Annotated in this window: 51 protein-coding genes and 1 rRNA gene (2 of these 52 running past the window's edge); 22 read left to right on the top strand and 30 right to left on the bottom strand. The window is 38.2% G+C overall.

All coding sequences use genetic code 11. The features are described 5' to 3' along the window. The 3 genes from AC559H_RS01350 to AC559H_RS01340 form a co-directional block, all read left to right on the top strand. Window positions 1-1,207, top strand: partial view of a cobyrinic acid a,c-diamide synthase CobB gene (locus AC559H_RS01350; protein ID WP_026793695.1) — the 3' portion only. It extends 203 nt beyond the left edge of the window; only the last 1,207 of its 1,410 coding nucleotides appear in the window; its start codon lies off the left edge, out of view; the stop codon is at window positions 1,205-1,207. Between the two features lie 117 nt (window positions 1,208-1,324). Then, window positions 1,325-5,830, top strand: a complete 4,506-nt coding sequence (locus AC559H_RS01345) for a PAS domain S-box protein (protein WP_026793696.1) — start codon at window positions 1,325-1,327, stop codon at window positions 5,828-5,830. Between the two features lie 474 nt (window positions 5,831-6,304). Beyond that, window positions 6,305-6,667, top strand: coding sequence for a response regulator (locus tag AC559H_RS01340; protein ID WP_026787141.1), 363 nt, complete (start codon window positions 6,305-6,307; stop codon window positions 6,665-6,667). Between the two features lie 102 nt (window positions 6,668-6,769). Here AC559H_RS01340 and AC559H_RS01335 read toward each other — a convergent pair whose 3' ends face one another. The 4 genes from AC559H_RS01335 to AC559H_RS01320 form a co-directional block, all read right to left on the bottom strand. Beyond that, window positions 6,770-9,925 carry a valine--tRNA ligase gene (locus AC559H_RS01335; RefSeq protein ID WP_026793697.1) on the bottom strand — a complete coding sequence of 1,052 codons (3,156 nt, stop codon included), beginning with the start codon at window positions 9,923-9,925 and terminating at the stop codon, window positions 6,770-6,772. A 107-nt stretch (window positions 9,926-10,032) separates the two neighbouring features. Continuing rightward, complete coding sequence (locus AC559H_RS01330) at window positions 10,033-10,491, bottom strand: hypothetical protein (RefSeq protein ID WP_026793698.1); 459 nt, start codon at window positions 10,489-10,491, stop codon at window positions 10,033-10,035. Between the two features lie 4 nt (window positions 10,492-10,495). Further along, window positions 10,496-10,915 carry a hypothetical protein gene (locus tag AC559H_RS01325; protein ID WP_026793699.1) on the bottom strand — a complete coding sequence of 140 codons (420 nt, stop codon included), beginning with the start codon at window positions 10,913-10,915 and terminating at the stop codon, window positions 10,496-10,498. Between the two features lie 18 nt (window positions 10,916-10,933). Beyond that, window positions 10,934-11,593, bottom strand: coding sequence for a nucleotide-binding protein (locus AC559H_RS01320; protein WP_026793700.1), 660 nt, complete (start codon window positions 11,591-11,593; stop codon window positions 10,934-10,936). 245 nt (window positions 11,594-11,838) lie between these two features. On the opposite strand from AC559H_RS01320, the gene rrf reads away from it, so the two are divergent. After that, window positions 11,839-11,955: ribosomal RNA gene (gene rrf, locus AC559H_RS01315) — 5S ribosomal RNA — on the top strand. A 116-nt stretch (window positions 11,956-12,071) separates the two neighbouring features. On the opposite strand, the gene AC559H_RS01310 is transcribed toward rrf, so the two are convergent. The 7 genes from AC559H_RS01310 to AC559H_RS01280 all read right to left on the bottom strand — a co-directional run bounded on the left by AC559H_RS01310 (window position 12,072) and on the right by AC559H_RS01280 (window position 20,641). Continuing rightward, window positions 12,072-12,389, bottom strand: coding sequence for a DUF433 domain-containing protein (locus AC559H_RS01310; protein WP_026793701.1), 318 nt, complete (start codon window positions 12,387-12,389; stop codon window positions 12,072-12,074). An 81-nt stretch (window positions 12,390-12,470) separates the two neighbouring features. Beyond that, window positions 12,471-13,343, bottom strand: a complete 873-nt coding sequence (locus tag AC559H_RS01305; RefSeq protein WP_051319598.1) for a GIY-YIG nuclease family protein — start codon at window positions 13,341-13,343, stop codon at window positions 12,471-12,473. A gap of 75 nt (window positions 13,344-13,418) precedes the next feature. Next, window positions 13,419-14,840, bottom strand: a complete 1,422-nt coding sequence (locus tag AC559H_RS01300) for an MlaD family protein (RefSeq protein ID WP_051319599.1) — start codon at window positions 14,838-14,840, stop codon at window positions 13,419-13,421. A gap of 57 nt (window positions 14,841-14,897) precedes the next feature. Next, window positions 14,898-16,487, bottom strand: a complete 1,590-nt coding sequence (locus AC559H_RS01295; protein ID WP_026793702.1) for an Hsp70 family protein — start codon at window positions 16,485-16,487, stop codon at window positions 14,898-14,900. Window positions 16,488-16,515: 28 nt separating this feature from the next. Next, window positions 16,516-16,974, bottom strand: a complete 459-nt coding sequence (gene dtd / locus AC559H_RS01290; protein ID WP_026793703.1) for a D-aminoacyl-tRNA deacylase — start codon at window positions 16,972-16,974, stop codon at window positions 16,516-16,518. A gap of 98 nt (window positions 16,975-17,072) precedes the next feature. Further along, window positions 17,073-18,191: a CobW family GTP-binding protein gene (locus tag AC559H_RS01285; protein ID WP_026793704.1), complete on the bottom strand. Its 1,119-nt coding sequence runs from the start codon at window positions 18,189-18,191 to the stop codon at window positions 17,073-17,075. 80 nt (window positions 18,192-18,271) lie between these two features. After that, window positions 18,272-20,641, bottom strand: a complete 2,370-nt coding sequence (locus tag AC559H_RS01280; RefSeq protein WP_026793705.1) for a glycosyltransferase family 4 protein — start codon at window positions 20,639-20,641, stop codon at window positions 18,272-18,274. A gap of 147 nt (window positions 20,642-20,788) precedes the next feature. On the opposite strand from AC559H_RS01280, the gene AC559H_RS01275 reads away from it, so the two are divergent. The 4 genes from AC559H_RS01275 to AC559H_RS01260 all read left to right on the top strand — a co-directional run bounded on the left by AC559H_RS01275 (window position 20,789) and on the right by AC559H_RS01260 (window position 27,361). Then, window positions 20,789-21,889, top strand: a complete 1,101-nt coding sequence (locus AC559H_RS01275; RefSeq protein ID WP_026787133.1) for an AI-2E family transporter — start codon at window positions 20,789-20,791, stop codon at window positions 21,887-21,889. 133 nt (window positions 21,890-22,022) lie between these two features. Then, a complete protein-coding gene (locus tag AC559H_RS01270) occupies window positions 22,023-25,679 on the top strand; it encodes a PAS domain S-box protein (protein ID WP_026787132.1) in 3,657 nt (1,218 codons plus the stop codon). Between the two features lie 38 nt (window positions 25,680-25,717). After that, complete coding sequence (locus tag AC559H_RS01265) at window positions 25,718-26,095, top strand: response regulator (RefSeq protein ID WP_026787131.1); 378 nt, start codon at window positions 25,718-25,720, stop codon at window positions 26,093-26,095. A 207-nt stretch (window positions 26,096-26,302) separates the two neighbouring features. After that, window positions 26,303-27,361, top strand: coding sequence for an adenylate/guanylate cyclase domain-containing protein (locus AC559H_RS01260; protein WP_026787130.1), 1,059 nt, complete (start codon window positions 26,303-26,305; stop codon window positions 27,359-27,361). Between the two features lie 126 nt (window positions 27,362-27,487). On the opposite strand, the gene AC559H_RS01255 is transcribed toward AC559H_RS01260, so the two are convergent. From AC559H_RS01255 to rimO, 3 genes are all read right to left on the bottom strand, one after another. Further along, complete coding sequence (locus tag AC559H_RS01255) at window positions 27,488-28,270, bottom strand: TspO-related membrane protein (protein ID WP_026787129.1); 783 nt, start codon at window positions 28,268-28,270, stop codon at window positions 27,488-27,490. Window positions 28,271-28,487: 217 nt separating this feature from the next. Then, window positions 28,488-29,894: a DEAD/DEAH box helicase gene (locus AC559H_RS01250; RefSeq protein ID WP_026787128.1), complete on the bottom strand. Its 1,407-nt coding sequence runs from the start codon at window positions 29,892-29,894 to the stop codon at window positions 28,488-28,490. 358 nt (window positions 29,895-30,252) lie between these two features. Further along, a complete protein-coding gene (gene rimO, locus AC559H_RS01245) occupies window positions 30,253-31,569 on the bottom strand; it encodes a 30S ribosomal protein S12 methylthiotransferase RimO (protein ID WP_026793706.1) in 1,317 nt (438 codons plus the stop codon). A 157-nt stretch (window positions 31,570-31,726) separates the two neighbouring features. Here rimO and AC559H_RS01240 point away from each other — a divergent pair, with 157 nt between their 5' ends. Both AC559H_RS01240 and AC559H_RS01235 read left to right on the top strand, forming a co-directional pair. Next, window positions 31,727-32,329, top strand: a complete 603-nt coding sequence (locus AC559H_RS01240; RefSeq protein WP_026793707.1) for a DUF2059 domain-containing protein — start codon at window positions 31,727-31,729, stop codon at window positions 32,327-32,329. A 72-nt stretch (window positions 32,330-32,401) separates the two neighbouring features. Continuing rightward, window positions 32,402-33,091, top strand: coding sequence for an N-acetylmannosamine-6-phosphate 2-epimerase (locus tag AC559H_RS01235; RefSeq protein WP_026793708.1), 690 nt, complete (start codon window positions 32,402-32,404; stop codon window positions 33,089-33,091). Here the strand turns inward: AC559H_RS01235 and AC559H_RS01230 are convergent. Continuing rightward, window positions 33,064-34,065, bottom strand: a complete 1,002-nt coding sequence (locus AC559H_RS01230) for a lysylphosphatidylglycerol synthase transmembrane domain-containing protein (RefSeq protein WP_330949456.1) — start codon at window positions 34,063-34,065, stop codon at window positions 33,064-33,066. The genes AC559H_RS01235 and AC559H_RS01230 overlap by 28 nt on opposite strands. Window positions 34,066-34,150: 85 nt before the next feature. Between AC559H_RS01230 and gpmI the strand changes: the two genes are divergently transcribed. Beyond that, on the top strand, window positions 34,151-35,749 hold the full coding sequence (gene gpmI, locus AC559H_RS01225) for a 2,3-bisphosphoglycerate-independent phosphoglycerate mutase (protein ID WP_026793710.1): 1,599 nt from the start codon (window positions 34,151-34,153) through the stop codon (window positions 35,747-35,749). Window positions 35,750-35,826: 77 nt separating this feature from the next. Continuing rightward, the gene (secG, locus tag AC559H_RS01220) at window positions 35,827-36,054 is read left to right on the top strand and encodes a preprotein translocase subunit SecG (protein WP_026793711.1); all 228 of its coding nucleotides are present in this window, start codon (window positions 35,827-35,829) and stop codon (window positions 36,052-36,054) included. Between the two features lie 72 nt (window positions 36,055-36,126). Here the strand turns inward: secG and AC559H_RS01215 are convergent, their stop codons facing one another. The 4 genes from AC559H_RS01215 to gatA all read right to left on the bottom strand — a co-directional run bounded on the left by AC559H_RS01215 (window position 36,127) and on the right by gatA (window position 40,767). Next, window positions 36,127-36,642 (bottom strand): DUF2726 domain-containing protein, encoded by a 516-nt coding sequence (locus AC559H_RS01215; RefSeq protein WP_081694783.1) that lies wholly within the window; start codon window positions 36,640-36,642, stop codon window positions 36,127-36,129. 165 nt (window positions 36,643-36,807) lie between these two features. Continuing rightward, entirely contained in the window at window positions 36,808-38,403 is a 1,596-nt protein-coding gene (locus tag AC559H_RS01210) for a Shedu immune nuclease family protein (RefSeq protein ID WP_026798415.1), read from the bottom strand. A 288-nt stretch (window positions 38,404-38,691) separates the two neighbouring features. Next, a complete protein-coding gene (locus AC559H_RS01205; protein WP_237745574.1) occupies window positions 38,692-39,243 on the bottom strand; it encodes a DUF433 domain-containing protein in 552 nt (183 codons plus the stop codon). Window positions 39,244-39,306: 63 nt separating this feature from the next. Further along, the gene (gene gatA, locus AC559H_RS01200; protein WP_026793715.1) at window positions 39,307-40,767 is read right to left on the bottom strand and encodes an Asp-tRNA(Asn)/Glu-tRNA(Gln) amidotransferase subunit GatA; all 1,461 of its coding nucleotides are present in this window, start codon (window positions 40,765-40,767) and stop codon (window positions 39,307-39,309) included. Between the two features lie 276 nt (window positions 40,768-41,043). On the opposite strand from gatA, the gene AC559H_RS01195 reads away from it, so the two are divergent. Next, a complete protein-coding gene (locus tag AC559H_RS01195) occupies window positions 41,044-41,487 on the top strand; it encodes a helix-turn-helix domain-containing protein (RefSeq protein ID WP_026787115.1) in 444 nt (147 codons plus the stop codon). A gap of 27 nt (window positions 41,488-41,514) precedes the next feature. On the opposite strand, the gene AC559H_RS01190 is transcribed toward AC559H_RS01195, so the two are convergent. Next, the gene (locus tag AC559H_RS01190) at window positions 41,515-41,724 is read right to left on the bottom strand and encodes a hypothetical protein (RefSeq protein WP_026787114.1); all 210 of its coding nucleotides are present in this window, start codon (window positions 41,722-41,724) and stop codon (window positions 41,515-41,517) included. A gap of 104 nt (window positions 41,725-41,828) precedes the next feature. Then, window positions 41,829-42,431 (bottom strand): superoxide dismutase, encoded by a 603-nt coding sequence (locus AC559H_RS01185; RefSeq protein WP_026793716.1) that lies wholly within the window; start codon window positions 42,429-42,431, stop codon window positions 41,829-41,831. A 319-nt stretch (window positions 42,432-42,750) separates the two neighbouring features. Here AC559H_RS01185 and AC559H_RS01180 point away from each other — a divergent pair, with 319 nt between their 5' ends. The 6 genes from AC559H_RS01180 to AC559H_RS01155 all read left to right on the top strand — a co-directional run bounded on the left by AC559H_RS01180 (window position 42,751) and on the right by AC559H_RS01155 (window position 46,048). Further along, entirely contained in the window at window positions 42,751-43,719 is a 969-nt protein-coding gene (locus AC559H_RS01180) for a glycosyltransferase family 2 protein (protein WP_036832477.1), read from the top strand. Between the two features lie 127 nt (window positions 43,720-43,846). Continuing rightward, window positions 43,847-43,981 (top strand): hypothetical protein, encoded by a 135-nt coding sequence (locus AC559H_RS01175; RefSeq protein WP_267879830.1) that lies wholly within the window; start codon window positions 43,847-43,849, stop codon window positions 43,979-43,981. Between the two features lie 514 nt (window positions 43,982-44,495). Further along, window positions 44,496-44,699, top strand: a complete 204-nt coding sequence (locus AC559H_RS01170) for a hypothetical protein (protein ID WP_026793718.1) — start codon at window positions 44,496-44,498, stop codon at window positions 44,697-44,699. Beyond that, entirely contained in the window at window positions 44,677-45,009 is a 333-nt protein-coding gene (locus tag AC559H_RS01165; RefSeq protein WP_026793719.1) for a type II toxin-antitoxin system PemK/MazF family toxin, read from the top strand. Before AC559H_RS01170 ends, AC559H_RS01165 begins: the two co-directional genes overlap by 23 nt. Further along, entirely contained in the window at window positions 45,009-45,434 is a 426-nt protein-coding gene (locus AC559H_RS01160; RefSeq protein WP_081694784.1) for an SDR family oxidoreductase, read from the top strand. Before AC559H_RS01165 ends, AC559H_RS01160 begins: the two co-directional genes overlap by 1 nt. Before the next feature lie 44 nt (window positions 45,435-45,478). Further along, window positions 45,479-46,048 carry a Uma2 family endonuclease gene (locus AC559H_RS01155; protein ID WP_026793720.1) on the top strand — a complete coding sequence of 190 codons (570 nt, stop codon included), beginning with the start codon at window positions 45,479-45,481 and terminating at the stop codon, window positions 46,046-46,048. Between the two features lie 150 nt (window positions 46,049-46,198). Here AC559H_RS01155 and AC559H_RS01150 read toward each other — a convergent pair whose 3' ends face one another. Beyond that, window positions 46,199-46,729 (bottom strand): WcbI family polysaccharide biosynthesis putative acetyltransferase, encoded by a 531-nt coding sequence (locus AC559H_RS01150; RefSeq protein ID WP_158295804.1) that lies wholly within the window; start codon window positions 46,727-46,729, stop codon window positions 46,199-46,201. 272 nt (window positions 46,730-47,001) lie between these two features. Between AC559H_RS01150 and AC559H_RS01145 the strand changes: the two genes are divergently transcribed. Next, entirely contained in the window at window positions 47,002-47,247 is a 246-nt protein-coding gene (locus AC559H_RS01145) for a hypothetical protein (RefSeq protein ID WP_026787107.1), read from the top strand. A 226-nt stretch (window positions 47,248-47,473) separates the two neighbouring features. On the opposite strand, the gene AC559H_RS01140 is transcribed toward AC559H_RS01145, so the two are convergent. The 4 genes from AC559H_RS01140 to AC559H_RS01125 form a co-directional block, all read right to left on the bottom strand. Next, window positions 47,474-49,993: a glycosyltransferase gene (locus AC559H_RS01140; RefSeq protein WP_237745575.1), complete on the bottom strand. Its 2,520-nt coding sequence runs from the start codon at window positions 49,991-49,993 to the stop codon at window positions 47,474-47,476. Window positions 49,994-50,131: 138 nt separating this feature from the next. Then, window positions 50,132-50,971 (bottom strand): tetratricopeptide repeat protein, encoded by an 840-nt coding sequence (locus AC559H_RS01135; protein WP_026793723.1) that lies wholly within the window; start codon window positions 50,969-50,971, stop codon window positions 50,132-50,134. Between the two features lie 100 nt (window positions 50,972-51,071). Further along, the gene (locus tag AC559H_RS01130; protein ID WP_026793724.1) at window positions 51,072-51,845 is read right to left on the bottom strand and encodes a sulfotransferase family 2 domain-containing protein; all 774 of its coding nucleotides are present in this window, start codon (window positions 51,843-51,845) and stop codon (window positions 51,072-51,074) included. 17 nt (window positions 51,846-51,862) lie between these two features. Next, the gene (locus AC559H_RS01125) at window positions 51,863-52,072 is read right to left on the bottom strand and encodes a sulfotransferase domain-containing protein (protein WP_026798414.1); all 210 of its coding nucleotides are present in this window, start codon (window positions 52,070-52,072) and stop codon (window positions 51,863-51,865) included. Window positions 52,073-52,223: 151 nt separating this feature from the next. Here AC559H_RS01125 and AC559H_RS01120 point away from each other — a divergent pair, with 151 nt between their 5' ends. Further along, on the top strand, window positions 52,224-52,886 hold the full coding sequence (locus AC559H_RS01120; RefSeq protein ID WP_026793975.1) for an IS5/IS1182 family transposase: 663 nt from the start codon (window positions 52,224-52,226) through the stop codon (window positions 52,884-52,886). A gap of 116 nt (window positions 52,887-53,002) precedes the next feature. On the opposite strand, the gene AC559H_RS01115 is transcribed toward AC559H_RS01120, so the two are convergent. Both AC559H_RS01115 and AC559H_RS01110 read right to left on the bottom strand, forming a co-directional pair. Next, entirely contained in the window at window positions 53,003-53,530 is a 528-nt protein-coding gene (locus AC559H_RS01115) for a GNAT family N-acetyltransferase (protein ID WP_026793456.1), read from the bottom strand. Then, complete coding sequence (locus AC559H_RS01110) at window positions 53,487-54,260, bottom strand: acetate and sugar kinases/Hsc70/actin family protein (RefSeq protein ID WP_026793455.1); 774 nt, start codon at window positions 54,258-54,260, stop codon at window positions 53,487-53,489. Before AC559H_RS01110 ends, AC559H_RS01115 begins: the two co-directional genes overlap by 44 nt. 247 nt (window positions 54,261-54,507) lie before the next feature. Between AC559H_RS01110 and AC559H_RS01105 the strand changes: the two genes are divergently transcribed. Next, window positions 54,508-54,831, top strand: coding sequence for a HigA family addiction module antitoxin (locus AC559H_RS01105; RefSeq protein ID WP_051319822.1), 324 nt, complete (start codon window positions 54,508-54,510; stop codon window positions 54,829-54,831). Between the two features lie 57 nt (window positions 54,832-54,888). Here AC559H_RS01105 and AC559H_RS01100 read toward each other — a convergent pair whose 3' ends face one another. Together AC559H_RS01100 and AC559H_RS01095 are read right to left on the bottom strand one after the other, a co-directional pair. Beyond that, window positions 54,889-55,464 (bottom strand): Uma2 family endonuclease, encoded by a 576-nt coding sequence (locus AC559H_RS01100; RefSeq protein WP_026793454.1) that lies wholly within the window; start codon window positions 55,462-55,464, stop codon window positions 54,889-54,891. Window positions 55,465-55,902: 438 nt separating this feature from the next. Further along, window positions 55,903-57,671, bottom strand: partial view of an RNA-directed DNA polymerase gene (locus AC559H_RS01095; protein ID WP_071782765.1) — the 3' portion only. Its footprint extends 58 nt past the window's final position; only the last 1,769 of its 1,827 coding nucleotides appear in the window; its start codon lies off the right edge, out of view; it ends in the stop codon at window positions 55,903-55,905.

The raw sequence follows: 57,671 nt of genomic DNA, 5'->3' as shown, positions 1-57,671 counted from the left end.
TAAAGCCTGTTATAATCAACATATTCAGACCTGTGATTATGGTTTAATTGAGGGAGTTATGGGTCTGTTTGATGGGATTCCTAATGGGGAAAAAGTTCCGATTGCTTCCACGGCTCAAATTGCTTTGATTCTTGATTTACCTGTAATTTTAGTCTTAGATTGTAGTCGATTATCGGGTTCTATTGCTGCGATCGCCATGGGGTTTAAAAACTTTAATCCTGATATAAAATTGGAGGGTTTAGTTTTAAATAAAGTGGGAAGTGATCGCCATTTAGAACTATTAAAAGCCTTCTTAGAACCTCTGAATATTCCGATTATTGGAATAATTAAAAGACAGGAAAATATTGTGATTCCCGATCGCCATTTGGGGTTAATTCCCACGAATGAACTGCCGCAGATGGATTTATTCATTCAAGAGTTAGCTGAATTAGCCCAAACTTGGTTTGACTGGGAAAAATTATTACCCTTATTAAAAAATACTCTAATTTCTGATCTGAGTAATTCAGTTAAGCGGGAAAATTCTATCCCTACCTTACGGTTTGAACATAACTATCAACCGATTAGAATTGCGATCGCTAAAGATGCGGCATTTAATTTTTATTATGCCGATAATTTAGAGATTTTACAACAGTTGGGTGCAGAATTAATCGAATGGAGTCCATTAAAGGATGAGCAACTTCCGACCGATATTAAAGGATTATATTTTGGCGGAGGTTTTCCCGAAGTATTTGCTCAAGAATTAAGTCAAAATCAGTTAATTTTAAACGCAGTTAAAACGGCTATTTTATCAGGGATACCGACTTATGCAGAATGTGGGGGGTTAATGTATTTGTGTGAAGAGATTATTGACTTTGAAAATAATGCTTGGCCAATGGTGGGAATCTTACCAACCACTGCGGTTATGGGAAAACGCTTAAAATTAGGGTATTATCAAGCAAAGGTTTTAAAAAATACTCCTTTATTATTAGAGGGAGAAATAATCACCGGACATGAGTTTCATCGGTCTGAACTGATAGAAAATCCGTCTGATCCTTTATATGAAATGCAGCGTTTTATGTCCTCGCAAACCACTGCCCCCGTATTAGAAGGTTGGGGAAATTGTTCTAATGTTCATGGGTCTTATTTACATCTCCATTGGGGAAATAGAATTGATATTCCTACCCGTTTTTTAAAGTCTTGTACACAATTAAGTAGTTACACAAAATAAATTACCTAGTTGAGAGAGGGAACAGCCCCCCAAACCCCCCGTGGGGGGATAGGAGGGGAAGGAACAGGGTGGAGGATGTGTAATTAATTTTGTTTAGGTACTTATAGCGGTGAATTTATGATTTGGTCAGAAAACTTAGAAACTGCGGTGATCCCCGATCCGATAACAGTAACACCCGATACCCCGTTAGATCAGGTGATCGAATTAATTACTCACACCAGAAGCATTTGTTATCCTACCTCACCGGAATTTAACCTCCTAGAAAATGCCAAAACAGAAGGACGGGGAAGTTGTGTAATTATTGTGGATAATAATAGTAATAATAGACCCATTGGTATTGTTACAGAACGAAATATAATTCACTGGATCGCCACAGGAAAAAACACAACCGGGGTTAATGTCGCAGAGGTAATGAGTCAACCTGTTGTGACGCTTCAATATTTAGAACCGCAGGATATTTTCTCTGTCATCGAGCAGTTTCACCGGAATTCCATTCGTCATATCCCGGTAGTTAATCAAGATAAACTGGTGGGATTAATCACCTATGATACGATTATAAGTTCTATAGAACCAGCAAATTTGTTGCGGTTCAGAAAAGTTTTTGAAGTGATGAATCTCCAGGTGATTTGTGCGACTCCTCAAACTCCTTTATTAAATATAGCACAACTGATGTCAAAGCATCATATTAGTTGTGTAGTGATTGTTGAGGAAACCCCACAACCCATTCCGCTTGGAATCATCACAGAACGAGATTTAGTCCAGTTTAAAACGTTAAAACTCGATTTTAATTATACTCCATCGGCAAAGGTTATGAGTTCACCCCTGTTAACATTGCGTGGTGAAGATACTTTGAATATTGCCTATGAAACAATAGAATCCCATCACATTGGTCGCTTAATTGTGACTGGAAATCAGGGGGAATTAGTGGGACTGGTGACCCGAACTAATATTTTACAAGTGTTACAGCCCTTAGAAGTTTATAATGTTATTGAAGTCTTACATAAACAAGTTAAATACTTACAAGATGAAATAATTGAACTGCTAGAAGACCGTAACCTTAACTTGGAAAAACAAGTCCAAGAAAGCAATGAAAAATTGTATTATCGAGAAAAAGAGTTTCAAGTTATTGTTGAAACCAATCCTGATATTATATTTAGAATTGATTTAGATTATCGGTATCTCTATGTTAATAGTGCAATTCAAAAATTTATCCCGGTTCCTGCTAAAGATTTAATCGGTAAATCTTTAGACGATGTAGGATATGATCAAGAGCTAGTCAATCTTTGGAAAACCTTGCTTCAAAAGGGAATAGAAACAGAGAAAGAGCAACTGATTGAATATCCCTTTCCCACAATGTCAAGTTCAAACTGGTATGAAACTCGACTGGTTCCTGAATATACACCCGATGGCATTTTAATATCTTTTTTGGGAATTTCTAGGGATATTACTCCCCAAAAACAGTTAGAAGAAAAACTGCATCAGCAAGTCAAATTAGAAAAAATATTATATAGACGAACAGAAAAAAAATTACATGATCAAAATCAGAAATTAGAGTTATTGGCTGATATTACCCTCAATATTCGTCAATCTTTGCAACTAGGAGATATTTTGCAAGCCGCCGTGACAGAAATTCGCCAGATTTTAGATTGCGATCGCGTATTAATCTATCGAATTTTCCCCAACGGATCGGGAAAAACAATTACAGAATCAGTTATTTTTCCTGACTTATCAATACTTGATCAATATTTTACCGACGAAACTTTTTCAAGTGAGTGTGAACGCTTTTATGAACAAAGAAAAGTGAAAGTGATTGATAATATCGAAGCAGCTTATCCATCGGACAGACCTGAAAGTTTGTGTATGAGAGCATTAATGCAGCAGTTACAGGTGAAATCAAAATTAATTATTCCGATTTTTCAAAATCAGCAACTCTGGGGATTAATGTTAGCGCATCAATGCTTTGCACCCCATAAATGGACAGAGTTTGAAATTGAGATCATGCAGCAAATTTCCGATCAAGTGGGAATTGCGCTTGCTCAAGCTCAATTATTAATAGATTTACAAGCAAGTCAAGAACAGTTGCAGGATTTATTTGAAAATGCCAGTGATTTAATTCAACTAATTTCCTCTGAAGATGGACATTTTATTTATGTAAATCGAGCTTGGAAAGAAACCTTAAAATATAGCGATGAAGATATTAAAAATTTATCAGTTTTTGATATAATTGATTTTAACCAGACTCCTAAATGGCGTCAAATTTTTGAACAGTTAAAAAATGGAACTATTACCAAACAGAATTTAATTGAAACAAGATTTTTAACAAAAACCGGAGAAATTGTGATTTTAGAAGGCAGTGCTAACTGTCAAATTAAGGATGGTAAACCAACGGTTATTCAATCATTTTTCCACGATGTCACCGCTAAAAAACAGGCAGAAGAACAGCTACAAAAAGCTCTCAAAGAATTAACTTATCATAAATTAGCCCTCGATGAAATGGCAATCGTCGTAATTACAGATGCTAACGGGTTGATCACTTATGTTAATGATAAATTCTGTCAACTCTTTCAATATTCTCCTGAAGAATCTTTAGGCAAAACCCATAATTTAATTAATTCTGGCTATCATCCTTCGAGTTTATTTCAACAACTTTGGTTAACCATTCCTCAAGGCAAAGTTTGGCAGGGAGAAATCAGAAATCAAGCTAAAAATGGAGACTATTATTGGGTAGATAGTACGATTGTTCCCTTTGTCAATCAGGAGGATAAACCGTTCCAATATTTATCAATTATGTTAGATATTACAGAGCGCAAATTAGCAGAAGCTAAACTTTTAGAATTAAATCAGTTTCAACAAGCGATTTTAGATGGGGCAAATTACGCGATTATTTCTACAGATATCAATGGCATTATTCAAGTTTGGAACCGGGCGGCAGAAAATTTACTCGGTTATCAAGCTGAAGAAATTATCGGTAAAAAAACTCCAGCTATCATTCATAATTCTGAAGAAGTTATAGAACGTTCCTATAGTTTATCCTTAGAATTAGGAACTGAAATTGCACCCGGATTTGAAGTATTTGTTGCTAAATCTCGTCTCGGACAAAAAGAAGAACGAGAATGGATTTATGTTCATAAAGATGGCACACATTTTCCAGTCTTACTGTCCGTTTCTAGCTTACGAGATCAAACGGGAAATATTAGTGGATTTTTAGGTATTGCTCAAGATTTAAGAGAACGCAAACGCACAGAAGCCGAAATTAAAGTAGCTCAAGAACGGTTTCAGTTAGCCATTCAAGCCGCCCAAGATGGATTTTGGGATTGGGATTTTGTCACAGGTAATCTTTATTTATCGCCCCGTTGGAAAGAGATGATAGGCTATAATAATGACGAATTACCGAATCAATTATCCTCCTGGGATCAAGTCATTTTTGCCGAGGATAAAATTGCCACTACAAAATTAATTGAAGACTATAACCAAGGTCGAATTGATCGGTTTCAAGCTGTTCAACGTTTTCATCATAAAAATGGCTCCACCGTCTATATTTTATCCAGAGCAATTCATCTTAAAGATGACCAGGGAAATGTCATCCGCATGGTGGGCGCCCATACGGATATTACGGAACTTCAAAAAGCTCAAGAAGCCTTAAAACAACAGTTAGCTGCCATTGAAGCCGCCATTGATGGCATTGCTATTTTAAAGGATGGACAATACATTTATTTGAATCAAGCTCATGTTGAACTCTTTGGTTATACTTATCCTGAAGAATTACTGGGAAAAAGTTGGGAGGCACTGTATAAACCCGAACAACTAGACTATTTTCAACAGCATACTTTTCCGATTTTATCTCAACAACATCATTGGCAAGGAGAAGCAACTGCTCAACGCAAAGATGGCAGTATTTTTACAGAAGAAGTCTCACTAACTTTAACCGATGATGATTTATTAATTTGTGTCTGTCGAGATGTTACGGAGCGCTTAAAAGCGGAAGAAAAAATTAAAGCCTCACTCCTAGAAAAAGAAGTTTTATTGCGAGAAATTCACCATCGAGTTAAAAATAATCTCTATGTAATTTCTAATTTATTAGATTTACAAGCAGATACCTTGGAACAGGAGGAACAACGCAATTTATTTGCCGAAAGTCAAAATCGAATTCAAACAATGGCACTAATTCACGAACAGCTTTATCAATCAAATGATTTATCACAGGTGAATTTTGCCAATTATATTCAAAATCTTGTGGAAAAATTATCGTTATCCTATCAAACAAAACACTGTCAGGTTGAAATCATTCTCGATGTTCAACCCGTCACATTAAGTTTAGAAAGTGCGATTCCCTGTGGACTTTTAATTAATGAGTTAGTCACAAATTCTTTTAAATATGCTTTTCCAAATTCTCAATATGGAGCCATTAAAATCGAGTTAAAACTTGAGCAAAAAGAACAGATTTTTCTGAAAATCAGTGATAATGGTATAGGGATTCCCAATGACTTTGATTGGGAAGATACTCCATCCTTGGGATTAAGATTAGTTAGTATTTTAGCAGATCAATTAGAGGCATCCCTTGAAGTTGATTGTAGCAATGGTACAAGTTTTACTCTCATTTTTCAAGAACAAAGCTATAATTAATTTATGAATATGTGATTCGTTTAACCCAGTTGACAAGACTGGTGATAAATGATTACATTTATAGATAAGATACAGTGTATCAAGTCCTATCCCTCAATTGCATCAGGTGAAAGCATAACCCCCAGTTTGTATGGGTAGCAACCAACAGGCTAAAGCGGGGTTAAAAGATAGAAATACTGGTAGCTAAATCTGGTAACTATAGAGCAAGGAGAAAGCAAAGATGCGCTGAACCATCGTTAATTAAAATGGCGAAAAGGCTAAATCAGAAATAAAACTTGTTGGAAAATACAGTAAAAATCTGATTAACACCAACCTATAGCAGGGAACAGGGAACGCTCCTATCGACTCTAACATATACCATAGTCGTCAAAACTATGAGGACATAAACTGATTTTGAAACCTAGACCGTGAACTCTTTTTTTTCTGTTTCGGTGTTCCCAGCCATAATTTTAATAATCAGAGGGTTTTAACCAAATGACGGCTACTATTCTAATTGTAGAAGATGAGTTAATTGCCGCTGAAAGTATCGCCAGAAGTTTGAGAAAACAAGGGTATACAGTTATTTCTCGGATTAATTCTGGAGAAAAAGCCTTAGAACAGGTGGCGAAAAATCTCCCGGATTTAATTTTAATGGATATTCATTTACGCGGGGAATTAGACGGTATTGAAACGGCTAAACGCATTCGAGAACATCATCAAATTCCGATTATTTATATTACGGCTTATTCTGATAGTTCAACGATTGAACGCAGCCAAGAAACTAATCATTCTGGATATTTAATTAAACCGTTTAAATCCCAAGAGGTGATTGACGCTGTTGAAAAAGCCTTGTTATAGCAGGGAACAGCGAACAGCCCCCGCCCGTGCACGGGGGGCTTGGGGGGGAGGAAACAGCCCTCGATTCCCCCTTTTCTAAGGGGGGTTAGGGGGGTCAAAAAGTTAGTTAAATTGACTTAACCTTTCTTGGAGAATCTCCGCTTGTTTTTCCGCTTCAGCTAAACTATTGCGGGTATTTTCTACAACTTCCGGTTCCGCACGGTTAACGAAATTCGGGTTATTCAAATTCCGTTGAAACCCTTGAATTTCTTTTTCAACTTTTGCCAATTTTTTCTGCAATTTCGTTTGAAATGCTACCAAATCAACCACCCCGGCTAAAGGCATTAATACCTGTACAGTTCCCACGACTCCCGCAATACTTTGCCCTTCATTTCCAGTTAACTTTTCGGTAATAGTTAACGCTTCAACTTTCCCTAACTCTTGAATATAAGTTTGTCCTTGTTGCAAAATTTGCTGTTCTTTACTGCTTTGGGTTTGCAGAATGGCATTAACCTTAACCTTGGGTTTAATATCCGCCTCCGCGCGTAAATTTCTGACGGTACGAATAGCGCCAATAATTAACTCAAAATCCGCCTCCAATTTCGGATCAATAATGCTGATAATTTCACTGGATGGCTCTTGACAAACTGCGGAATAAATGTTAGGCATTTCTAGGTTTTTATCTGCTTCTGCACTGCCGATAAATTCCGTTTTCAACTCTTGTAAAATCTTCCCAAGTTCCTCCCGTTGGGACGCTTTAAACAAATAACGATAAACAAACCAACCGGAATATCCCATCCCAATTAGTTCAAAAATTGTAGATAATAAGGGTAACTCATTAATCGCATTTAACGCCGCAACAAAACATTTAATTGTTAAAAAAGCAACAAAGAATATCCCCGTCAAAATTAGAGGTTTTTGATATTGTTTAAAAAACCCTCCTAAAACTTCCGGTAATTCAAATAAAATTCTGATTGATTGACCTACAATTGAATCAGGATCATTAACAAACTTTCCTAACCGTTGGACTTCCAGAATCTCATCTTCTACCACCACCGGATAGGGTTGCAAAGCTAAACAATCTTCTTCTCCAATTTGGGTTAAACTATGCCAAATTTCTTCGGTAATATGGGGCATAAACGGGTGGAGAAGTTTTAAAATACCTTCTAAAACATAAGCTAAAGTTTGTTGGGAAACCTGACGAGAGGCGTTATTTTCTCCTTGTAAACGGGGTTTAGCTAATTCAATATACCAATCACAAAAATCTCCCCAAATAAACTCATAAATGCCTTTAGCCGCTTCACCAATACCGTAATTATCCATATCCTCACGGGTCTGTTTTACGGTTTGGTTAAAGCGAGATAAAATCCATTTATCACTCAGTTCTAACTGATTAATATTGGGTTCTCCTAACTGTTTGGGAGATTTTCCATCTAAATTCATCATCACAAACCGAGAAGCATTCCAGAGTTTATTGGCAAAATTTCGAGACGCTTCAACAGATGCAGATTCGTCGGTTTCTCGATTATATTCTAAGCGAATATCCTGCCCCGCCCCGATGACTTCTTTCATTAAGGTAAACCGCACCGCATCGGTTCCGTATTTATCAATTAGTAATAACGGATCAATCCCGTTTCCGGCGGATTTTGACATTTTCTTGCCATTTTCATCCCGTATTAACCCATGAATATAAACGGTTTTGAAAGGCATTTTATCGGTAAAATATGCCCCCATCATCGTCATCCGGGCAACCCAGAAAAAGATAATATCAAACCCCGTTGATAGGGTACTGGTAGGATAATATTTGCTTAAATCTAAAGTTTGTTCCGGCCATCCTAAAGTAGAAAACGGCCATAAACCGGAAGAAAACCAAGTATCCAAAACATCAGGATCTTGTTCTAAAATTACCGCCTCTCCGAATTTGGCGATCGCTTTTTCCTGAGCTTCCGCTTGATTTCTGCCAACAACAAAAGGCGTATTATCGGTAATTTTACCGCCCGTTTCACTAATAGCATACCAAGCCGGAATTTGATGCCCCCACCACAATTGTCGAGAAATACACCAATCATCTAATTTAACTAACCAATCTCGATAAACCTTCGTCCAACGGTCAGGAACAAAGACGGGAGCATCCTGTTGATCTAAACAATTTAACGCCTTATCAGCAAGGGGACGAATCTTAACAAACCATTGAGTTGATAATAGCGGTTCTACCGGAACCTTACCACGTTCGCTATAGGGAACCGTATGTTTATAGTCTTCAATTTTAACTAAAAATCCCTTATCTTTGAGGAATTGAATTAGATTTTTTCGGGCGACAAATCTATCTTGTCCGGCAAATAGCCCCGCGTTTTCATTTAACGAACCATCCTGATTCATAATATTAATCATCGGCAGTTGATGCCGTTGACCCATTTGAAAATCATTCGGATCATGGGCAGGAGTTACTTTAACACAACCAGTGCCAAAATTCGGATCAACAAAATCATCGCCAATAATCGGAATTTCCCGTTTAATAATCGGTAAAATTACTGTTTTCCCAATTAAATCTTTATAGCGAATATCCTTGGGATTCACCGCCACCGCCGTATCCCCCAACATCGTTTCCGGTCGGGTGGTTGCTACTTCTACATAACCACTACCATCGGTTAAAGGATAGCGAAAATGCCATAAATTCCCATCAACTTCTTTATTTTCTACTTCTAAATCCGATACCGCCGATTGACTGGCTGGACACCAATTAACTAAATATTTTCCCCGATAAATTAACCCATCTTCATATAATCTAATAAAGGCTTCTAATACCGCTTTTGATAACCCTTCATCCAGGGTAAATCGTTCCCGTGTCCAATCACAAGAAACCCCCAAACGGCGTAACTGATTAACAATTGTTCCGCCGGATTCTTCCTTCCATTCCCAAGCTCGTTGTAAAAATTTTTCTCGCCCTAAATCGTCGCGAGTTTTCCCTTCTGCTTTCAGTTGTCGCTCTAAAATTGTTTGGACTGCAATACTGGCGTGATCCATCCCCGGCAAATACAAAGCGTTATAACCCTTCATCCGATGATAGCGAATCAGGGCATCAATTAGGGAGTTATTAACAGCATGACCGATATGGAGATTTCCCGTGACGTTGGGGGGGGGAATCATAATACAATAGGGTTCCCCGGGTTGGTTGGGGTCAGCTTTAAACACCTGATGAGCTTCCCAATACTGTTGCCATTTGGCCTCGGTACTAAAGGGTTCGTATTTTGTGGCTTGGGTTGGAGTGGTTGCAGTCATGGGTTTGGACAAGATGGGCAATTTTAGACAATCTTTTCTATTTTGCCATATTTGGGCTTATCGTTGTACTCTAGGATCTTTCAATTCTTGGATAATCTTTTTTTTAGTTATTTTATCGTTTTCCAATCTATTAATCCCAAATCACGCAATGGAGGTAATTCTTCTACAGCTTCTTCAAACGCAGGAGTTTCTTGAAAAATATCATCAAGTGTTAATAAATGAATTTTATAGTTATCAATGTACCGATGACCATATAATCTTTTGATAAAAGTATCTTTATAACCACTTCCTGCTAACATTACACTTAGATCGACACGGTGGTAGTCAATATCTGAGTAATACATACGGGCATCATCTTTATCTAATAGTTTAGACCTTAATTTGCATTGAAAATGGATTTTGCGGTTTTGATCCCAACCAAATCCATCAATTCCATCATCTGGCCCCGCTACACCAGGAGTTAGCCCCAGACGCGCAGCAAATCTACGACCTAATTCTTGTTTTTTAGAATTATTAGCCGATAGTATAACCTGGATAATTTCATGAATTATTAAAGGATCATCCATAGTATTAATTAACTTGATTGTTAAGGGAATAGAATGTGTTGTAAAGTAATTTAATTCCCACAATAGCACACTCACTAAATTGATCTTTCATTCCACAACTTTCAAGCACACTTAAAGTTTCAACACTTAGCATTACTTCCGTTTCCTGTGAACCTAATTCCTTTGGATACTCTTGTAAATCCTTTAGTTTTTTGTCTTGTTCTTTTATATATAATAGAGTCCCTCTGATTGCACAGTTAATCAAGGATTGAAATGATAAACCCAATCCTTGAGAAAGAATTTGAACCATTCTTTCTTGATCTTTAGTGAATTTAACTATGCTTATGTTTTTAGGAGAAGTATCTTTACTTTGCTGAGTAACTGTCTTAATTTCTTGTTCTAGCAAAGGGTCGTCAATAATATTTTTTTGATCGTTAATAGTCATTTTTAATCCTCCAACTTTCTATAGGTTAATTAGTGAACAAAAATTTTCATAGAGATCCTCACAATTTTCATAAGTCCAAATATATTTTTTGTCCTCATATAAAGCCTCTTGCATTTCATCTTGCAAATATCTGATTTCTTGAGAAATTTCGCATTGATGGGGAACTATAGAAATAGTTTCCAATTTATTGTTGATGATATCTTTGGATACCCCCAAAGGGACAATAGTAACTTGAACTTTATCAGGAAGCCCTGTATTGGATTCTAGCTTAGATACCATACCAAGAATTCTATCAAGATTACCTAAAGCTTTACTTTTTTGGGACGCATTAATAGGGATTAAAATTTTATCTGGATTGTCATTCACAATAACCTTGACAGTATCTTCTCTGGCTCCTTTTGCATCAATAACGATATGATCGTATTGGGTTGGATCAACAATATTTAAAAGATTCTCTCGTTTAGGATTGTAAATTAATGATAAATTATCCTCCAAGAATACCTCCAATTCTTTCTTCGGCTTGCTTGGAGCAAAAAACTCCCAAGCTTGGTGTTGGTCATCACAGTCTAGGAGTAGAGTCCGAGCCCAGGGAAACTTTGATATAAGAACACCTGTTATATGTACAGCAAGAGTAGTCTTACCTACCCCGCCGTTATTATGAGTGCATAGAATGATCAATATTACTCTCCTTTGGTTAGATGTTTTCAACTATAGCATAACCTCCCTTGATATTGTAGCAGTACGACTGCCCTGAACCCTATCCTGCTTATTTCTCAGTCGTTTTCTGCCTCTCCCCAAAAAAAAATTGAAAAAGGGGTTGACATTCCCAGAAAAAGGGAGTAGATTAGTAAATTGTGAGAGGCAAGCAAGCAAAACACAAACGGCTGCAAACCTCAAACCCAGGTAAAAGTTTATAGAGCTTTCCTGGTGCCTATGGCTCAGTGGAACCACTCCGATCCATCTCGAACTCGGAAGTGAAACGCTGACACGGCGAAGATACTTGGAGGGTAGCCTCCTGGGAAAATAGCTCGGTGCCAGGTTAATAATCAAAAACCCCCTTCTAGTGGTAAATCGGAAGGAGGTTTTTGTATGAATGGGTTTTTATTAATTTTGTACTTGGTTAATATAAGATAAACTACAAAGGTAAATATTGAACTCATTTTAATAGCCCTTGAGCGCGTAATCTAGCAGCAAAAGGAGATTCACCAGCTTCAATTTCTGCCTGTTTAATATAGTCTTCTCGTCGCTTTATTTCTGTGTCGAGTTCTGCTTTATGATCCCAATAATAAGCTAAGGCAGAAAGAATTTGGCTCATGGTTAAATAACGATGATTAAGGTGTAATTCTGCTGGACTCCAACTATAAGCAATTTGAGCTTCAACTAATTCAACGACTTTCATTATAGTTCCCGCTATGATAGGAACATTATCCTGATTTAGCTCTACATATTTATACTCGGTTTTTGTAAGTGTCATATTTCCTGCTTTGTTGATTGGCTTTTAAATAGAATGTCTATTTTCTAGTATACCTCGCCAAATCTATTTAATTAATCGTTATTATATCGAAATCTCCGGTAGTAGATCTAGAACAGATTTTAGATCTGCTGCTCGATAGTGAAGATAATCCTCCCTTCTAGTTCTGAAAGATGAATCAGTATTCATGATTGAAGGAAGAATACTTGTATCTGTCAAAGCTAAAACAGTTTGTTTAGCAATCTGTATATAATGAAGGCTTGATCTATTTCCCGCCAACTTATGTATTAAAGTCGGGTAACACACAAATTCATAAACGATATTTTCTAGCATAAAGACAAGAATAAATGCAGGTTTGAGGTTAGGGTCAGCACTTCCACATTCGCTTTCGTAGACCTTCCAATATCCCTCAAGACTTTTTCCTTTTCTGCTTTGTGATTTTTGACATGAGTTGATGATAGGCCTGTCATGATCGTTGATACTAACGACTATCACAACGCAGTTATATTCTTTTAAAGATCCATCTTCATCTTCATCTATTTCTGTATAGTATCCCAGCACTACAGACCGCACATCAGGGAATAGGGTAGTCTTCTTATTGATAACTTTGAGAAGGCGACTGATTTCTTGATTGGGTTGTATGGGTTTTCTTGCGTATGTTTTAACCCGACTGTAGTTAAGGTGTGGTTTGAACAAATCAATATATAGCTGCTCTTTTTCATTAAGTTGTTCGGTGGTAAATAATTGCCAGTAAATTCTATATAACCTTTGATTGTTTGTGCGACTTAATTGTGGATACCTGTGGTGTCCTCTCCCATTCCAACGAGCATTAATATTGATAGATCGCCCTACATACCACACTTCTTGTTCTGCATCGACAACCACATAGATCCCTGGTTGCGGGGGTAATTGTTCACGTTGTTTAAGGGGAAGACTAGACCATGATTTCCATTCCATATAAGTATAATTTCCTAAGTTGATCTATTAATTGATGACTTTTCTGTTATAAGTAAAGGTAGTGGTAATTTTTCCCTATTCCTGATTAAATTGGGGTGGAAAAATAAATTTTTGAGTTTGATCAATAGAATAATCTGTAGCAGAATTCATCAGTTGATTTACCCTTTCATTCGCTTCAAAACCAGGCTGTTTTAGGGTTGAAGATTGATTAATAGTTGAGAGTGTAACCTGAGTTTTTTTAACCGCTTCTGCTAGAGGTTCTAATTTTTCCGACATTGATTTTTGTCGTTCTAAACGTTGAGTTGAGTTAAATAATTTCCCCAAACCATTAATTAAGTTTTTCAGGTTATTTTGTAATTGTTCATCCCCGGTTAATTGGTTCACATCTTCACTAATTTTTTGCAAGGTTTGTAGGGTATTTCGAGTGGAATTTAAAGTTTCTTGAATTAGGATTAAATTTTCAGGATCACTGACTCCCTTTGATAAATCTCTGAGGTTAGCTGATGTGGCTTCTGCATTCGCTGAGGCGGCTTCCAAATTTTTAATAATATTAGCCTGTTCTAATTGAGTCATGATCGGGGTTAGACTTCCGACTAAAACACTGAGTTCTTTTGTGGTTTGATTAATATTTTCTAAAGTAGAAACTAAACTAGATCGATTATTCGCTAATAATCCATTAAATTGATTAGTAAGAGCGCTAACTTGATTAGCCGCCTGACTGATAGAATTGGCGGAATTAACAGTGGCTTGAGTGACTTCTTTTGTATCTCTTTGAACACCCGTTGAAAGATTAGTCATTTCTGAAGTCAAAGCATTAACTCCTTGACTCACCGATTGATTTAACCCGCCAATTCCAGTCCCTACAGACGCATTAAGTTGTTCAATTTCTGACTGGGTAACAGACAAAAACTCTGATATTTTCCCACTTAAATTTATAGCTTCTTGGGCGGCACTAGAACTGTTTTTGGCTGCGGAATTTAAGTTAGCAAATAACTCTGGATTTCCATAGATTTCTGCAAATTGATATAAACTGCCAATTAGTTTCATAATATCAATTCCTAGCTCTCCAGGAATGCGAGTATTATTACAAAGAATAGTTTCAGGACAATCGGGACTAAGCGGATCTGCATCTGCGAAGTTTTGAGAAAATTTTCCTTTAGGAATAATGTCAATATATCCTTCATTTAATAAACCAATCTGGTTAGATTGAATGATCACATTGCGAGGAATAATAAAACTACTCGGTGTAATTTCTAAAATGGCATCAACAGCATTTAAGGAAGCTTTAAGTTGAACCAATCGACCAACTTTAACTCCTCGATATCTGACAACTGTTCCGATTTGTAATGCAGACGCATCAGAAAATTCTGCAATAATTATGTAACTACGACTTCCTAAACTAATATTTTTCAGCCATAAAACTACGGCTCCGAGTAAACCTAATCCCAACAAAATTAATAAACCCACAGAACCTTCCCGAATAGCTCGCGATCGCATAGTTTTCTCTCTCACAATTAGGGTAAACTTTTAACATCATAAATCTGGTATTTCCCTCTAACTTAACTGGACAACAATTTGATTTTCTAAAAGCAGTTTATCGGTTAATAAGTCTTCAACCGTAATTCTTAAAAATCGTTTTTCATCTACTTGAAATAAGACTTTAATCCGATCACTTCCTGGGTTTCCTAGAGGGGCTAATTGAGCAATGGTGCGACCGCCTGGGGTATCATTTAAAGATTGAACAATTTGGCTTTGATCTAAACGACGAGTGACCAAACGATCGCCATCAAAATAAACCTCTGTTCCTCCGGTTTCATCCCCCAATTCTCCTAAAATCAATTCAATACTGGGTTGATTTTCCAAAGATGCACCCAACATTAATTCTATGGGTGTCGTCATCGGATAGGGTTGACCTGATCTTATAATTGAATGCCAACTATGGCAATTATCCCGACGATTCCAATAGCGAACCCCATAACTATGATATAAAAAATCTTCTATTTTTGTCCCTTGATTTAGTTGTAAAGCACCATGGGAAATCGCCTCAAAAGGTTTTTTACGGCGAATTTTATCATTCTCAAAATATTGCTGAATCCAAGTTTGTACCGATGGAATTTGAGCACTTCCTCCCACTAATAAAACAGCATTGATATCAGAAACTTCAATTCCTTGACGGCGAGCTTGTTGGAAAACTTTACCAATAGAATCATCTAAGGTTTCAAAAAAACTAGCATTAGTAAGAATAGTTTCAAACTGGTTCCGCGTTAAGGTTAATTCATAACTATCTAAGGTTTGGTCATCAAAATAAACTTCTGTCGCTTGAGTTTGTAAAGATAATTGAATTTTTAAACGTTCAGCTAAACGATTAGTTAGGCTATTTTTGGGTAAACCTTGGGTTTTAGTAAAGTAATCTAATAACCAATTATCAATATCAGAACCCCCTAAATTTTGCCCCGCTTTCGCTAAAACTCTAGCAGTTTGTACCCGTTGTCCTGATGATTCTGTAAAGGATTTTTGCCCCCATTTTAAAATAAAACCTAACGGTTTTTTATTGCTATTTGCTTCTAAACGAACTAGGGAGAGATCTAACGTTCCTCCACCTAAATCAATTACCAGCAAAAGCTCTTGATCTGCTAATCCATAACCTAAAGCAGCCGCCGTGGGTTCATCTAACAGTTTTACCTGTTCTACATCAAGAGATTCAGATACTTTTCCAAGCCAATAACGATAGGATTCAAAGCTGTCAACTGGAACGGTAAATACCAAAGAATCAACCTCCATAGGTATTTGACGAATAGCATTCACAATTCCTCTTAAAAACAATTCTCCCACTCGTTCAAAGCTAATAATTTGACCATCAATTTCGGGTAAAAATCCCTGAATATTACTCCCAATTCCCCGTTTAAAATTCTTGAAAAAACGAGGATTATTACTAATATCATATCCTCCATCTCGTACTTGTTGACCCAATAAAATATCCGGTTGACTCGCATCTTTTAAATAAACTAAACTCGGAATTAGGGGAGGATTTTGGCTGGAAATTTGAGATAAATTAGGCAGTTTTAAGGTTTCGGGTTTTTGTGTCGCCGAATTCCAACGGGAAATCACTGTATTACTGGTTCCAAAATCAATCGAAATAGTCATTTTTCTAAATATTTTATAATAGAAATAATTAAGAGTTTGCTTCTTTTTCTAAGATTAACGTAACCGGGCCATCATTTTCGATTGAAACTTGCATCATGGCGCCAAATTTCCCTGTTTCTACTTTTAAACCACTCAAACGCAATTGTTCAACAAACTGTTGATAAAGCTTTTCAGCCGTTGCTGGAGGTGCTGAACGATCAAAGGACGGACGCCGACCCTTGCGACAGTCCCCATAGAGAGTAAATTGACTTACCACTAATAATTCACCTTGAATTTCTTGAATGGATTTTTCCCATTTTCCAGTGTTGGTTTGGGGATCGGAAAATAATCTTAATTCTAAGCATTTTCGCACCATCCAATTAATTTCTATTTCGGTATCTGTTTGAGCAATTCCTACTAATAGGTTGAGTCCTCTCCCAATTTGACCGATGATTTCACCTCCGACAGTAACTTGAGACGCATTAACTCGTTGAACAATTACCCGCATATCAGTAATCAGTAATCAGTTATTAGTCATCAGTTAATAGTAGGGTGCGTATTATCAGTACACGCACCATTACTATTGTTCACCTATTAACTAATATTTTATTTCCCAAATCCTTTTCCACGACTGGTAGAGGGAAGACATAAACAATGATTGAGTTGAGATCGTAGAATTTCATGATCTAATTCCTGACCAATTAAAACTAACTGGGTTTTGGGTTCGGTTTTCCACTCATCATCATCAATTGAAAACCGTTTTCCACTCAGATGAAAAATATGACGTTTGGGACTTTCATCAAACCATAAAATTCCTTTGGCTCGAAACACACTTGCGGGAAGTTGGTTATCCAAAAAGTATTGAAATTTTCTTAAAGAAAGGGGTTGATCACTTTGGAAAGAAAGGGAGGTAAAACCATCATTTTCTAAGTGATTAGAATGGTGGTGATGATCATGATCATGATCGTGCTCACAATCTGGATCACAGACATGATCATCATGGTCATGGTCGTGATCATGTTTGTGCTCATGATGGTCATGTTCATGGGATTGATCATCAAAATATTGATCGGATTGGAATAATCCAACACTCAGAATTAAAGGTAAGGAAACTTGAGAGTTAGTGGTGCGTAAAATTCGGGCATCTTTTTTCATATCCCGAATTCTGACTTCCAATAAATCTACCTCGGCTTCATCGACTAAATCGGTTTTATTTAAAACAATAATATCCCCATAGACAATCTGACTATTGGCGGCTTGACTATTGAATAAATCCAAACTAAAATTAGCACAATCTACTAATGTTACAATGGAATCTAAACGAGTCATATCCCTTAATTCTGTACTTAAAAAAGTCAGAGCGACCGGAAGCGGATCGGCGAGTCCGGTGGTTTCTACCACCATATAATCCACTTTTTCAGGACGTTCTAAAACCTTATAAACCGCATTAACTAAATCTTCATTAATGGTGCAACAAACGCAGCCATTACTTAACTCAACCATTGTATTATCTTCATCGGTATTGATAATCAATTCATTATCAATTCCAATTTCACCAAATTCATTCACCAGGACGGCGGTTTTGATTCCCTGCTGATTGGATAAAATATGATTCAGCAGGGTGGTTTTCCCACTTCCTAGGAATCCTGTAATAATGGTTACAGGCATTCCCCGCTTGGGGTCATCCATGGTTAATTCTGTCTTAGGTGTGACGGTGGACTGCATAGGGGTACTACCAAAAACGTCAAAAATTTAACTGGTAATTTTCAGTGTATCCTATTCTTTCCCAGATGACAATTTTAGAATTAAAGATTGTGGAATAAAACCTTTAATAATTGCTCAACAACAATTTTCCATGTAAATCTTTTTGAGACAAAATCAGGCCCGATTTTTTGGAGGGATTGATAAAGGGTTTCTTTTTGAATTACCATTTCCATTAATTGTAATAAATGTTCCTGATCCGGTTCTAAAAAGAATCGCGTTTCCCCTGTTTTTAGAGTGATTTGCTCAAATCTACTTCTGATTTTATAGACTAATTTTTCATCTGTAAAATCATCCGTTGGCCCCCCGTCGGTACAGATAACGGGAATACCAGAAGCCATCGCTTCTAACACCGGAAGATTAAACCCTTCGGCGGCATAAGGAGACACATAAGCATCGGCGGCTTGATACAATTGTGCCATTTCTAAGGATGATAAGTTATTACCAATATAAACCATTCGAGAGGAAATTCGTTGTATTTCTGTCTCGTTTAATGTGTCTTTTGTAGCTTGTTTGAGATAGTCTTTAGAAGGAAAAATTGCATCTCTCCCTTTTAAAACTAATCGGGCTTGGGGATATTTTTCTGTAATTTGAGCAAAGGCTTTTAAAATCCGATCAATTCCCTGACGTTCATTCCACATTACCCCAATATTCAGGAAGATAAAACCATCATTCCAGCCAAATTTTTTTCTTAATTCCTGTCGTTTTTCTTCGGGTAAAGGATGATAAATATTAGGGTCAATTCCTAAAGGAATTACCACTACTCGTTCAGGAACAGCGCCACTGCGAATAAATCCTTCCCTCGACCAATGGGAGGAGGTAATAATTAAGGTATCAGAATTGCGATGAGCTTCTCTAAAACATTCAATTTTCATGCCATTTAAAATAGAACGTGGCACAATTCCCCATTCTGTACAGCCAAAAATAGCGGTTTTTTTACTAGATGAAGCTGTTAAATTAAACGGACAATAAACCCGCAGGGTAACATCCACTTGTTCCTCGGTTTTAGGAACAGTAATTTGGTCTAATATATCTTCAGCTTCGATACTTAATAAATGTTTGCTAGGTTTCCAGTCTGAGGTAACATAAGGAATGTCTTTATGAAAAACTTTTAAAGCTGGATATTTAACCATTTCTAACAGTTGATAACTGTTAATAAAGGAATAGGAATGGGGAATATCTCGCCATCCTTCGACAATAATACTATGGGGATCAGATAAAGAAACAGAATCTTTAATTATGGGATTTGCCCAGGATATTGCTGTTTGATCTTGGCAAATTTCTAAGAGTTGATCAACGGTATGTTTCCAGGTATAATGTTGATTAACCCAATCGGGCGCAGTTTTTCTAGCCTGTTCTCTCCAAGTAGAATTATCTATAGCTTCCTGCATTAATTCTGCCAGATGTTTCCAATTTGGATGCAGAAAGAATTGACTTTGATTTTGAATAATTCGAGTTTTAAATCGAGTATCTATTTTTAAGGTAAACTCTGGATTAATAATTTCTTCTGTGGCTCCTCCAGAAGCATAAATAATCGGTAGTCCCGATGCGGCTGCTTCTAATACTGATAAATTAAAAGCAGTGGCAATATCCACCGCTAAATAAGCATCGGAAATCTGGTATAATTGGGCTAGGGATGCACAGGATAGGGTTTGATTAAAATAGGCAACTCGCTGTTTAACTTTAGTAACTTCTTCCTCGGTTAATACTTGTTGACTAGCACTGGTTAACCACTGGTTAGAGTCATGAAAAAAATCCGATCCTTTTAATACTAATCGCGCCTGGGGATATCGTTCTATAATATTAGCAAAAGCTTTTAAAATGGGTTTAATTCCATCTTGATCCTGTAAACTTCCGACATGGAAAAATATAAAATAATCTTCCCATCCCCATTGTTTTCTAAGTCTATTTCTTTCGGTTTCATCTAAGGGATAATAAATTTTAGGATCAACACCCCAGGGAATAACCTTTATCTGTTGAGGATTTAGACCACTGCGGATCAGTCCTTCCCGTGACCATTGGGAGGGCGTAATCATAGTAACATCGGGATTAATTATTTGATTTTTTAAGTGAAATAGGGGTTTAAGTTGTGGCGAAGAATCAATTAAAATTCCCCAAGGAGCAGTGGTATAGATCAGGGTTTTTTGACTTTGAGATGAGTTAAAATTAAAGGGTTGATAGAGACGGATAGTAACATCAGCAGGGGGATTAATTGCTTGAGGAATTTGTTGTAACTGGGTTTCTAATTCCGATGGGAATAATCCGTTTAAATGTTTCCACTGGGGTTTTAAACCGGGAATATCTTGATGGGTTATTTCTAATTGCGATCGCTTTAACAGTTCCAAAAGTTGGAATTGATTGGTGATACTATAAGCATGGGGGATAAAACGCCAACCTTCAACATGAATTTTCATAGATAATTTTTTCCTTAAATATAAATTAATGAATAATTTCTCTTGACGAATGTTCCCTTAATGATTAAAATAAATCAAGGCAGCAAATAGAATTAAAACATAGTTTTCGATCATGATCAACCCCTGAGACTAACTTACTGAAAATCTATGAAATCTGAACGACGTATTTCATTTTCCCTCTCTAGTCTGCTGCTGATTTTAGCATCTGTATTTCTACTGATTCTGCTCTGGCAAATTCGAGGTTTAATCGTTCTATTAATGATTTCTGTGGTTTTAGCCGCTTCTATTGTTCCTATTGTTAATTGGGCAGAAACAAAACAGGTTCCTCGATGGTTAGCTGTGGTTTTAGTTTATCTAACCCTAATTGCCGGATTAACAGGATTTGGATTAGTCATTGGGCCGGCTGTGGTGGATCAAATTACCCTATTAGTGCGTCAATCTCCAATTTTTGCAGAAAAAATAATTGGAATTACCACTAATTTAGCAGGTCGATTAGGAGCAGATACCTCCACTTTTATTGAACAATTAATTGATACTCAATCCTTAACCAGTTGGGTAATTCGTTCGAGTCAACAATTGATTTTACGCTCCTATGGTATTACTAGGGGAATTGTGGGCGGGGTTGCCAGTTTAATTTTAGCTCTATTTATTTCCGGCTATATGGTGGCTGATAGTAAAACCCTAATTAATAGTTTAATTCAATTTTTTCCCTATCCTTGGAATCAAAGATTAGCCGCCCAAGTTAATCCTATTAGTCAACGGATGGGGGGTTATATTCGCGGCCGAATTTTAGTCTCGGCAATTTTAGGGATTGCTACCACAACGGCGTTAGGATTTTTAGGATTACAAGATTTTGCTATTGGTTTAGGCGCGATCGCTGGAGTCACCAATTTAATTCCCTTTTTAGGCCCAATTTTAGGGGCTATTCCGGCGTTAATTGTTGCCTTAGCTAAAGGCGGATTTATAGTCGTTTGGGTGTTATTATTGTATGGAATTATTCAAAATATTGAAACCTACATTCTTGATCCTTTATTAGTCGGTTCTTCCGTGGGAATTCACCCGTTGTATCAGCTTTTATCCGTCCTGGGCGGGGTACAAATTCTCGGTATTCTGGGTGCATTAATTGTACCCCCTTGGTTTGCAGGAGTGGCGGCATTAGTTGAAAATCTGTATCTACAACCCAAATTAATCGCCGAACAACAAGAGGAAAGTTCTGCCCCGGGTGATGAGGTATCCTCCAGAAACTAATTTTTCAATTTTGATGACTTACCAATTCCAGAGGTTAAACTAGATCCGTTGCCCCAAAAAACATTGGGAAAACTAGCCCCCCTAGCTCTGTTTTCCCCTGACCGCATCCCGACTTCTTCAACCATGAGATTCTATGCACTACGCGCTCCAACGCCAACTCAAACGCCTGGGTCTTGATCGACAAACTCCTCCAGTTGATATCTCTACATGGCAAGAATTTCTGGAAGTCATTAACCACAGCTACAATGAAGCGGATCGAGAACGAAATTTAATCGACCGCTCCCTTACCATGTCTTCCCGGGAAATGTTGGAGTTATATAACCAACAAACTCAGGAATCAGAAACCCGTTTACAAGCAGAAAGGAATCGAGCCAAATCCGTAATTAGTTCCCTGGGGGCGGGGTTATGTATTTTAAATCCCCAGGGCCGTTTGTTATCAATGAATCCTGAAGCGGAAAGGCTACTAGGATGGTCGGAAGTCGAATTGGCGGGAAACCCTGTCTTAGAGTGGATTGGAGGGCGATCGCAATTATCCTTAGATGGGTTTCAACAACTTACCGAATCCGCCTCCACCCCCGCAGAGTTAACCTCCTTCCTAGAACCGATCAAATCCAGTGACGATCAGTTTCTTCGTGCCGATGGCAGTATTTTACCCGTTTCCTATGTATTAACTCCGATTTTAGAGAAAAACACCTTTGTAGCAGCCGTCTTAGTATTTTTAGACATTACCGAACGCAAACAAGCTCAGTTAGAAGCCGAACGTTCGATCTCTCTCCTACGCGCCACTTTTGATTCCACCGATGCCGGAATTTTAGCCGTTGATCGCACGGGAAAAATCTTAAATTTTAATCAGAAATTTGTGGAAATGTGGCAAGTTCCCACCACCCTATTCAAGCCTCCCCACGATCAATCTGCCTTAGCCTTTGTGTTAAGACAATTAAAAGATCCGCCTCGATTTCTAAAAACGGTCATGCAGCTTTCTTCTGAACCTCAAATACCAACTTATGATGTGGTAGAATTCAAAGACGGCAGAGTTTTTGAGCTATATTCCCATCCTTCCAAAATGGGGGAAAAATTAGTTGGGCGAGTTTGGAGTTTTCGAGATATTACCCAAAGAAAACGAGTCGAAAAAGCCCTACAATATCGGGTAGAATTTGAACAATTAATTACTAATTTATCGACTCACTTTATTAGTTTAACCACCGATGGGATTGAAAATGGTATTCAACAGGCTTTAGAACGAATTAGTATCTTTATTGAGGTAGAACAAAGCTATTTATATTTATTCGCCGATCAAGAAATCCAGATGAATTCGGTTTATCAGTGGTTAGCAATCAAAAGTCTAAATCTTGGCCTACAAGAAAACGCAAGATTAACCGATTTATTAAAGAAAATATTACCCTCAAAACTTTACATTTTTGATATTCCTTGGTTAGAAAAACAACTCAACCGCTATGAAAATATTTATCTAGCGATTCAAGATTTACCCCCAGAAGCACTAAAGGATTTAGAATATTTACGACAATTTCATCAAAGTTTAGAATTATCATCTTATTGCGAAACCGATACTTCACCTGCAATTGCATCCATTATTCTAGTTCCGTTAGTCTGTCGTCGGGCCTTGGTGGGCTTTCTGCGATTTGATTCTATCTATTCTAGTTATACCTGGTCATCGGATAATATTGCCCTATTAAAAATGGTAGGAGAAATGTTTTCTAATGCCATTGAACGCAAACAAACCGAAGAATTTTTACGACAAACTGAAGCCAAATATCGCAGTATTTTTGAAAATGCCGCCGAGGGAATTTGTCAAACCACTCCAGAAGGGAAATACCTGAGTGCTAACCCGGCATTGGCAAGAATTTTAGGCTACAATTCCCCAGAAGATTTATTGCGAACCATCACCCATATTGGTGATCAATTATATATTAATCCTCACCGTCGAACCGAATTTATCACAGCAATTCAAAATAATAATTCAGTATCCGGGTTTGAATCCCAAGTTTATCGTCGAGACGGAAGTATTATTTGGATATCAGAAAATGCCCGGGCTGTTCGAGATCAAACCGGACAACTACTCTGTTTTGAAGGCACAATCGAAGATATTACCGAAAGTAAACAAGCCGCAGAAGCCCTGAAACAAGCCAAAGAAGCCGCAGTTGCCGCCAATCGAGCTAAAAGTAGCTTTTTAGCCAATATGAGTCACGAACTCCGCACTCCTTTAAATGCGATTATTGGCTATAGTGAGATTTTGGCAGAAGAAGCCGGAGACTCAGGATATGAAGATATTGTTCCTGATTTAGAACGAATTCGCACGGCTGGACGTAACTTACTATCTTTGATTAATGATATTTTGGATATTTCTAAAATAGAAGCGGGGCGGATGGATTTGTATTTGGAAACCTTTGAGATTCCCATGTTAATTGAAAGTGTCGTCGCCACGGCTCAACCGCTTGTAGATCAAAATAGAAATACATTGGACATTCACTATGCCCCCAATACCCCCAGCACCATGCTCGCCGATTTAACTAAAGTTCGACAGGTCTTATTGAACCTGATTAGTAATGCAGCTAAATTCACCTCAGCAGGCCAAATTACCCTCGATATTTGTCTAGCCCAAACCCTGCCATGGGAAGACGTTCACCCGCAAAATCTGACCGTCGATCCCAAATCAGGCTATATTGCTTTCCAAGTCCGAGATACCGGAATTGGCATTACTCCCGAACAACAAAAACAACTATTTGAACCCTTCACTCAAGGAGACGCCTCAACCACTCGCCGTTATGGGGGAACGGGATTAGGACTAACGATCAGTCAACGCTTTTGTCAAATGATGCAGGGTTCGATTAGCGTTAATAGTGAACTATCCAAGGGTTCCACCTTTACCGTCTATTTGCCCCTCTGGGTTCAATCCCTATTCCCAGAAGCGGAATTGGAATCCGAACCAGAGGAACCTTTGGGAGAACAAGATTTAATCTGGGTTGAACCTACCTTGACAGTTAATAGTTCATCGGCAACGATCTTAGTCATTGATGATGATCCCGATACCCGGAATTTAATCGAGCGATCGCTAATCGAGCACCGAATGCTCGTAGAAACCGCAGCAACAGGGGAAGAAGGACTTCAGCTTGTCCAAGAACTGCGTCCCGATGCCGTGATTTTAGATATAATCCTACCAAAAATGAGCGGTTGGGCGGTATTATCAACATTAAAAGCCGATCCTAATCTAGCTGATATTCCAGTGATCGTGTTATCGTTCATCAGCAATAAAAATCGAGGGTTTGCCTTAGGTGCATCGGACTATCTAACAAAACCTTTTGATGGGAAGCGTCTGGCTACTTTACTAAGTAAGTATCAACCTGATCGGAAACCGGATATTCTGCCCCTAGCTAATCACATTTTAGTTGTTGAAGATGATCCTATAATCCGACAAATGTTACGCGGATTATTACAGCGACAGGGTTGGATAGTTCAAGAGGCGGCCGATGGTGAAGTCGCTTTGCAATTGATCCAACAGTCCGCTCCCAGACTAATTCTGCTGGACTTAGTTCTTCCCCGAAAAAGTGGTTTTGAGTTGATCCACGACCTTCAAAAAGCTGAACCGTGGGCGCATATCCCAGTTATCGTAATTACGGCTGCGGAATTAACCCCCTCAGAATGGATGCAATTGCGGGGATATGTGGAGCAAATTCTTCAGAAAGGCAGTTATAGCGGTGAAGATCTTTTGAAAGAAATTCATACGTTGTTGAATGCCAGCTTGAAACAGTTTCCATTAAATTCTAAATCGTGAAAATTCTAAGCCTAAACTATTAATGTTGAGATCAGATCATGGTAAAGATTTTATTAGTTGAAGATAATGAAATGAATCGGGATATGCTCAAACGACGTCTATTCCGCAAGGGATATGAGGTATTTATTGCCGTGGATGGGGCTGAGGGTGTGGCACTGGCCCATTCAAAAATGCCCGATCTGATCCTGATGGATATGAGTTTACCCGTGATGGATGGATGGGAAGCTACCCGACAAATTAAAGCCGATCCAAAAACCAAAGCCATTCCCGTAATTGCGTTAACGGCCCATGCTATGGCGGGCGATCGGGAAAAATGTTTGGCCGCCGGGTGCAATGATTACGATACAAAACCCGTAGAATTTTCCCGTCTATTGGACAAAATAGAAGTCTGTTTAAAGAAAGCCACCGCACCCTAATCAGTTATCAGTAAACAGTCAACAGTCAACAGTTATCAGCCAAGAGAAACTATAAATCTCTACTCTTAACTCTTACGGAAATATTGTAGAATCTGCTGAAAGCGATCTCAATTTTTATCTGAGCAACTGATTTGATGAAAACCTTAGCTGGAGGCGTGGTACTTGTTGTTACTATCCCAAAACGACAGTAGGAGCCACTAATAAGAGATGGAAGCTCAACCCGATCGCGTGCTAATTGTTGATGATAATGAGGTTAACCGTGACCTCCTGGCTAAAAGACTCCAGCGCCAAGGTTACGGCGTGACTGTGGCTTCTAATGGCTTTGAAGCCCTGGAAATGATGGCATCAATGTCCCTGGACTTGGTGTTACTGGATATTATGATGCCTCAAATGAATGGCTATCAAGTCTTAGAGACTTTGAAAGCCGATCCCGCCCTGCGTCATATTCCCGTGGTGATGATTTCGGCGGTTAATGATATTGATAGTATTGTTCGTTGTATTGAATTAGGGGCCGAAGATTATTTATCTAAACCCTTTAATCCGGTTTTATTAAAAGCTAGAATTAATGCCTGTTTAGAAAAAAAACGCCTACGGGATCAAGAACAAGCATATTTAAAAAAGTTAGCTGAAGAACAGGAAAAATCGGAACGATTATTATTAAATATTTTACCCGAAGCGATCGCCCAACGTCTAAAACAGGGGGAAAGCACCATTGCCGATAGTTTCGCCGATGTCACGGTTTTATTTTCAGATATTGTTAATTTTACTAAATTATCCGCTAATTTATCCCCGGCTCAATTAGTGGAAGTTCTCAACGAAATTTTTTCGGCTTTTGATGAATTGGCGGAAAAATATGGCCTAGAAAAAATTAAAACCATCGGAGATGCTTATATGGTAGTTGGGGGACTTCCCACTCCTCGCCCTGACCATGCAGAAGCGATCGCTAATATGGCCTTAGATATGCAAAGCATTATCGGTCAATTTCGTCTCGAAGGCAATGAACCTGTACAAATGCGAACCGGAATTAATATCGGGGCGGTAGAAGCGGGAGTTATTGGTACCAAGAAGTTTACCTATGACCTTTGGGGAGATACGGTAAATACCGCTAACCGCATGGAGTCCCATGGCGTCGCAGGCAAAATTCAAGTCACAGAAACTACCTACCAACGTTTAAAAGATAAATACATTTTTGAGGAGCGCGGCATCATTGAAATTAAAGGCAAAGGCGAAATGTTCACCTATTTCCTCATCGCCCGAAAAGATTGAATTGGGTAATGGGGATCGCGGATTTAAGAGGATTTCACGGATTTCACGGATTTTAATCTGTGTTAATCTGCGTAATCCGTTTAATCCGTGTTCAGATTTCACGGATTTTAATCTGTGTTAATCTGCTTAAATCCGTCGTCGTAAAATAGTTAAACTTAATCCAAATAATCCCAAAGATAGAGATACACCAATAGCTGTGACTAAAATTAAAGGTTGGGTAGTTTGGCGAACTGCGATCGCACAAAGTGCCCACATAATCACAAAAGGATAGGCAATTTCATTCCGTTCAATAATTAAAATAGACGCTACAGTTCCAGCAATTACTAATAAAATTGCTGTCCATAATTCCGGTGAAATTCCCCCGCCTTTCCATTGCCAATTTTCCAAGACTAAAGCGACATTCACAATGGTTGCGACACTAATCCAACCCAAATAAATACTAATCGGAAGATCAACATACCAGCGTTCTTGTTTAGAGACTTTAACCCTACCAATATTTAATCTTAAATAAGCCACAATTAAAGAATTTAAAATGGCTATCATTGCCCCCAAGGACAAAAAAAACATCTGATATTGAAATAAAAATACCCAAATAATTTGGGCAACACTGGCTAAAACCAAGGCAAAACCTAACTTCTCTAATCGCGGATTTTCCTGGTTTTTAGGTAAAAATTGATATAGGGCAAAACCGAATAATCCTAGATAAATTAAGCCCCAGATGGCAAAGGCATAATTAGCCGGAATAATTTTAACATCTCTAAAAACTGTATTAGAAATTTCTCCAATAGTTAACCCATTAAAGGGAGCTAAATTCGCTAATACATTAATTCCAAATGCGGCGATAATCGCCATTAAATTTGCCCATTGTCTGAGGGAGTTAAGATGAGAGTCCTGAGAATTAGTCTGCATGGGTCTAATAATTAGGTAATTGGTAATTGGTAATTGGTAATAGAAAGAGTTTGCCTTCCGTGTTCCGGTGTTCCCTCCCCCCTAGCCCCCCGTGCACGGGGGGTTTGGGGGCTGTTCCGGTGTTCCGGTGTTCCCTACTAAAAAAAAATCCACCAGACACGATCAATTGCATCTGGTGTATCTATTTTAATCGGTAGAAACCGTCATTCGTTGAATCCTATTCAACGCCCTGGGACACCGAAGGACGAGGAACCACCCGACGATTTAATTTCGGTTTAGAAGACGGGAGTGGCATTTCTTCTTCCTCAGCCGGGAATTCGGAATCTAACCAACTGGGGCGAGTTTGATCGTAGGCCAGTTGTAAAGCCGCCGCGGCGATCGCCTGGGGATCGTATTCCTCACTCAATTGGGCCACAATCGGTAAGAAAGAGGCAACCCGTTCACCCGTTAAGGCTTCCTGCACTCGTCCTTGAAGTCGTTCAATATAACGGCCTTCAATTTGCGAGCGCTTAGGAATCGACAACACCGTAAAGTTATGATTCAAATGGCGCTCAATTAACCGCAGTTTCCGGCGATCAATCGGTTGAATCAACGTAATTGCGATCCCTTCCCGTCCGGCGCGACCTGTACGACCAATCCGGTGCACATAACTCTCGGCGTTATCGGGTAAATCGTAGTTAATCACGTGGCTGAGATGATCCACATCCAATCCCCGGGCAGCGATATCCGTGGCCACGATCCAACGCACCTGACGACGGCGGAAGCGTTGTAGCAGCCGTTCCCGTTGGGTTTGGTTCAAGTTACCATGATATTCGTCAACACTGTGACCTGCGGCTTGCAGGAAAGTAGTTAACTCCGCAGCAGCCTGTTTAGTGCGGACAAAAATAATCGCTGATTCTGGATCTTCTAATTCTAAAATCGGTTGCAACGCCCGGGCTTTTGACCACCCACGGGGAGCCATATAAGCACGCTGTTCAATGCGTTTGGGAGTAGCTTTGGGGTTTTCAGCTTTAATGGTGACTGGATTTTTGAGGAATTTCTTCACCAGTTTCCAAATCGAAGGCTCCATCGTAGCCGAGAAAAACGCCGTTTGCCGATCTTCAGCAACGGATTCCAGAATTTTTTCTACATCCTGAATAAAGCCCATGCTTAACATTTCATCGGCTTCATCCAACACTAACCACTTAATCCGGTCAAATTTCAGATTCCCCCGGTTGAGTAAATCTAAAATCCGTCCAGGTGTGCCAACAACAATCTGCACGCCCTGTTGTAACCGTTGGATTTGTCGTTCAATCGACTGACCGCCATAAACGGTTAAAATATACAAGCTGCGATCATCGGTCATTTTCCGAATCGCTTCTTTAACCTGCATGGCTAACTCCCGAGTTGGGGTCAGGATTAACGCTTGTACGCCCTTTGCACTTGTATCCAGTTGCTCCAGAATGGGCAATGAAAAGGCGGCTGTTTTGCCCGTCCCGGTTTGAGCCAGTCCCACCACGTCCCGTCCAGACAAAATATGGGGAATTGCTTCGACTTGAATGGTGGTTGGCTCGCTAAAGCCTATTGTTTCCAGATAACTAGCACGTTCTTCGGAAATTCCTAAGCTTGCAAAAGATGGACTCATTCATTCTCCTATCTATGTGTTTTAGCCCGGTTCCTGACCTTACCCTATCCATTTGAGACACTTTTACTACAATGCAGAGGTTTATTAGTTTTGCTATAACGCTTGACGTAGCTCTCTACAAACGTTGAGTTACGCTGTCTCTTGGGCATCTTGGAACCTTATTTACATTCCAAGGTCTTCAAAGTTCCTGAACTCACTTTTTGTCACAACCATTGAGGTTGTTTAGTCAATCAGACTCTTTATAGACCATCTCTCTCTAGGATAACGCTTAACATTCAGAAATATAACAACAAATTTCTTAAAATTTGCGGCGATTTCGGTGAAATGGCTTACCTGTAAGCTTTTAAGGGCTAACGTTTTATTCTAAGACGTAACCATAGAGATCATAAACATCAGCATCGGTGATTTGGACTTTCACCATTGAACCCAAACGAGCATCGCCTTCAATATAGATTAAGCCATCTACTTCTGGGGCGAAACGGGAAGAACGACCGATCAATTCTCCGGTTTGGGGATTTTGTTGTTCAATGAGAACGTCTACCACCTGGGCGATGGATTTTTGATTTTGCTTGAGGGAAATGGGTTGCTGTATCTCCATTAAGGTATCCCGACGGGCATCCATTATCCCTTGAGGCAGTTGATTCGGCAATTTATAAGCAGGGGTTCCTTCTTCGGGAGAGAAGGTAAACACGCCGACGTGATCGAATTCGTGGCGTTGCACAAATTCCCGCAGGTGTTCAAAATGTTCCTCAGTTTCTCCTGGGAAACCAACAATAAATGTGGTACGAAGCACCGCATCTGGTATAGCGGTTTTCAGCGTTTCGATAATTCGATCGTTGACTCGCCCTTGCCAAGGACGGTTCATTGCCCGTAACACATCGGGGTGTGAATGTTGTAGCGGTAAATCTAAATAGGGTAAAACGTTAGGGGTCTCTTGCATTGCTGCAATTACTTTTGGGGTTAACCCCGTGGGATACGCATAGTGCATCCGTATCCAGGGAATATCAACTTTTCCTAATGCCCTTAATAATTCTGCCAGTTTGGGTTCACCGTAGAGATCCAGTCCGTAGTTGGTCGTGATCTGAGAAATAAGGATTATTTCCTGAACCCCTTGCTCGGCTAATTGCTGGGCTTCAGTAACAATTGATTCTATAGTACGCGATCTTTGGTTTCCGCGCAAGTGGGGAATGATACAAAAAGCGCAACGATAGTCACAACCCTCTGCTACCCGCAGATAGGCAACTCCCTCGCTAGTGGTACGATAACGGGGGACGGTTTCATCGGCGATATAGGTGGGTTCGGCGGAAACTTCTTTAACTCGTTCTCCCTGTTCCACCCGTCTGATCACATCGACAATTTTATGATAATCTCCGGTTCCCACAACGGCAACGGCTTCGGGGAGTTCGTCTAACAGTTGTTCTTGGAAGTGCTGGGCCATGCACCCGGTAATCACAATTTTTTTCTTGGCGTCGGCTAATTCTACCAAGGTGCGAACCGATTCTTCCCGGGCGGCTTCGATAAAACTACAGGTATTGACAATAACGTAATCCGCTAATTCTTCGTTAGAATCAACCTGATAACCTGCCTGTACCAATAAGCCCAGGATATGTTCGGTATCAATGCGATTTTTTTCGCAACCGAGATGAGAGATCGCAATAGTTGGCTGTGTTGCCATTCTAATCAAATTCTGTATAAAGATTACACAACGAATTTTGGATTATACCATATATTTTAATCTTTGGTTAAAATCCGTAGGATGTGGCTATTCCCGCGCAGGCACCAACACTATCGCATTTTTGGTAATATAATCTCAAAAATCAGGAGAGTTTTTTATGTTCTTAAAGCGAATTTTATTACTGGGAACTATTTTATCTTTAGGGGTAATTTTCCCCACACCTGTCAAAGCAGAATCTACTCCCAAACCTGAATTAGAATTATCTCAACCATCTGTTTCTGAAAGTAAACGTCAACTGATCAGAGAATTAATAGAACTCACCGGAGGAGAAAAACTATTTAGACAGGTTAGCCAAATTACGACCGCCCAACTTCAACAAGAATTTACTGGGATTTTAGAATCTATTGTCCCAGAAAATTCGGGAATTTCCTCAGAAAAAAAGCAACAAATGATTAATCAAATTAACCAAGATATGAGTCGCATTCTCACCCAATATAATCAAAGATTAATGGAAAAACTTGATTTTAACCAAATTCTGGAAAAAGTTTATTATCCCCTGTATGATAAATTCTTTACAGAAAAAGATTTACAAACTATGATTGACTTTTATCAAACACCCACAGGCAAAAAAACCATTACTGTTATGCCTCAATTACTCCAAGAATCAATCCAACTATTCTCCCAAATTATTCAACCTCAAGCTACCCAAATTTTTAAAGAAATATTTCAACAAGAAATAGACCGTTTTAATTCAAAATAATTAATTTTTGATGGCTCAAAGTTTAATATTCTTTGTGCCTTAGTGCCTTTGTGTTTACCTCAAAAATCCTTCATGAAATCTAATCTTTTTTCCCTCTTAACTCACGGATTAATTGTCTCCTGTCAAGCGCCAATTGATTCTCCCCTACATGATCCCATTGTCATTGCAGCCATGGCTAAAGCCGCCGTTAACCAAGGAGCATTAGGGGTGAGAATAGATACCCCAGCCCATGTTGAAGCCGTGCGTAAATGGGTTTCTCAGCCTATTATTGGGTTATGGAAACAACAAATTCCAGGGTTTGATGTGTATATTACGCCACGATTTGAAGATGCCATTGCGATCGCTAACTCAGGGGCTGATATAATTGCGATTGATGCTACCTTGCGAGAACGTCCCCAAGGAGAAACCGTTAAGAATTTAATTGCTAAAATCCATCAGGAATTAGGCAAACTTGTGATGGCGGATGTGGATAGTTTAGAAGCAGCTATAGAAGCGGTAGAAGCGGGTGCAGACTGTGTAGGAACAACCTTATATGGTTATACAAAAGCCACCCAAAATCAATCTCCTCCGGGTTTTGATTTATTATCCCAAATGGTTAAACAATTGCAAGTTCCTGTAATTTGTGAAGGGGGAATTTCTTCACCGGAAATGGCTAGAAAAGCCTTAGATTTAGGAGCCCATGCTGTGGTTGTTGGTACAGCGATTACGGGAATTGACTTATTAGTTAAAGCCTATCAATTAGAATTATCTAAAAATCTTTGATCTAATTTGGCTAATAATGCACCCAGGGTTTCAGCGAGAATACTGACTAAACGGTAAAATGCGATCGCACCCAATAAAATAGCAGGGGAAAATTGTTGATTCAATAAAGCTAAAATAGTGGCTTCAAAAACTCCTAATCCTCCGGGGGCACCCGGAATTAATAAACCCAATAACCAAGCAAAACTATAGGCTCCTAATAATATCGGAATTTGCTCAAAAGTTAGGGGAGTTAAGGCGAGTAAAGTCAACATAAAACCCGACCATCTTAATAAAACGAAACTTGCCCCTCCGAATAGGGGTTTGAGGGGATAATGATCTAATTGACAGGAGGCTTCCTTGGGAATATCAGACAGTTGTTTTTTGAATTTTGAGGTTTCTAAATATTTCAGAATTGGGTTCAAAATCCGAGGATGAATGCCAATTCCTAAAGCAATTAAACCTAAAATTTGTATAATCCAATAGGAACTATTATAGCTGATTAATGCCAACCCTAATGCGGCGACTGCTAGAATCAAGGGCTCAAGTAATACACTTAATGCCGCCCCTTCTAGGGCAATACCAGAGTCTTTCATCGCCATAATTCGCCCATAAAAGTGCCAAATATTCCCCGGCAGATATTTCGCAAGATTAGTAATTAAATAAAGCTGTAATCCCCAACGGGGTCTAATTATTTGCTTAAACTCTTTAACAATAATTAACCAGACAAAGGCTGACCAAATATGGGCGCAAAGGGTAATAATCAGAGCTAATCCGAGATAGAGCCATCCCGTTGAACTAATATCAATTTCTGAAATTTCTTGCCAATGCTTTCTAAAACTTGCAGCCAAGAAAAATAATGTTCCTCCCAGGACTATCCATCGTAAATAAGGTTTAAGGAAGCCGAGGAGACTGATCGCAAATTTCATTAAACGCCCTAAAAATTTAGATTTTGTATCAGCTTTTAAAGGCTGAATTTTAAGTTTTATAGGTGGCATTATAAAGTTCTCGTGATTAACAGACTTCCCCCATAAGGTATAATCTAGCCAGAAATCACCACAAGCAGGAAAAGGTAACTTAAGTATGGCACCAAAATCTGTATCTCCCGTTGTACTTATCATTTTGGACGGATGGGGTTATCGTGAACAAACCGACGGAAATGCCATAGCCGTTGCCAATACCCCGGTGATGGATAGTCTATGGACAGCTTACCCCCGAACCCTAATTCGCACCTCTGGGAAGGCCGTGGGCTTACCCGTGGGTCAAATGGGAAATTCAGAAGTGGGTCATTTGAATATTGGTGCGGGGCGCGTTGTCCCTCAAGAGTTAGTTAGAATTTCCGATGCGGTTGAAGATGGCACAATTCAAAATAACCCGGCATTGTTAAAAGTTTGTCAAGATGTTTTAGATAAAAACGGCAAGTTACACTTGATGGGTTTATGTTCTGATGGTGGTGTTCACTCCCATTTAGATCATTTATACGGACTTTTAAACTTAGCAAAAGCTAAAAATATTAGAGATGTTTGTATTCATGCCATTATGGATGGTCGAGACACTAATCCTAAAGATGGAATTAAATATATTAAGCAACTTCAAGAACAAATTGATGCTATTGGTATCGGTCGTATTGTAACAATTAGTGGCCGTTATTATGCCATGGATCGAGATAAACGATGGGATCGAGTTAAACAAGCTTATGATATCATGACTACCGATGGGGAAGGTAATGGATTATCGGCCGCCGATGTGATGTTATCTTCCTATTCTGAAGGCATAAAAGATGAGTTTGTGTTGCCCTGTAGAATCGCATCTGGGGCGGTGGAAGCCGGGGATGGGGTGATTTTCTTTAACTTCCGTCCTGACCGGGCGAGGGAGTTAACTCAGGTGTTTGTTGATGCTGATTTTAAGGATTTTGAACGTTCCTATATTCAGCCCCTGAGCTTTGTAACTTTGACTCAATATGACTCTAATTTTCCCGTTTTAGTTGCTTTTGAACCCCAAAATCTGAATAATATTCTCGGACAAGTTATCGCTGAACATGGGTTAAAACAATTACGCACGGCGGAAACAGAAAAATATGCCCATGTCACCTATTTTTTTAATGGCGGTTTAGAACAACCCTATCCGGGGGAAGACCGAGAATTAATTCCCAGTCCCTCCGTTGCTACTTATGATTTACAACCGGAAATGTCCGCCGAAGCTGTAACAGATGTGGCAATTGAGGGTATTGAAAAGGGAATTTACTCAATGATTGTAATTAATTACGCTAATCCTGATATGGTCGGACATACGGGGATGATGGAGGCGGCAGTAAAAGCGGTTGAAACCGTTGATCACTGTTTAGGGATATTATTACAAAGTATTAGTCAAGCTGGGGGGACGGCGATTATTATTGCTGACCATGGTAACGCCGAATATATGTGCGACGCGGAGGGAAATCCCTGGACAGCCCACACAACTAACCCCGTTCCCTTTATCCTAGTAGAAGGGGAAAAACGCAAAATTCCAGGTCACGGAACCGATATTCCTTTACGGACAGATGGCTGTTTAGCGGATATCGCCCCCACGATTTTGCAGATTTTGGGTATTCCTCAACCCCCGGAAATGACGGGTGTTTCTATGATTGAATCCGCCGCCTATGAAGTTCGGGAAAATCGGACTCCGATGCGGGTAAAACTTTAAATTAATTCCTTGAAAAATAGGTTATAATTAAAGGTTTGACGCTTTAATTTTTCTGTTCAAATTATCAACTTCTTAACATGGTTACTCAAGTATTACAAGCGGTTTGGTCTTTATCGGCTGTAGGGATTATTATTCTGGTCTTACTCCATAGTCCTAAAGGCGACGGTATTGGGGGTATTGGTGGACAAGCTCAATTATTTACTAGCGCCAAAAGTGCCGAAACTACCTTAAATCGGATTACTTGGATGTTAGCGATTATTTTTATGGGACTTACTGTTATTTTAAGTGCAGGTTGGATTAAATAGGATTGTCAATTTATGATTGAATCCTGAACCCTCCTTCTATATAATAGAAAGGGGGTTAATTTTTGTTTAATATTAAAGGGTAAGAATGGCAGTTAAAAAGGTTTCTAATTCCGTTCGTCCCTCCTGATTAATAATATTATAAAAAACTTCTGTATTTTCATCTGGGGTATAGAATCTATAAAACCGTCTATCTGTTTCAACTGAACGCACATAAATTAAGGGAACTCCCACCTTTTCTAAGAGTTTTGCTTTTTTGCGATCGCGCACCTGAGCTTCTAAACTATCATGATAATGGGATTGACATTCTATGACTAATTTAGCATTACGACTGGCTTTAAATCCCCGTTTCATTAAGGCAATATCGACTCTGGAATTCACCCAAAATTTCCAAATCTCATTCGGTAGCCATCCCACAGAATGGGAACAAATCACTCCTAATGGAACCTGTGGACAATAGCGAAAGCGATCGCCTACCCCACTGACCAAAGCTGTTCCTCTGTTGTTGTTTTCTTCTGAATGCTTTTTTGTTCCGTGGCGATGGGCTCCGCCCAGCCGAAGGCTATCGCATCCAGTAATTGTAGCATACATTTAAGGATTTCATATTACTTAATTAGTCAGCTTAAATCTCCCTCTGTTTCTATGAAGTTAACTTCTGTTTAATAGCGATTGCGTCTATCACTTGCGTAAGTCCTGAATATGTTTATCTGGAGGGGATACAGGCATTTTGTGTTTAGTTAGATTACGAATTTTGAATTAATTTTCAAGATTTTGAATTAAAGCTTCAATGCGATCAAGTAGATCATCATAAGTAATAACTTTTACCGAACGATTATGGTTAAGATGTACTAAATTTCGCTTCTCATCATCACTCATGTTGAAGCTTCTACCAATTACCACTAAACCTTGAAGCGGTGCTGAATGATCTAAAGATTGAGGGATTTGATCAGGATGTTCTCGCCACCATCTCAACCAGTCTTCCACCTGTTGAATGGCATGAGTAACAGGATATCTTAATCTTCCTGATTTATTGAATAATGGCAAACTAGCTTTCTCTAATTCAACTAGAATAATTCTTTTATCGCTTAGTTTATATTCCAACAACAAGTCTGCACGATAGTCCTTGCCTAACCGAACTTCTGACAAGATATTAAAATGTTCAGTATCCAAACAAATTGGATTATTTAAGATAAATTGATGTAGATCTCTTTCTGGAGTAGAAGGATTTTGAATAAGCTTAGATAAAAAGTAAAAAAGATTATATAACTTTGATGATTTTTTTTCTTTAGTATGAATTATTTTAAGTCTCTCATCTAAAATCCTCTCTTTTACTTTGGGATCTGACAAGTCAACTTTAGGAAGGTAAATAACATCAGCTGGTGGAATGAGTTCATAGCCACCTGTCCGAATTAGTTTACCAACAATGACGGGATAATTTCCAAGCACAACACAGGGGACTGTTTGAATGTTAGACGAACGGTAGGAAAGATATTTTGGATAGTCATCACTCATAATAAAAGCATTTTTATCCCAATAAACTAATAAACTATTACTTAGTGTGGGTTCACCATTAAATTTTTTCTTTAATAGCTCTAAGGGGTATGATAAGCAAAAATCAATATCATAAGGGCGTATTAATGAAAAAGGAACTTCTACAAGTGAACAGGATAATTTTTCTTTATCAGCTAACTCTAAAAGTGCAATAAGTTTTTTGTCCAATGGTGGAGCAACAAAGTCTAATTTTAGCTTTTTTGGATCAAGGAATTGATAATCTAAGTGCTTAGTAATGTAATTAAGAATTTTAGTAATTAGGATCAGAATTGGTAGACTTTGATAATTTTTACTATCATAAACCTCCCATTCACTTGAGCGAACAACATTAAACATTGGGTGAGGATGATTTGTACTAGCACGAATCTCAAAAATCCCAGGAAGAAAATTAGGAAACTCCTTTTCAGATAATAATATGATTTCGTAAACATATCCACTATCTGCAAGTTTTTCACAATTTATTAGAACACCAAAATTAATAGGTAAATTTTTAGGACATTTAAGTATCTCCAAAAAAACGGTTTTTTCTAATGGGAAATCTTCTAGCATCCTCAACAAATCTTCTATAATAAATGGTTCTTCTAAGTCAGAATAAATAACCTCCTTAGTAGAATCTAGTGTAAAAATAAACATAAGTATTTTAGACAAATAGGTATTCGAGCGCATTTGTTTAAAAAAGAAAGACTCAACTTCATGCTTTTCAGGTAAGTAATTCTTTTTGCTCGTAATCATTTCAAATAGCTTCAGCTTCAATCTTGCTAATAAAGTATTCTTTTTCGATTGTTCGGATATTTTAGCCATTAGTTATCATTAAAGTGAAGGTACAAACTTTATCAATTCTAACAAAAAAAGTACGAGGAGATAGCTGCTTACAGAAAGTAGTCTAGCCATCTCCAATTTCTATAAATTCATGGATTGAACGCTTAAGTCTTTCAAAGTGATCGTGAAATGACGTTGTTTGCCTATTGTAACAAAAGAACAGCTACCGTTATATATAAGGAAACATTGTAGATAACTCAAGAAACCGGGTTTCTATCCAAAAATTTAGATTACAACCAAAAGACTACAGCTAGAAACCCGGTTTCTGACTCACGAAACCGTCCTCGCGCTCTGTTCTTTTTCTAAGCGATCGCATTCTTCATAATAAGCCATAATTTCTTGATCCATACTTGACTTATTGACATAATAATAGGTCAAAGCCGCATAAATTTGTCCTAAATTCAAGTGAGGAAATTCTCGTAAAATTTCTTCAACAGTCATGCCAGCATTATAATCAATTGCAATACTCATCACCGACATTCTTGTTCCCGTAATGCGAGGGCGACCCCCACAAATTCCGGGTGTAGAAATAATTAATGTACCGATATCCGTTAAAGTTGTTGACATATTAAGATTAGTAGTAAAAAGTTTAAGTTCATCCTCAGTTATATCTTGAGTTAAATCTTGGGCAATTTCCCAAATCGGTTTTCTTTTAGTTTCAGAGGAAACTTGATGTTGATAATCGGCTTGAATAAAGGTTTTTAACTCAGAAAAAATTAAATCCAGTGAATCTCCTTGAAAGGTTTGTTCAGAGAGTTCAGGACAATAGGCTAAATATCCTGAATCCGTTTTTTCTATGGAAACATTAACTTTATAGGACATAATGGTTAGAAAAATTACAGAAGGATTAAAGAGGTGAGCAAAGCCCACCCTAATATTTACAGATTAGATTCCTTGAGGTTTATAATTATGCCAATCCGTTGCTTGTTCATAGGCATTAGCAACTTCTAATAACCGAGATTCCCCTAACGGTTTGCCAATTAATTGCATCCCAATCGGTAAGCCTTGATCATCAAAACCACAGGGAACACTAATACCTGGTAAACCCGCTAAATTAACTGGAATAGTCATTAAATCCGATAAATACATACTCAAGGGATCAGCCGTTTTTTCACCCGCTTTAAAAGCCGTTGAAGGTGCGGTCGGACAAACTAAAACTTCCACTTGACTAAACGCCCGATCAAAATCTTCCTTAATTAAAGTTCTCACCTTTTGGGCTTTCAAATAATAGGCGTCATAATATCCCGCCGATAATACATAGGTTCCCATCATAATCCGGCGTTTGACTTCCGCCCCAAACCCCTGCGCCCGGGTTTTCTGATACATTTCAATTAAATTATCCGCATCGGGATAACGGAAACCATATTTCACCCCATCATAACGGGCTAAATTAGCAGAAGCCTCGGAAGGTGCAATCACATAATAAGTTGGTAAACCATAGCGAAAGCGAGGACAAGAAACCACTTGAATTTCTGCACCGGATTCCTGTAAAACACTAATAGCTTTGGTGACAGTTTTTTCCACAATGGGATCTAATCCTTCCCCAAAGGTTTCCTTAATTACTCCAATTTTAATCCCACTTCTGGCTCTTAAAGAAGGTAATAGCCCGGAAACATAATCGGGAATAGGCAGGTTTAAACTGGTGGCATCTTTAGGGTCGTGTCCGGCGATCGCTTGTAATAAAATAGCGACATCTTCCACAGAACGTCCAAAGGGCCCAATTTGATCTAAAGAGGACGCATAGGCGACTAAGCCGTAACGAGAAATTAAGCCATAGGTGGGTTTAAGCCCGACAACCCCACAGAATGACGCGGGCTGACGAATCGAACCCCCCGTATCTGAACCCAGGGAAACCACCGCTTCTCCGGCAGCTACGGCCGCAGCAGACCCCCCCGATGACCCCCCCGGAACCCGTTCTAAATCCCAAGGATTAGCTGTCACCTGATAGGCTGAGTTTTCGGTTGAACTCCCCATGGCAAATTCATCCATGTTGGTTTTTCCCACCATCACCGCCCCAGCCGCAGCGAGTTTCTGGGTAACGGTAGATTCGTAGGGCGGGATAAAATTCTCTAAAATTTTGGAGCCACAGGTAGTCCGAATTCCCTCGGTACACATATTGTCTTTAATGGCGATGGGAATTCCTGCTAACAGACCTATTTCTTCTCCTCTGGAAATTTTGGCATCTACTTGACGGGCCTGTTCTAAGGCTCTATCCGCCGTCACACAGAGGAAACTCTTTAATTGGGGTTCAAGTTGTGCAATCCGATCCAGCGCTTCCTGGGTGATCTCAACGGCGGAGCGTTCTTTTTTGATCAGTTGTCGGTGCAACTTACGGATGGATGCCATACTCTGTTATTCCTCATATTCTTAAAAATACCCATATCAGAGTTTAACACCAGGAGGGGCAGGGGGAGCGGGGGAGGCAGGGGGAGTAAACCCATTACCCATTACCCATTACCCATTACCCATTACCCATTACCTATTACCCATTACCCATTACCCATTACCCATTACCCATTACCTATTCGTAATTCGTAATTCTTAGAAATTCTGGCATTGATCCGGAAAACCCTTAAAACGATCAGATAGACTAACCAAATTTCCTGATGCTGAATCGGATGAATGCCACCTAAAGCGCACATCGAACCGTATCTAACGCCCGATGACCTGAAAGCTCGCTATCGTCAAGCACGAGACACGACAGAGGCCCGTCGATGGCATTTGCTTTGCCTTGTGGCAGGGGATTGGACAATTAAACAATCGGCTGAAGTGGTGGGGTTAAATTACGACTATGCCAAGGAAATTATCCGGCGCTATAACCGCGAGGGGCCCAGTTCTATTAAGAATCGTAGCCGGGAGCGCCAACCCCCGATAGCGAAATCTTTACTCACTTTAGGCCAACAACATGAACTGATGCAGGCGTTAAAGGGGCCAGCACCGGATGGTGGCTCTTGGTCTGGCCCGAAGGTGGCGGAATGGATTGCTGAAAAAACGGGACGTCCTCATGTTTGGCCCCAAAGGGGTTGGGATTATCTCAAACGTTTGGGGGTGAACTGGAAGCATTAGACCCTAAAAAATGATGAGGAATCAATTTTAACCAAAAACCTCATTTTCTATTCCCAACCACCACTCCCCCAAATTCATTAATTCTTGATGCAGTTGGGCTAACTCTTGAATATATTCTTCCTGGGAAATTTCTGAACGGCGTTCTTCAAGTTTTTTTAACCGCAATTGTACTAATAACCAGGACTTAGAAATACCATTAGTGCTTTCAATATATCGGGCAAGATCTTGACTATTCATGGTTAAAATTTGAATTAATTGGGATGATAAAAAAAGCAAGACAGTTCTAAAAATAGAATGACTGTCTTGCTTGTGGTTCAATCTATTTCAGAAAGAATGCTCAATTATGCAGCAGCGAAGTTTTCAGCCACAAAATCCCAGTTCACTAATTGATTTAGGAAGTTTTCAATGTAAGCAGGTCTGGCATTTTGGAAGTCTAAATAATAGGCGTGTTCCCAAACATCTAAAGTTAATAAAGGAGTTAATCCATCCACAATAGGAGTTCCTGCATTAGCGGTTTTGGTAACTTTCAGAGTGCCATTATTTAATACTAACCAAGCCCAACCACTACCAAATTGAGTAGTCGCGGCGGCTTTGAATTCTTCGATAAATTTGTCAAAGCTACCAAAGTCGGCATTAATTTTTTCGGCTAAAGCGCCTGTGGGTTGGCCACCGCCACCAGCTTTCAGACTATTCCAGAAGAAAGTATGATTCCAGACTTGAGCCGCATTGTTGAAAATTCCAGCTTTATTCGGGTCATTGGCGGTTGCCTTGATAATTTCCTCTAGGGATTTATCCGCTAGTCCTGTCCCATCAATCAGTTTATTCAGGTTCGTAACATAAGCCGCGTGGTGCTTACCATGATGGAAGGAAAAGGTCTTGGCCGACATTTTGCTAGATTCTAAAGCATCGTCGGCAAAGGGTAGGGCGGGAAGTTCAAAAGCCACTGTATTTTCTCCTCTCTAAATGGATGTCGGTTATTCTAAACAAATCTTCACATAAATTTGATTTTATATCAAAAATTACAAAAGTTGGCGATTTTGGCCCTTCAACCCTTAATTATCTGTCTCTAGGAAGGGGTCAGTCCCGGTCAACCGAGATCCGTGAGAAATTTGTTAATATTTATTAACTGAGTTCAATTCAACTTTGGTCAGGGGGGGGTTATCTTTTGGGGCGATCGCATTTATCAGAAAATTTTGAACAATTATTAGAGGATAATTGGTATCCACAAAATAATTTAAACTGTATTAATTAACAGTAATTTTAATGCCTAGAGTTAGTGTAATTATTCCGACTTATAATTGCGATCGCTTTCTTCCTGAAGCGATTGATAGTGTTTTGAGGCAGACTTATCAAGATTATGAAATTATTGTTATTGATGATGGATCAACGGATCAAACTTGTCAAGTTTTAGAGTCTTACCAGAATAAAATTAGATATTTTTATCAAGAAAATCAAGGTTCGGCTGTCGCTCGTAATTTAGGGATTAAACAAGCTCAGGGTGAATTTATAGCTTTTTTAGATGCGGATGATTTTTGGATTGTACCCGAAAAGTTAGCAGCACAAGTGAATTGTTTTGAGCAACAGCCTAGTTTGGGAAGTGTACATACAGGCTGGCGAATTGTGGATGGAGGGGGTAAGAAAATTATTGATGTGGAACCTTGGCGTGATGTTCCTGATCTGAATTTGGAAAGTTGGTTAATGTATAAACCAGTTAAAACCAGTGGCATGATGATTCGTCAACAGTGGTTAGGACAGGTGGGGGGGTTTGATGGGGAGTTGCGCCAATCCCATGATGTTGATTTGGTGTTGCGTTTAGCGTTGATGGGGTGTGAAGCGGCTTGGTGGCGGCGGGTGGCGGCGGGTTATCGCAGGTATGGGGGGAACACGACTAGAAACACCAAAACTCAAGCTGAATGTGTGGTGAAGGTGTTGGACAAGTTTTTTGCTCATCGGGATTTACCGGAGCAGATTCGAGGTATGGAGCATCGGGTGCGTTATCATACGTTGGTATGGTTGGCTTGGTATCACTATGATAGGGGATTATATGGGGAAATGGCTCGATTTCTGGATGGGTCTTTAGAATACACTCCTTACTATAAAGTCGAAACGATTTCAGATTGGGTAGAGCAGTTCAAAAAGTTTTCAGTTCAGAATCGCTTGAATTTGGATATTTGTTTGTTGACGGATTTACCTGAATGGCAACAACTTATATTTGGGATTATTGAAAACTGAGGGGATCTTAATTTTGAAACTTTTAAGTCTTGACTTTCCGAAATTAAGCCATTCCTCTAACAACCAAAACTAGCCCAGCACCGTTTTTTGTACATACTCCTATCTAACTCTAAAACCTGGAACAGATATGGAGAGTCCTTTACGCCAGTTTGACCAGTGTATTTTTGGAACCCATAATGGTTCTCATACGAGGGAAGCTGTATTGCGGGTGAATGAGATGGCGATTAAAAATCTTTTACAGGGGTTAGGATTAGAAAATTAAAGGGTCAAACAGTTGACACTCTCAGGTCTGAAGACGCGCTCGATTCTTGGTTCAACGAAACCACTTAATCAAAGTACCTTGCAGTGCTTTAACCAGAGGTGGGATTCTCCCCAAGCTAAAGAGCGGGTATGCCCTACCCTATTCGCATTAATGCGAGTTCTTTTTTGCTTAAAAACTGTTCGTCTAGCTCCCATGAATCTTTTACCCACTGCTGGGGGAAAACTAGAACTGTGCAGTAGAACCCTATAGATTCAATTGTCAAGGTTCAGCGTTTTGCCGTTAGGCGACTAGGTTTTTAGACAGGTTGTTTACCTTTTCCTGTTACTGGATATATTAACATAGATTGAAGAAATATTCACGGGGGTTAAAACCCCCTGAGTCGCTTTTCATCTGGTGGTCTGAAGACACTGAGTTTTCAAGCTCCCAGACTTATGTTATAAGCTAATGTCTATTTTTCAACGTAGTGCTAAGATAAGCGACTAGCCAAAACTATTTTATTTAGAGATAAATAAATATGATGAGAACACTTTGGGGTACTGTTAAACAAGGGAAAATTGAATTGCTTGAGTCAGCAGATTTGGTGGAAGGAACGCAGGTGCTTGTAACTTTAATTCCTAATGATGAATTTGAATTTTGGCTTCAAGCCAGTCAGATTTCATTAAATGCAGTCTGGGATAATGCTGAGGATGATATTTATGCCGAGTTACTCAAAAAATGACGTTATTCTGGTTCGTTATCCGTTTTCAGACTTGTCAAGTTCAAAGGTTAGACCTGCGGTTATTGTGAGTGCGCCACACCCATCTCAAGACATTTTGATCGTACCCCTAACGAGCAGAACTGAATCTTTACTGGATGGGGAGTTTTTGCTTTCTGATTGGTCTGTCGCTGGGCTAAATGTAGCCACAGCAGTAAAGCGAGGTTTGTATACAGTCCACGAGAGCTTGATTATTAAAGTGATCGGCAAGTTATCTGATGGGGATGCGGACAACTTAGAGCAGTCGTTGCGATATTGGTTGGGGTTAATTTAATGAGTAAAGTTGTCTTAATTACTGGGGTTTTAGGCGGCATTGGTAGGGCTACTGCTGGGTTGTTTCAAAAAAATGGCTGGTATGTGGTAGGGGTTGATCTGGGTGAAGTCACCACGCCATTAACTGGGGTTGATTTGTTGATTCGGGCTGATGTCTCTGATGCTTTGGCTTGGGGAAATATCGCCCACCAACTATCGGGAAAGGTTGAAAATATAGCAGCTATTGTGAATAATGCGGCAATACAAGTTTGTAAGCCTCTGGTAGAGACTACACCGGAGGAATGGGATCGGGTGATGGCAGTCAATCTCCGCTCGGTTTATTTGGGTGTCCGTCAGCTTTATCCTTTGATGAAATCTCAAGGAGGGGCAATTGTGAATGTGAGTTCGGTTCATGAGATCGCCACCTGTCGGTTAAGTACAGAGTAAAAAATAAAGCACTATACTAACCAAATGTTGTTAGGAGGTAAAAAATGGTTGCGGTTAATCAAATTCAAACAAAAATCACCTTAGAGGATTTTTTAGGATTTCCTGAAACAAAACCTTCTAGTGAATATATTAATGGACAAATAGAACAAAAACCCATGCCCCAGGGAGAACATAGTCTGATTCAAACTTATTTATCTGCAAAGATTAATGAAGTCGGAAAAGCAAATAAAGCAGCCTTAGCTTTTATAGAATTAAGGTGTACTTTTGGTGGACGTTCTCTAGTACCTGATCTTGCCGTTTTTGCTTGGAAGCGCATCCCAAAAACAGAACAAGGGAGAATTGAAAATCGCTTTGAAATTTACCCTGATTGGGTCATTGAAATTCTATCTCCCGAACAATCTCCTAACAAAGTTATTAAAAAGATTATTTTTTGTCTGAAGCATGGAACAGAATTGGGATGGTTAATTGATCCTAAAGATGAATCAGTCATGATATTTCAGCCCAATCAATTTCCTGACATCAAATCAGAGCAAGAAATTTTACCTGTTTTAGAAAGTGTTAAAGATATGAAATTGTCGGTGACAGAAATGTTCACTTGGCTGAACATTGAATGAGCATTAAATTAAGATTAATATTTAATCAACTTGTTTAACCTGTACCCTTTGATGGTATAGTAAGGATGGGTGAATGTGAGTTCGGTGGAATATACTCCTTACTACAGGGCGGAAAGTATTTCAGATTGGGTAGAGCAGTTTAAAAAGTTTTCAGTTCAAAATCACTTGAATTTCGATATTTGTTTTTTGACTGTTTCTTTCCGCAGTATTTAATTTTGGTAGTCCTAGATTCGTTAGAATTCTATCTGCTATTTCCAGCAACACTAAGTTAGTAGGATGATTCATAGAATGAAATAATTTAATTTTTGTCCAATTTTCTTCTATAAAATCTGAAATAATTATATCTGTTATCATTTCTCTTTTCCGCAATTCACTTAAACTATTCTTAGCATTTTCCCAGATAAAATCATTACTATAGTATTCAATATCTAATATGCTTGATACTACGTCAGACTCACTTTTTCCCAGAAGGTAGTCTTTGATAACATTTGAATCATGATAATCACAAAAACGTTTAACTATAATACCATTATGTTTTAAGTAAGTGGTTTCTGGATTGTATCCTTTATAATGACTATTGGGAAAAGATATTTTTAGACAATTAGGTTTTAGCATTTTCAACAAAAAATCTGTCGATGATTTTTCTCCGTAAGATGCTCCATTATTTTGATATATAAACAAATCTATATTTTCAATAATTTGACAAAAGGAAAAGTAGCTCGAAGCTCGGTGTTGTAGCGATACAACTCGGCACGACTAACTTTTTCATTGTCTATCCAATACCGTAAACATTAGCAATTTTAATGCCTAGAGTTAGTGTAATTATTCCGAATTATAATTGCGATCGCTTTCTTAGGTGAAGCGTTTGCGTGTTAACATCATAGATAGGATTCTCTGTCTAAGTCTGGGCGGGGATTGTTTCTCGGTCTAAATCGCATGGGAGAGGGGGCTTTATGCAGTCAATTAGGGGTATTTTTAAAGATGGGGTAGTTCATCCCAGTGAACAAGTTTCTTATGGCGAATTTCACCCAGTTATTATAACTTTCTTGGATACACCGACAACTGCTACAACAGTAGGTATATCATCGGATGAATCTGCATCTGGGTGGGACAGGTTGTTATCGGTTATAGAAGAGTGTCAAATGGAAACGGGAATAACTGATTTAGCAGATCAACACGATCATTATTTGTATGGTTAATAGTGGCTTGATTTAGTCAGCTATATCTTCCTAAATCTACTTTGGTCAGGGGGAGTTTATCTTTTGGGGCGATCGCATTTATAAGAAAATTTTGAACAATTATTAGAGGATAATTGGTATCCCAAAAATAATTTAAACCGGATTAATTAACAGCAATTTTAATGCCTAGAGTCAGTGTAATTATTCCGACTTATAATTGCGATCGCTTTGCCACTAACTATTGGCATCACAAAGATTTTAATATAGAATTCAATGTGTCTGAAAAAAATTGAGGAGAACATTCAGTTTCTACTCGCTTCAGGGCATTTTTTCTGAGTTGATTCCATAGGGTTGAATCTTGATAAAGTTTGACGCATTGTTGAGCGAAATTTACGGGATCATCCGCAACTAATAATTCTATTTCCGGGTTCCATCCTAACTGTTGAGCTATTAAGGATGTGGTAACAATGGGTAAACCATAAGCTGCGGCTTCATGAACTTTATGGGGAATTCCGGCTGCGTATCGGGTTGGGGCTACAAATAATCGAGCTTGATTATAGAAAGGTGTTAAATCATCAACTTTGCCTAATAGTTTGATTGATGAATTGTTTAAATTATTAATTTTTTGTTTAATTTCTTCAACGGTATTATTACCAATAATTATAAGTTCAATTGTCTGATCAAGTTGATTTTGAATCAGGGGAAAAATTTCTTGACTTAGCCACAATAATGAATCAGCATTAGGAGATTCTAGTTCATAAATTGAACCCACAAATATTAAATTTTGCCGTTCTGCAAAGGGTTTAGGTGTGGGATAAGGCGAAAAAGTATGACCTAAAATGCTAACGTTTGTGTAGCCTTGTTGAATAAATTGTTGTTTTTCTTGGGGAGAAACGGTAATAATATGATGGCTATTTTTAGCTAGTTTAATTTCCTCTGTAATAGCTTTTTGACGTTCTTCTTCAGTAAAATTAATTTTATTTAAACGTTTATATTCATAATCTCGAATACTAAAAATTGCTTCTGCATCATAAATAATTTTTGCTGAATTTAGGAAATTTTCTTTGACTAAAATGGAGTTTAAATGTTTAATATTATGGGGACGACTAACAAAAACTAGATCATAATATCCTTGGCGTTCTCTGAGAAAATCTTCTAACATTACTAACCCATAACCTCGCATGATTTCAACGGTTTGGGGAATATCAGCATAAATTGTTGACCAATCTTCGAGATAATACAAATCCCCTGGATAAAGGGTAATAGAATAGTCTAATTTAACAAGATGAGACAGAATAGAATAACTGCGAGTATAACCTGAACCGACCCAAGGATGGGGGATTCTATCATCAATATATAATAGGCGTTTTTGTTTTTCTCTGGCTTGAGTTCGAGCAAATATTAGGTTTTTGAGATCGGAGGGATATTGAGATTGAAACCAGTCTTTGTGTTTTTCTTTTAAAAGTTGCTGATTTTTTTCCATGAGGGCGATCGCATGATCACTTGAACCTTTATTACTGGAACTAGCAAACTCATAATGGAGAATATTAACATTAGGATCATAAATAATTTTTTTGCCGATTTTTTGTAGTCGAATACAATAATCAATTTCTTCATAGTAGGCAGGTTGATAATCTTGATCAAATCCTCCTAGGGTTAAAAATAAGGTTCGGGGAGTTAATAAAAAGGCAGCAGAACAATAATCAACAGAACGCTGAAATCGATACTGGGGTGCATGGGGGGAGTCTGTCCGTCCATAACTGGAACAAGAACCATCCTGCCAAATGATTCCTCCCGCTTCTTGTAAGGTTCCATCGGGTAAAATTAATCTTCCTCCAACAGCACCAATTTCTGAAGAAGATTTAATTGTATTAACGGCTGTTTCTATCCCATTTTCTAAAATTTTGGCATCATTATTTAAAAACAATAAGTAGTTTCCTTGAGCAATTTTACTGCCTTGATTACAACCTAGAACAAAATGCAGATTCTCCTGATTCCTTAATATTTTGGCTCCTTGAATTCGTTGCAGCAGATCTAGTGTAGCATCCTGGGAGGCGTTATCTACTAAGATTAATTCAAAAGAATTAAAGTTTTGATGCAGGAGGGAAGATAAACATTTAAAAGTCAATTCAGCCCGATTATGCAAGATAATAATAATACTAACTTCTGGACTATGAACTGAAGGAAACTGAATCATTTCTTGAGTTTGCAAAAATTTCTCTAAGGCAATTTGACTGGAAGTTTTTAAGGTTTGTTTGGCTTGATTTAGATTTAACTTAGGTTCAAACAGGGGAGTTGATGTTAATATTTGAGGATTAAAGCCACTGGCTAATAGTAGATAAACTTGAGGATGTTGCGGTTGCAAATAGAGAAATTTCTGATACGCTAAAATTCCCCGTTCCCAGTCTCCCATTTGCATGAGTCTTTTGCCTAAGTTTAAATACAGTTCGGCATCATTGGGTTGCAGTTCTAATGCTAACTCATAGTTTTCTAAGAGATGGGGATCTTCCTGAATCTTTTGTCGATAAATGTTTTGTAAAGTAGCCCTTTCTTCTTGAACTTGTAGTTGTAAGGTATTAGCTAATTTTTTATAAATAGAAGAATAATTAGGATTGAGATTTAAAACCTGTTGATAAGCTGCGATCGCTTGATGCCACTGCTGATTTTCTACAAAACGATCTCCCATTTGCTGATAATATTCAGCATTATGGGCAGGGGCATCATATTCAAGGGCTTGTGGGTTAACAGCGATGAATTCAGACTGCATCTTTTCGAGTTTCAATTCCGGCGATAGGGAGATTAATTCACGATCATACACCTGATTTGAGATCTGATAAAGACGGGTTAACTATTAGTTAGCAACCCGTCTTTAACTCAAATTTAGCTTGATTCTAATCCCAACAAATTAGACTGAAATGGCTTGACGATAAGCATTTAAAGCTTCTGATTCTCGATTTTGTTTAAGCAAAACATCCCCCAACAGACGATAAACCCCTTTAAAATCGGGTTTGAGTTCCGTTGCTTTTTGATAATAGGACTGAGCTTGGACTAAATCATTTTGTTTTTGGAAGGCTTCCCCTAAACTTTTATGAGCCATAACCTGATTGGGTTCGAGTTCCAGTACCCGTTGCAAGCTAATAATAGCTTCGTTCACCTGATCGGCATTCAGTTGAGCTTGACCTAATTTCAGATAAGCCGTTGCTTTTTCAGGCTGTAATTCCGTTAGCTTTTGGCAATAGGGAATGGCTTCAGCAAAACGATTGGTTTTATTTAAAGCTTGAGCTAAATTTTTATAAGCTTTTGCAGGTAAATCCGCTTTAAGTTCAATGGCTTTTTGATAGGGCGCGATCGCATCTTCTTCTAAGCCTTTTTCGTAGAGTACATTTGCTAACCCTAAGTAAACTCGGAACGCCGCATCCGGTTTAAGTTCAATCGCTCTTTCATACATTAGGATTGCTTCAGTGTGTTCCTCGGCTGTTTCCAAAGCCTTAGCTAATTGGATATAAGCCCCTGCATTTTTAGGTTTTAAGTGAATAATTTTTCGATAACAGTCAATTGCGTCTTTCAACTGATCTTTACTTTCATAAATATCTGCCAGTTTATTCAGTGCTTGAGTCGATTCTGGATTCAGCTTTAATGCTTGTTTATATTTTTTCAGGGCTTCATCTACTTGACCTTGCTCTTGAAGTTTTTCAGCTTCCTGTAAAACTTCTTCAATGGGTTTAGGTTGGACTTGAGTTTCCATCGTCTTTAACCCCTCCAGTTTGAGGTTTTAGGTTGACTTTTAAGATTGTAGCATAATTTTTCTGAATCGACATGAATATATTCTCATTCATTAACAATCTTTACATTTTTTTGAGAAATTTATCATTGGTCAAATTCTGTTCTAAAATATTTTCTGAAATTTTATATAGCTTTTGATCAAATTTATTCATTTCATCAATTTTTTCTACAATTTCATCTCCTAAATCTTGGCTTAAATTTGCTTTAATTTCTTTATCAGATAAGGGCATTTCAGTAGAACGATTTAAGTAACTATATTTTAAGTCAATATCAGGATAAAACGAGCTTAATTTAAACTGAGCGACTTTTAAGGTATCTGAGTATCGTTCTACTGTTCCCACAATAAAACAGTTTTTTAGATTCTCAATAGCCAGTTGTAAACTATCTTCCATTGGCATTTGATCTGAGTTTTGAGTCCGAGAACAGTAATAAGTCTGATAATTACAAAACATAACTGGAGTAAATTCCAACCGCCACAGAACATAATCTTTAAAATCTAACTCTTTAGCTTTAATTGCGCCCTCAGTTTGAGCATTTTGTTGTTGTTCAAATTGATAAATTGAACGAATTCTCGCTAAAGGTTTTCTCAATAAAATAGAAGAAATTGTTTGATAGTTTTCTCCTTGGGGAGTTGGTAGAGAAGCGTGATGACTAGAGATGGCTAAAGCTTGGGGATGAGTCAGAATAAACAGGTCTAAGTCCTGTGGGGTCACAACTTGACTATTGGGTAAATCATATTCCAAAAAGCTAGAACCGAAATAATGCTGGAGTGCATGATTAAATGACGTTCCAGCATTTTTAAAAATATGATGATGCACTAAAATTGTTCGGTTCATGAGCTATTTATCCTTAGTTACCAATGATCATTCTGTTCATAACCTAGTTGAGTCAGTGCACCGGGATACATTTGTTTGAAAAGTTGTTTATGATCTTCTGTGAAATAGTTTTTCCAGTCTCCCGAAACTCCTTTTCTTAAATGGCTTTTGCGATCTTCTTCCCCTCGTTGACGACCAGTACGCTTTTCAAAACTCAATTGGTCAACAATATTTAAGGCGATTTCCATTAGTAGAACTCTTGCAAAATAATTTTATGGTATTATGGTAAGTTTTGCTCAATTTCATAAAATCCTAGAGACTAACCATTCTTCACAAACTTTTGCTAAAAACTCCATAAAATGGTAAAAATTGAAAGTGAATTTAGACAATAACTCTGCGATGAACACTCAATTTTATCTAAATTTGAAACCTCATGAATTTAAACGAAGATTTGGTGTCAAGATTCAAACCTTCCAAAAAATGGTTAATGCCATAGAGCAGTTCAGGTTAGAACATCCTAAAGATAGGAGAGGACATCACACCCACCTGACTCTCCAAGAGCAAGTTTTAGTAGCCTTGGAGTATTGGCGAGAATACAGAACATATTTTCATATTGGGACAAATTGGGGAGTATCAGAATCAACTATTTGCCGAATTGTTGCTGACATTATTCAATTAGTAATTAATCAAGAAACTAAACAGATTATTTGTACAGATTTTGGAGAAGGACATTGCCACGATTTTAGCTTATTCAAAAAAAGCGAAATTCATTTTCACCCCCAAACTGATAGCTTACAAGATAGTGGCTATCAAGGAATTAAAGATTATCACTTTAATAGCTATGTACCCAAAAAGAAACCCAAAAATGGCAACCTTTCGGTCTTAGAAAAAGACTATAATCAAGATTTGGCTCATCAACGAATTGTGATTGAACACGTTAATCGGAGCCTCAAAATTTTCAGGATCTTATCGAGTCGTTATCGAAATCGTCGTCGCCGTTATGGTCTTCGTTGTAATTTGTTGTCAGCCATTTATAATTATGAGTTGACACTCTTAGTCTGAAAGTGAAAGTTTGGCATTATAGCATAGATTTTTTTTGCAAGAGGTTTGTCAAGATAACTGTCCCAAGACATATAAACACCTCTTTAATTTAATTAGTTTTTAGTTTAGTTTTTAGTTTACCATATACGTTGAAAATACATGGGGGAATTTTCAAAATTCGCACACAGATTTTTACCCTTGTCAGAAACCAACAAGATCATTCTCATACTAGCATACTGTTGGTAATTGGTAGATGAGCCAATTCTGGTGACAGAATTGTTCTGTGCTTCCCAGCCGTTTGAAGCATAAAACGATTCAAGCCGAGGTTCGCAAAAAAGTAACCCAAGATCAACATCGTTGCATAGGATATAATCCGTCGCTACTTTAACGATTTGTTTGCCATATCCTTTGCCCCGAAATCGCGGCAATGTTAATAAATTGGATATCCCACAAACCTTGTACATCTGTTCTAAATACTCTAGATCGACTTGAATAACTTCTGCCCGGCTAATTAGTTCGTCATTTTCCATGATCGAAAAGTGAATTGAAGCCCAACAGCAGACCGCATTCGGTTCAATTTTTACTAGGCGGATTGTTTGTTGACCAATATTTAGTCGAGCATTAGAAACATTTTCTATGAATAATAGTTGGTCCAGATTCGTCATATTCCTGTTTACTAACCCACATTTGTTCAAAAGTAGATGAAGACGCAAAAATTGAGCCACCAAGCCATGTTAAGATTCCACGCTCTGGAACAGCGATAATTTTAATTTTCATGGTGGGCGGAGCTAGGGCAGAAATTTTGTTTTGCATTGTGTTATCGATGCCTGGAACCATGGTACCTTCGCCGGAAAAAATGATATTGGCATACAAATCCTTATGAATATCTACATCACATTTCATTATAGAATTATAAACATCTTCAAAAATACCATTAGATTCTGTATTGCCGTCTGCCCAAACAACAGCAGCATAAGGTAGCGCATGTCCTTCATAGACAGGAACTACATAACTTACGTCGCCTTCGGAATCAAATACTATTCCTGTACTGCGCCCACTGCCACACACAGCCAAAACAGGTCGCATCGCTAAATACATAGCAGGAACATTAAATGTTTCAAATAAAATCTGTGTTAGTTTTTCTCGATTTGTCTTTGGATTCAAAGGCGCTTCCGTTATCAATACGGGATGTTCCTCTGGTGCTACTCTGAGTTCATGATAAAAAGTTTGGTGAAGATTTTTCTCGATGTCATTCCAATTTGTAACCATACCATGTTTCATGGGGGTGTTTGAATATGGACGAACAACAAGCGGACTGCCATCGCCTGCCAAACCAGCTTTAATCATATTCGCCCCTAAGTCAACTACAATTGGCGCATAATCCATATAATCCATATTGTTCTCCTGATTTTTAGTTGTGGTTAACTATCAATTATCTTGTAGGTTACATGATAACCAAGATTCAGCACTTCTCAATATATCTTTTTATTTCTTAACCCACCCAAAGGCATTTTTACGAAAAACCTTCATTTGAGAACTTCATCATAAATGACAAATGGCGTATTTGTTTTGAGTGGACAGAAACAGAAAATCGCCCATTTAATATCGAAATTGTCGATTATCACTAAAGGAGAAAACAACTATGGCAAGACCTGCAATTCACCCTGGCGAAATCTTATCTGATGAACTAAAAGAGCTTGGGATTAGTGCATCAGAATTAGCGCGATCGCTCCATATACCCACAAATCGGATTACGCAAATTCTCAAAGGGCAAAGAGGTATTACGGCTGACACGGCATTACGTCTAGGACGATGGTTTGGCACTGGTGCAGAACTATGGCTTAATTTGCAAAAAGCTTATGAGTTACGCCTAGCCCAAGAGTTAGCGGGAGAAGAAATTCATTCATACGATTCAACCTCGTTCATCTATCAACAATCAGCCGTTAGTTCAAGTTTAGATAGATAAATTTTGGGTATGGGGAATGCGATCGCTGGTTGATTTTTTTGAAGTGGCGATCGCTATTTACCAAATCATCCCCAAATTTAACACAAAATCCTTTAAAATATCTTCCCCTGAAACCGTAGCAGGAGAATCTAAAACCTCAACCTCTTTTCCTGATCTATAAATCTCTACTTGACGAGATTTACGATTAATTAATATACCCAAACGGACACCATTATCTATATATTCCCTCATCTTTTCCTGTGTAGTCTTCAAACTATCACTAGGAGAAAGTAACTCAATTACAAAATCAGGAGAAATAGGGGGAAATTTTTGTTTTTCTTCATCAGTTAAAGCATTCCATCTTTCTAACTTAATCCAAGAAGCATCAGGAGAACGATCTGCACCATTAGGCAATTTAAAACAAGTGGAAGAATCAAAAACTATACCCTCCTTATTTTGCTCATTCCAAATCCAAACTTGAGCAGTAATACCCGCATTACGATTTCCTGTTTCTCCTCCCGTTAGTGGCATAATTATTAATTCTCCATTTGCATTTCTTTCAAATCTCAATTCGCGGTTGTTTTGACATAGCTGAAAAAACTGCTCATCAGTCATTTCTATTAATGATTTCAAATTGACAGTTAAAGCATTCATAGTCCTATCCTCATTGAATGTTCGGGGAGAAATTTTAACTATCTCATATCCTATTATATATTAACTGAATATTCCTTTTTGAGCTTGGCGATCGCTATTACTGTGAGTCGTGATTTTTAGGCGATCGCATCGCTTAATAATTATTTGTCTTTACGGTCGCCTATAATTTCTACGAACTCATCAACGAAGCAAATCATTTTTGAGTGCTTAATCTCGGCGATAAACAGATAACTTTAACGGGCGTTTCGGTTTGGTATAACTATGTATTAGACGGAAAAATTCTGTCCAATATGACATAGGTGCGTTACATTTCATTAACGCACCCTACAAGATCGGTGATCGCACTAGCAGTACTAGAAACATGGCATTAACAACTCATGATATTCGGAAGTTCCAAATTCAGATTGCAACAGTATCTTCCTTTACAACTTCTCATATTTATAAGTTTGATGGAATTAGAGAACCTACATCCGAAGTACTTAAATCAGTATTTTCAACAGAATGAGAAGATGCTGTGTAGTCTGGACTCACATCTAATTCTAGTTCATTTTTATCTTTAGAAGAGTATACTTTTAATTGTTTTGTTGAATCATAAAACTCTATATCTAAATCTTTAAGTATTTTAAAGAAGTGATTATTATCAATTAGATTTGAAGTACCTGACGAAATCCATCCCTTTTTAAGTCCTTCGTATGCTAACAACCAAAGTTGAGAAAAGAAAGTATCTTCTGTTATATATGTTGCTATATCAGAAAAAGCAGTAGGATGGTCGTCAATTAAAGCTGTATTCTTAAGTATATCAAGCAGTATCAGCAAAGAAATGGAATCTTTCATCTGAATAACACTATCTACTAAAGATTTTTTAATTTTAATTTCAAATGTTTTGGCTAACCAAAGTGCCCAAGCTACTTCAAAATTGTGTCTTACTGGACTATGATTTTCTATAATGAGTTCAATCAACTCATATAATTTCGTTTTGGAATCCGTATCAAGATAGCTTTTATATGTCAATAAGATTCTAGTTACTATGTCCAAAATTGCAGGTTCAATCAATGCTGACTTTAATAATAAATCTTCAAAAAGCTTCCAGCTTTCCTTCGTGATTGTTACAGTTCTCCATTCAAATATTCTTAGTGCATATTTAAAAATCCAATCTGGGCGTTGACTGTTTTCATCAATGAGTCCCCATACCAAACTAAAGTAGTGCTTAATACTGTTACTCAAGCTTGTTTCCTTGAAATCGAATTGATTAAAAATCAGAGTAAATTTATCCTCAAATGCAAATGGGAATTCTTTGATTCTAACCTTGCTTTCATTTATCTCTAGCTGAAAATCGTTTAAAATCCTTTGTAATCCTTTTAAAACTCTATCTGCTTCATCTCTGGTTGAGACATATAAATAATAATCATCATAGTAACGACAGCCCTTAAGTTTAATGTTACTAAACTCATTTTGTAAAATACTGTCAATTCTGCAAGCAATAAGCTCTGAAATAATGTGTGAAGTATCTGGTCCTATTGGTATGCCAATTGACTGACGCTCTTGGCAATTTCTAACAGAAGTATCAATATCGTCCGCCAACTTATACAGTATTGCATCATGATCGTTAGAAGCTATAAGAGTAACCAAATCATTCTTCTTTGTATTATAATAAAGCTTTGCTTTTTCTTTTCCTAGAAAAGCCCATGTTATTGAATGTGTGTAGATTGTAGGATAAAATTTAGAAATATCTACACGAATTTCGATTAACTTACTTAGTGAAGTACTAATTTTGTGATCTCTGAAGTCGGAAACACCTTTACTAAGTGTAGACACAGAACGTTTAATAGGATTTATCTCTGGTTTAGGCAAACTTTGCGAATATTTTGATAAATTAAATACAGTCTTAAATTCTTGCCAGTTATCTACTATTTTCTTAGATAGATCTATAAAGTGCTTTGGATTTGGAATACATAAAAAACGTCTCGATAGTTTTCCTTTAGAGATAGAAAAGTCTACAGCTTTAGACGATCCATATTTATTTTTAAATTCATTTGCGTAGTCTTTTTTTCTAGCTTTATATTGTGCATTTAGTTCTTCTTGATTTTGAGTTAAAATAAACGTAGAACTTTTCTCATTTCCATGTTGCTCAAAGGTACTTATCCAAGTTAGAATTATAGAATCAATATGTTGTGATAATTGAGAAGTATTAAATGGAGGTGGTAGTT

This window comes from Planktothrix prolifica NIVA-CYA 540 (assembly GCF_963864145.1).
Taxonomy (GTDB): Bacteria; Cyanobacteriota; Cyanobacteriia; order Cyanobacteriales; family Microcoleaceae; genus Planktothrix; species Planktothrix agardhii.
Note: the sequence above shows the minus strand (reverse complement) of the source record. Positions and strands in the feature narration are given on the sequence as shown.

Coding starts and splice junctions, on each gene's coding strand:
- AC559H_RS01180 (WP_036832477.1), top strand. CDS start 42,751: ATGCCTAGAGTTAGTGTAATTATTCCGACTTATAATTGCGATCGCTTT.
- AC559H_RS01255 (WP_026787129.1), bottom strand. CDS start 28,270: ATGCAGACTAATTCTCAGGACTCTCATCTTAACTCCCTCAGACAATGG.
- AC559H_RS01340 (WP_026787141.1), top strand. CDS start 6,305: ATGACGGCTACTATTCTAATTGTAGAAGATGAGTTAATTGCCGCTGAA.
- AC559H_RS01270 (WP_026787132.1), top strand. CDS start 22,023: ATGCACTACGCGCTCCAACGCCAACTCAAACGCCTGGGTCTTGATCGA.
- AC559H_RS01140 (WP_237745575.1), bottom strand. CDS start 49,993: ATGCAGTCTGAATTCATCGCTGTTAACCCACAAGCCCTTGAATATGAT.
- AC559H_RS01105 (WP_051319822.1), top strand. CDS start 54,508: ATGGCAAGACCTGCAATTCACCCTGGCGAAATCTTATCTGATGAACTA.
- AC559H_RS01160 (WP_081694784.1), top strand. CDS start 45,009: ATGAGTAAAGTTGTCTTAATTACTGGGGTTTTAGGCGGCATTGGTAGG.
- AC559H_RS01250 (WP_026787128.1), bottom strand. CDS start 29,894: ATGAGTCCATCTTTTGCAAGCTTAGGAATTTCCGAAGAACGTGCTAGT.
- AC559H_RS01210 (WP_026798415.1), bottom strand. CDS start 38,403: ATGGCTAAAATATCCGAACAATCGAAAAAGAATACTTTATTAGCAAGA.
- gpmI (WP_026793710.1), top strand. CDS start 34,151: ATGGCACCAAAATCTGTATCTCCCGTTGTACTTATCATTTTGGACGGA.
- AC559H_RS01120 (WP_026793975.1), top strand. CDS start 52,224: ATGAACACTCAATTTTATCTAAATTTGAAACCTCATGAATTTAAACGA.
- AC559H_RS01280 (WP_026793705.1), bottom strand. CDS start 20,641: ATGAAAATTCATGTTGAAGGTTGGCGTTTTATCCCCCATGCTTATAGT.
- AC559H_RS01145 (WP_026787107.1), top strand. CDS start 47,002: ATGCAGTCAATTAGGGGTATTTTTAAAGATGGGGTAGTTCATCCCAGT.
- dtd (WP_026793703.1), bottom strand. CDS start 16,974: ATGCGGGTAATTGTTCAACGAGTTAATGCGTCTCAAGTTACTGTCGGA.
- AC559H_RS01325 (WP_026793699.1), bottom strand. CDS start 10,915: ATGACTATTAACGATCAAAAAAATATTATTGACGACCCTTTGCTAGAA.
- AC559H_RS01195 (WP_026787115.1), top strand. CDS start 41,044: ATGCCACCTAAAGCGCACATCGAACCGTATCTAACGCCCGATGACCTG.
- AC559H_RS01135 (WP_026793723.1), bottom strand. CDS start 50,971: ATGGAAACTCAAGTCCAACCTAAACCCATTGAAGAAGTTTTACAGGAA.
- AC559H_RS01335 (WP_026793697.1), bottom strand. CDS start 9,925: ATGACTGCAACCACTCCAACCCAAGCCACAAAATACGAACCCTTTAGT.
- AC559H_RS01295 (WP_026793702.1), bottom strand. CDS start 16,487: ATGACTATTTCGATTGATTTTGGAACCAGTAATACAGTGATTTCCCGT.
- AC559H_RS01110 (WP_026793455.1), bottom strand. CDS start 54,260: ATGGATTATATGGATTATGCGCCAATTGTAGTTGACTTAGGGGCGAAT.
- AC559H_RS01190 (WP_026787114.1), bottom strand. CDS start 41,724: ATGAATAGTCAAGATCTTGCCCGATATATTGAAAGCACTAATGGTATT.
- AC559H_RS01330 (WP_026793698.1), bottom strand. CDS start 10,491: ATGGATGATCCTTTAATAATTCATGAAATTATCCAGGTTATACTATCG.
- AC559H_RS01305 (WP_051319598.1), bottom strand. CDS start 13,343: ATGGAATGGAAATCATGGTCTAGTCTTCCCCTTAAACAACGTGAACAA.
- AC559H_RS01260 (WP_026787130.1), top strand. CDS start 26,303: ATGGAAGCTCAACCCGATCGCGTGCTAATTGTTGATGATAATGAGGTT.
- AC559H_RS01240 (WP_026793707.1), top strand. CDS start 31,727: ATGTTCTTAAAGCGAATTTTATTACTGGGAACTATTTTATCTTTAGGG.
- AC559H_RS01205 (WP_237745574.1), bottom strand. CDS start 39,243: ATGTCCTATAAAGTTAATGTTTCCATAGAAAAAACGGATTCAGGATAT.
- AC559H_RS01235 (WP_026793708.1), top strand. CDS start 32,402: ATGAAATCTAATCTTTTTTCCCTCTTAACTCACGGATTAATTGTCTCC.
- AC559H_RS01100 (WP_026793454.1), bottom strand. CDS start 55,464: ATGAATGCTTTAACTGTCAATTTGAAATCATTAATAGAAATGACTGAT.
- gatA (WP_026793715.1), bottom strand. CDS start 40,767: ATGGCATCCATCCGTAAGTTGCACCGACAACTGATCAAAAAAGAACGC.
- AC559H_RS01215 (WP_081694783.1), bottom strand. CDS start 36,642: ATGTATGCTACAATTACTGGATGCGATAGCCTTCGGCTGGGCGGAGCC.
- rimO (WP_026793706.1), bottom strand. CDS start 31,569: ATGGCAACACAGCCAACTATTGCGATCTCTCATCTCGGTTGCGAAAAA.
- AC559H_RS01285 (WP_026793704.1), bottom strand. CDS start 18,191: ATGCAGTCCACCGTCACACCTAAGACAGAATTAACCATGGATGACCCC.
- AC559H_RS01175 (WP_267879830.1), top strand. CDS start 43,847: ATGGAGAGTCCTTTACGCCAGTTTGACCAGTGTATTTTTGGAACCCAT.
- AC559H_RS01265 (WP_026787131.1), top strand. CDS start 25,718: ATGGTAAAGATTTTATTAGTTGAAGATAATGAAATGAATCGGGATATG.
- AC559H_RS01125 (WP_026798414.1), bottom strand. CDS start 52,072: ATGGAAATCGCCTTAAATATTGTTGACCAATTGAGTTTTGAAAAGCGT.
- AC559H_RS01115 (WP_026793456.1), bottom strand. CDS start 53,530: ATGACGAATCTGGACCAACTATTATTCATAGAAAATGTTTCTAATGCT.
- AC559H_RS01170 (WP_026793718.1), top strand. CDS start 44,496: ATGATGAGAACACTTTGGGGTACTGTTAAACAAGGGAAAATTGAATTG.
- AC559H_RS01130 (WP_026793724.1), bottom strand. CDS start 51,845: ATGAACCGAACAATTTTAGTGCATCATCATATTTTTAAAAATGCTGGA.
- AC559H_RS01230 (WP_330949456.1), bottom strand. CDS start 34,065: ATGCCACCTATAAAACTTAAAATTCAGCCTTTAAAAGCTGATACAAAA.
- AC559H_RS01275 (WP_026787133.1), top strand. CDS start 20,789: ATGAAATCTGAACGACGTATTTCATTTTCCCTCTCTAGTCTGCTGCTG.
- AC559H_RS01300 (WP_051319599.1), bottom strand. CDS start 14,840: ATGCGATCGCGAGCTATTCGGGAAGGTTCTGTGGGTTTATTAATTTTG.
- secG (WP_026793711.1), top strand. CDS start 35,827: ATGGTTACTCAAGTATTACAAGCGGTTTGGTCTTTATCGGCTGTAGGG.
- AC559H_RS01310 (WP_026793701.1), bottom strand. CDS start 12,389: ATGACACTTACAAAAACCGAGTATAAATATGTAGAGCTAAATCAGGAT.
- AC559H_RS01345 (WP_026793696.1), top strand. CDS start 1,325: ATGATTTGGTCAGAAAACTTAGAAACTGCGGTGATCCCCGATCCGATA.
- AC559H_RS01165 (WP_026793719.1), top strand. CDS start 44,677: ATGCCGAGTTACTCAAAAAATGACGTTATTCTGGTTCGTTATCCGTTT.
- AC559H_RS01155 (WP_026793720.1), top strand. CDS start 45,479: ATGGTTGCGGTTAATCAAATTCAAACAAAAATCACCTTAGAGGATTTT.